This is a genomic window from Aeromonas sp. FDAARGOS 1416, assembly GCF_019048085.1.
GTDB classification, from domain to species: Bacteria; Pseudomonadota; Gammaproteobacteria; order Enterobacterales; family Aeromonadaceae; genus Aeromonas; species Aeromonas veronii.
Genome location: NZ_CP077301.1, coordinates 4460001 through 4516562, shown reverse-complemented (window position 1 = coordinate 4516562; position 56562 = coordinate 4460001). Strand labels below are relative to the sequence as shown.

The 56562-nt window shown below is 53.5% G+C and carries 58 protein-coding genes, 2 rRNA genes, 1 pseudogene and 1 riboswitch (3 of these 62 only partly in view); of the genes and pseudogenes, 16 read left to right on the top strand and 45 right to left on the bottom strand.

Going from position 1 to position 56562, the window contains the following annotated elements:
• Window positions 1-32: the end of a winged helix-turn-helix domain-containing protein gene (locus I6L46_RS20690; RefSeq protein ID WP_216977006.1), read on the top strand. Its footprint begins 646 nt before the window's first position; only the last 32 of its 678 coding nucleotides appear in the window; its start codon lies off the left edge, out of view; the stop codon is at window positions 30-32.
• Window positions 1-474: the 3' portion of a hypothetical protein gene (locus I6L46_RS20685; RefSeq protein ID WP_216977004.1), read on the top strand. 9 nt of this gene lie to the left of the window's left edge; the window shows 474 of its 483 coding nt (coding positions 10-483); its start codon lies beyond the left edge, outside the window; its stop codon occupies window positions 472-474. Before I6L46_RS20690 ends, I6L46_RS20685 begins: the two co-directional genes overlap by 41 nt.
• Window positions 475-682: 208 nt before the next feature.
• On the opposite strand, the gene I6L46_RS20680 is transcribed toward I6L46_RS20685, so the two are convergent.
• The 27 genes and pseudogenes from I6L46_RS20680 to I6L46_RS20550 form a co-directional block, all read right to left on the bottom strand.
• A complete protein-coding gene (locus I6L46_RS20680; RefSeq protein ID WP_216977002.1) occupies window positions 683-2170 on the bottom strand; it encodes an EAL domain-containing protein in 1488 nt (495 codons plus the stop codon).
• A gap of 215 nt (window positions 2171-2385) precedes the next feature.
• Complete coding sequence (locus I6L46_RS20675) at window positions 2386-2841, bottom strand: PH domain-containing protein (RefSeq protein WP_216977000.1); 456 nt, start codon at window positions 2839-2841, stop codon at window positions 2386-2388.
• A gap of 178 nt (window positions 2842-3019) precedes the next feature.
• The gene (locus I6L46_RS20670; protein WP_216976998.1) at window positions 3020-3463 is read right to left on the bottom strand and encodes a hypothetical protein; all 444 of its coding nucleotides are present in this window, start codon (window positions 3461-3463) and stop codon (window positions 3020-3022) included.
• Window positions 3464-3539: 76 nt separating this feature from the next.
• On the bottom strand, window positions 3540-4043 hold the full coding sequence (locus I6L46_RS20665) for an N-acetyltransferase (RefSeq protein ID WP_216976996.1): 504 nt from the start codon (window positions 4041-4043) through the stop codon (window positions 3540-3542).
• A gap of 358 nt (window positions 4044-4401) precedes the next feature.
• Window positions 4402-4656 carry a hypothetical protein gene (locus I6L46_RS20660; RefSeq protein ID WP_216976994.1) on the bottom strand — a complete coding sequence of 85 codons (255 nt, stop codon included), beginning with the start codon at window positions 4654-4656 and terminating at the stop codon, window positions 4402-4404.
• 75 nt (window positions 4657-4731) lie between these two features.
• Window positions 4732-5166, bottom strand: a complete 435-nt coding sequence (locus I6L46_RS20655) for a hypothetical protein (protein ID WP_216976992.1) — start codon at window positions 5164-5166, stop codon at window positions 4732-4734.
• 211 nt (window positions 5167-5377) lie between these two features.
• On the bottom strand, window positions 5378-6145 hold the full coding sequence (locus tag I6L46_RS20650) for a hypothetical protein (protein ID WP_216976990.1): 768 nt from the start codon (window positions 6143-6145) through the stop codon (window positions 5378-5380).
• Between the two features lie 10 nt (window positions 6146-6155).
• A complete protein-coding gene (locus I6L46_RS20645; RefSeq protein WP_216976988.1) occupies window positions 6156-6470 on the bottom strand; it encodes a hypothetical protein in 315 nt (104 codons plus the stop codon).
• A gap of 284 nt (window positions 6471-6754) precedes the next feature.
• Window positions 6755-7888: a hypothetical protein gene (locus tag I6L46_RS20640; RefSeq protein ID WP_216976986.1), complete on the bottom strand. Its 1134-nt coding sequence runs from the start codon at window positions 7886-7888 to the stop codon at window positions 6755-6757.
• An 81-nt stretch (window positions 7889-7969) separates the two neighbouring features.
• The gene (locus I6L46_RS20635) at window positions 7970-9256 is read right to left on the bottom strand and encodes a hypothetical protein (protein WP_216976984.1); all 1287 of its coding nucleotides are present in this window, start codon (window positions 9254-9256) and stop codon (window positions 7970-7972) included.
• Window positions 9257-9286: 30 nt separating this feature from the next.
• On the bottom strand, window positions 9287-12283 hold the full coding sequence (locus I6L46_RS20630; RefSeq protein ID WP_216976982.1) for an inverse autotransporter beta domain-containing protein: 2997 nt from the start codon (window positions 12281-12283) through the stop codon (window positions 9287-9289).
• A 1110-nt stretch (window positions 12284-13393) separates the two neighbouring features.
• Window positions 13394-14476: a hypothetical protein gene (locus tag I6L46_RS20625; protein ID WP_216976980.1), complete on the bottom strand. Its 1083-nt coding sequence runs from the start codon at window positions 14474-14476 to the stop codon at window positions 13394-13396.
• A 469-nt stretch (window positions 14477-14945) separates the two neighbouring features.
• Window positions 14946-15862 (bottom strand): annotated as a pseudogene (locus I6L46_RS20620) (IS5 family transposase).
• Between the two features lie 166 nt (window positions 15863-16028).
• Window positions 16029-16571 carry a hypothetical protein gene (locus I6L46_RS20615; protein ID WP_216976978.1) on the bottom strand — a complete coding sequence of 181 codons (543 nt, stop codon included), beginning with the start codon at window positions 16569-16571 and terminating at the stop codon, window positions 16029-16031.
• 28 nt (window positions 16572-16599) lie between these two features.
• Window positions 16600-16926 (bottom strand): type IV toxin-antitoxin system YeeU family antitoxin, encoded by a 327-nt coding sequence (locus I6L46_RS20610; RefSeq protein WP_216976976.1) that lies wholly within the window; start codon window positions 16924-16926, stop codon window positions 16600-16602.
• On the bottom strand, window positions 16923-17285 hold the full coding sequence (locus I6L46_RS20605; protein WP_216976974.1) for a hypothetical protein: 363 nt from the start codon (window positions 17283-17285) through the stop codon (window positions 16923-16925). The genes I6L46_RS20610 and I6L46_RS20605 overlap by 4 nt, the downstream gene beginning before the upstream one ends.
• On the bottom strand, window positions 17282-17497 hold the full coding sequence (locus I6L46_RS20600) for a hypothetical protein (RefSeq protein WP_216976972.1): 216 nt from the start codon (window positions 17495-17497) through the stop codon (window positions 17282-17284). Before I6L46_RS20600 ends, I6L46_RS20605 begins: the two co-directional genes overlap by 4 nt.
• The gene (locus I6L46_RS20595) at window positions 17497-18003 is read right to left on the bottom strand and encodes a hypothetical protein (protein WP_216976970.1); all 507 of its coding nucleotides are present in this window, start codon (window positions 18001-18003) and stop codon (window positions 17497-17499) included. Before I6L46_RS20595 ends, I6L46_RS20600 begins: the two co-directional genes overlap by 1 nt.
• A gap of 72 nt (window positions 18004-18075) precedes the next feature.
• On the bottom strand, window positions 18076-18444 hold the full coding sequence (locus I6L46_RS20590) for a hypothetical protein (RefSeq protein WP_254203119.1): 369 nt from the start codon (window positions 18442-18444) through the stop codon (window positions 18076-18078).
• Window positions 18445-18468: 24 nt separating this feature from the next.
• Complete coding sequence (locus I6L46_RS20585; RefSeq protein WP_216976968.1) at window positions 18469-18660, bottom strand: hypothetical protein; 192 nt, start codon at window positions 18658-18660, stop codon at window positions 18469-18471.
• Entirely contained in the window at window positions 18657-19154 is a 498-nt protein-coding gene (gene radC, locus I6L46_RS20580; protein ID WP_216976966.1) for a DNA repair protein RadC, read from the bottom strand. The genes I6L46_RS20585 and radC overlap by 4 nt, the downstream gene beginning before the upstream one ends.
• A 92-nt stretch (window positions 19155-19246) precedes the next feature.
• A complete protein-coding gene (locus I6L46_RS20575) occupies window positions 19247-19549 on the bottom strand; it encodes a hypothetical protein (RefSeq protein ID WP_201968557.1) in 303 nt (100 codons plus the stop codon).
• Window positions 19524-19952 (bottom strand): hypothetical protein, encoded by a 429-nt coding sequence (locus I6L46_RS20570; RefSeq protein ID WP_216976964.1) that lies wholly within the window; start codon window positions 19950-19952, stop codon window positions 19524-19526. The genes I6L46_RS20575 and I6L46_RS20570 overlap by 26 nt, the downstream gene beginning before the upstream one ends.
• 10 nt (window positions 19953-19962) lie before the next feature.
• Window positions 19963-20388 (bottom strand): DUF2787 family protein, encoded by a 426-nt coding sequence (locus I6L46_RS20565; RefSeq protein ID WP_216978082.1) that lies wholly within the window; start codon window positions 20386-20388, stop codon window positions 19963-19965.
• Window positions 20389-20423: 35 nt separating this feature from the next.
• The gene (locus tag I6L46_RS20560) at window positions 20424-20987 is read right to left on the bottom strand and encodes a lecithin retinol acyltransferase family protein (protein WP_216976962.1); all 564 of its coding nucleotides are present in this window, start codon (window positions 20985-20987) and stop codon (window positions 20424-20426) included.
• Between the two features lie 84 nt (window positions 20988-21071).
• The gene (locus tag I6L46_RS20555) at window positions 21072-21758 is read right to left on the bottom strand and encodes a hypothetical protein (RefSeq protein ID WP_254203118.1); all 687 of its coding nucleotides are present in this window, start codon (window positions 21756-21758) and stop codon (window positions 21072-21074) included.
• 17 nt (window positions 21759-21775) lie between these two features.
• Window positions 21776-22141: a hypothetical protein gene (locus tag I6L46_RS20550; protein ID WP_216976960.1), complete on the bottom strand. Its 366-nt coding sequence runs from the start codon at window positions 22139-22141 to the stop codon at window positions 21776-21778.
• A gap of 271 nt (window positions 22142-22412) precedes the next feature.
• On the opposite strand from I6L46_RS20550, the gene I6L46_RS20545 reads away from it, so the two are divergent.
• Window positions 22413-22757: a helix-turn-helix domain-containing protein gene (locus I6L46_RS20545; RefSeq protein ID WP_201959109.1), complete on the top strand. Its 345-nt coding sequence runs from the start codon at window positions 22413-22415 to the stop codon at window positions 22755-22757.
• A gap of 138 nt (window positions 22758-22895) precedes the next feature.
• Here the strand turns inward: I6L46_RS20545 and I6L46_RS20540 are convergent, their stop codons facing one another.
• Both I6L46_RS20540 and I6L46_RS20535 read right to left on the bottom strand, forming a co-directional pair.
• Window positions 22896-23873, bottom strand: coding sequence for an inovirus-type Gp2 protein (locus tag I6L46_RS20540; protein WP_254203117.1), 978 nt, complete (start codon window positions 23871-23873; stop codon window positions 22896-22898).
• 392 nt (window positions 23874-24265) lie between these two features.
• The gene (locus I6L46_RS20535) at window positions 24266-24469 is read right to left on the bottom strand and encodes an AlpA family transcriptional regulator (protein WP_201959108.1); all 204 of its coding nucleotides are present in this window, start codon (window positions 24467-24469) and stop codon (window positions 24266-24268) included.
• A 423-nt stretch (window positions 24470-24892) separates the two neighbouring features.
• Here I6L46_RS20535 and I6L46_RS20530 point away from each other — a divergent pair, with 423 nt between their 5' ends.
• Window positions 24893-26383 (top strand): histone-like nucleoid structuring protein, encoded by a 1491-nt coding sequence (locus tag I6L46_RS20530; protein WP_254203116.1) that lies wholly within the window; start codon window positions 24893-24895, stop codon window positions 26381-26383.
• A 147-nt stretch (window positions 26384-26530) separates the two neighbouring features.
• Here I6L46_RS20530 and I6L46_RS20525 read toward each other — a convergent pair whose 3' ends face one another.
• The gene (locus I6L46_RS20525; protein WP_201968525.1) at window positions 26531-27748 is read right to left on the bottom strand and encodes a site-specific integrase; all 1218 of its coding nucleotides are present in this window, start codon (window positions 27746-27748) and stop codon (window positions 26531-26533) included.
• A 270-nt stretch (window positions 27749-28018) separates the two neighbouring features.
• Between I6L46_RS20525 and I6L46_RS20520 the strand changes: the two genes are divergently transcribed.
• The 4 genes from I6L46_RS20520 to I6L46_RS20505 all read left to right on the top strand — a co-directional run bounded on the left by I6L46_RS20520 (window position 28019) and on the right by I6L46_RS20505 (window position 31604).
• Complete coding sequence (locus I6L46_RS20520) at window positions 28019-28900, top strand: DMT family transporter (protein WP_216976958.1); 882 nt, start codon at window positions 28019-28021, stop codon at window positions 28898-28900.
• A gap of 258 nt (window positions 28901-29158) precedes the next feature.
• On the top strand, window positions 29159-29977 hold the full coding sequence (locus tag I6L46_RS20515; protein WP_005341166.1) for a DUF3100 domain-containing protein: 819 nt from the start codon (window positions 29159-29161) through the stop codon (window positions 29975-29977).
• Window positions 29974-30423 (top strand): hypothetical protein, encoded by a 450-nt coding sequence (locus tag I6L46_RS20510; protein ID WP_005349183.1) that lies wholly within the window; start codon window positions 29974-29976, stop codon window positions 30421-30423. The genes I6L46_RS20515 and I6L46_RS20510 overlap by 4 nt, the downstream gene beginning before the upstream one ends.
• Window positions 30423-31604: a M20 family metallopeptidase gene (locus tag I6L46_RS20505; protein WP_216976956.1), complete on the top strand. Its 1182-nt coding sequence runs from the start codon at window positions 30423-30425 to the stop codon at window positions 31602-31604. Before I6L46_RS20510 ends, I6L46_RS20505 begins: the two co-directional genes overlap by 1 nt.
• A gap of 89 nt (window positions 31605-31693) precedes the next feature.
• Here I6L46_RS20505 and I6L46_RS20500 read toward each other — a convergent pair whose 3' ends face one another.
• From I6L46_RS20500 to I6L46_RS20465, 8 genes are all read right to left on the bottom strand, one after another.
• The gene (locus tag I6L46_RS20500; RefSeq protein ID WP_216976954.1) at window positions 31694-32653 is read right to left on the bottom strand and encodes a LysR substrate-binding domain-containing protein; all 960 of its coding nucleotides are present in this window, start codon (window positions 32651-32653) and stop codon (window positions 31694-31696) included.
• 135 nt (window positions 32654-32788) lie between these two features.
• Window positions 32789-33415, bottom strand: a complete 627-nt coding sequence (locus tag I6L46_RS20495) for a LysE family translocator (protein WP_216976952.1) — start codon at window positions 33413-33415, stop codon at window positions 32789-32791.
• Between the two features lie 104 nt (window positions 33416-33519).
• Window positions 33520-34014 (bottom strand): acetolactate synthase small subunit, encoded by a 495-nt coding sequence (ilvN, locus tag I6L46_RS20490; protein WP_005311605.1) that lies wholly within the window; start codon window positions 34012-34014, stop codon window positions 33520-33522.
• Window positions 34015-34105: 91 nt separating this feature from the next.
• A complete protein-coding gene (locus I6L46_RS20485; RefSeq protein ID WP_005339146.1) occupies window positions 34106-35824 on the bottom strand; it encodes an acetolactate synthase 3 large subunit in 1719 nt (572 codons plus the stop codon).
• A gap of 390 nt (window positions 35825-36214) precedes the next feature.
• On the bottom strand, window positions 36215-36367 hold the full coding sequence (locus tag I6L46_RS20480) for a hypothetical protein (protein ID WP_005341188.1): 153 nt from the start codon (window positions 36365-36367) through the stop codon (window positions 36215-36217).
• A 37-nt stretch (window positions 36368-36404) separates the two neighbouring features.
• Window positions 36405-37514 carry an MJ1255/VC2487 family glycosyltransferase gene (locus tag I6L46_RS20475; protein WP_216976950.1) on the bottom strand — a complete coding sequence of 370 codons (1110 nt, stop codon included), beginning with the start codon at window positions 37512-37514 and terminating at the stop codon, window positions 36405-36407.
• Window positions 37511-38014, bottom strand: coding sequence for a phosphatase PAP2 family protein (locus I6L46_RS20470; RefSeq protein WP_216976948.1), 504 nt, complete (start codon window positions 38012-38014; stop codon window positions 37511-37513). The genes I6L46_RS20475 and I6L46_RS20470 overlap by 4 nt, the downstream gene beginning before the upstream one ends.
• 126 nt (window positions 38015-38140) lie before the next feature.
• A complete protein-coding gene (locus tag I6L46_RS20465; RefSeq protein ID WP_005349170.1) occupies window positions 38141-38761 on the bottom strand; it encodes a TetR/AcrR family transcriptional regulator in 621 nt (206 codons plus the stop codon).
• Window positions 38762-39169: 408 nt separating this feature from the next.
• Here I6L46_RS20465 and leuA point away from each other — a divergent pair, with 408 nt between their 5' ends.
• The 5 genes from leuA to I6L46_RS20440 all read left to right on the top strand — a co-directional run bounded on the left by leuA (window position 39170) and on the right by I6L46_RS20440 (window position 45100).
• Complete coding sequence (gene leuA / locus I6L46_RS20460) at window positions 39170-40732, top strand: 2-isopropylmalate synthase (protein ID WP_216976945.1); 1563 nt, start codon at window positions 39170-39172, stop codon at window positions 40730-40732.
• Window positions 40733-40924: 192 nt separating this feature from the next.
• Window positions 40925-42010, top strand: coding sequence for a 3-isopropylmalate dehydrogenase (leuB, locus tag I6L46_RS20455; RefSeq protein ID WP_216976944.1), 1086 nt, complete (start codon window positions 40925-40927; stop codon window positions 42008-42010).
• A gap of 33 nt (window positions 42011-42043) precedes the next feature.
• Window positions 42044-43441 (top strand): 3-isopropylmalate dehydratase large subunit, encoded by a 1398-nt coding sequence (leuC, locus tag I6L46_RS20450; protein ID WP_216976942.1) that lies wholly within the window; start codon window positions 42044-42046, stop codon window positions 43439-43441.
• A gap of 12 nt (window positions 43442-43453) precedes the next feature.
• Window positions 43454-44053 (top strand): 3-isopropylmalate dehydratase small subunit, encoded by a 600-nt coding sequence (gene leuD / locus I6L46_RS20445; RefSeq protein WP_100654506.1) that lies wholly within the window; start codon window positions 43454-43456, stop codon window positions 44051-44053.
• Window positions 44054-44170: 117 nt separating this feature from the next.
• On the top strand, window positions 44171-45100 hold the full coding sequence (locus I6L46_RS20440) for a transglutaminase domain-containing protein (RefSeq protein WP_216976940.1): 930 nt from the start codon (window positions 44171-44173) through the stop codon (window positions 45098-45100).
• A 30-nt stretch (window positions 45101-45130) separates the two neighbouring features.
• Here I6L46_RS20440 and I6L46_RS20435 read toward each other — a convergent pair whose 3' ends face one another.
• Entirely contained in the window at window positions 45131-45421 is a 291-nt protein-coding gene (locus tag I6L46_RS20435; RefSeq protein WP_100646738.1) for a PilZ domain-containing protein, read from the bottom strand.
• Window positions 45422-45510: 89 nt separating this feature from the next.
• Window positions 45511-45601, top strand: a riboswitch (TPP riboswitch).
• Between the two features lie 60 nt (window positions 45602-45661).
• Here I6L46_RS20435 and thiB point away from each other — a divergent pair.
• The 3 genes from thiB to thiQ are packed head-to-tail and all read left to right on the top strand — an operon-like array spanning window position 45662 to window position 48940.
• Window positions 45662-46642 carry a thiamine ABC transporter substrate binding subunit gene (gene thiB, locus I6L46_RS20430; RefSeq protein ID WP_216976937.1) on the top strand — a complete coding sequence of 327 codons (981 nt, stop codon included), beginning with the start codon at window positions 45662-45664 and terminating at the stop codon, window positions 46640-46642.
• Window positions 46639-48258 carry a thiamine/thiamine pyrophosphate ABC transporter permease gene (thiP, locus tag I6L46_RS20425; protein WP_216978078.1) on the top strand — a complete coding sequence of 540 codons (1620 nt, stop codon included), beginning with the start codon at window positions 46639-46641 and terminating at the stop codon, window positions 48256-48258. The genes thiB and thiP overlap by 4 nt, the downstream gene beginning before the upstream one ends.
• On the top strand, window positions 48245-48940 hold the full coding sequence (gene thiQ / locus I6L46_RS20420; RefSeq protein WP_216976935.1) for a thiamine ABC transporter ATP-binding protein: 696 nt from the start codon (window positions 48245-48247) through the stop codon (window positions 48938-48940). The genes thiP and thiQ overlap by 14 nt, the downstream gene beginning before the upstream one ends.
• Before the next feature lie 80 nt (window positions 48941-49020).
• Here the strand turns inward: thiQ and I6L46_RS20415 are convergent, their stop codons facing one another.
• The 6 genes from I6L46_RS20415 to I6L46_RS20390 form a co-directional block, all read right to left on the bottom strand.
• The gene (locus tag I6L46_RS20415; RefSeq protein ID WP_005339173.1) at window positions 49021-50391 is read right to left on the bottom strand and encodes a PhoH family protein; all 1371 of its coding nucleotides are present in this window, start codon (window positions 50389-50391) and stop codon (window positions 49021-49023) included.
• 220 nt (window positions 50392-50611) lie between these two features.
• On the bottom strand, window positions 50612-51295 hold the full coding sequence (locus tag I6L46_RS20410; RefSeq protein ID WP_100646741.1) for an NrdJb: 684 nt from the start codon (window positions 51293-51295) through the stop codon (window positions 50612-50614).
• Window positions 51296-51305: 10 nt separating this feature from the next.
• Window positions 51306-53453, bottom strand: coding sequence for an adenosylcobalamin-dependent ribonucleoside-diphosphate reductase (locus tag I6L46_RS20405; RefSeq protein ID WP_216976933.1), 2148 nt, complete (start codon window positions 53451-53453; stop codon window positions 51306-51308).
• 211 nt (window positions 53454-53664) lie between these two features.
• Window positions 53665-54117, bottom strand: a complete 453-nt coding sequence (locus I6L46_RS20400) for a pullulanase (RefSeq protein ID WP_005349109.1) — start codon at window positions 54115-54117, stop codon at window positions 53665-53667.
• A 284-nt stretch (window positions 54118-54401) separates the two neighbouring features.
• Window positions 54402-54516 (bottom strand): 5S ribosomal RNA (rrf, locus tag I6L46_RS20395).
• 78 nt (window positions 54517-54594) lie between these two features.
• Window positions 54595-56562, bottom strand: a 23S ribosomal RNA gene (locus tag I6L46_RS20390) (it continues 921 nt past the right edge of the window).

Sequence of the window (56562 nt, the reverse complement as noted above, 5' to 3'; positions counted from 1 at the left end):
TTCATATCATCAAAGAAGTTAAAATCAAGTAAACTCTTTCTAATCTTGACTCTAGCTGCAACCTCTATCTTTACTTTTTTTCCATTTATTAACGGGCTAGGGTGCAATTTTGAGACCAAAACTATGACTCCGGCATTTGATGCTCACGGAAAATGTTACATGGGAATCCTGACCATAATTCAAAAAGAGCACCTTACATCCTCGCTAAACAAAAAAGTCATGCTTTGGGGATACTCTGGTAACACTGTGTCCATAATTCAACTGGACAGTAAAATACTAGCTGACACGAGGCACCCCAAATTAGATGTTGATGCATATCTAGATGACATATACCGAGATATAGTTTTTAGATTCTACGCTGTATTTAAAGGGGAAGAAAACAGCTATGTATTCTTATCTAATTCACCTACTCCCTTAATTTTCAAAACCGAAATGAAGGGTAAGCTTGGATTTTATGAAGATATGACACACTGACTTTTAAGACTCAGTAAAAATAGAAAAAATAAAAGATCGCTCCATAATAAAAGGGGAGCTACGTTCTACTACGTATACCTCCCCTCTAATAATATTCGATTCCCAAGTCTTACTAAAATCTTAAAGTGATAGTTTTATAATCTTATTGCAAGGCTATAGATTCAAAATGAAATACGCATAAAATTTCATCACCCTATAAAATGCAGAATCACTTAATAATACCTTTATTCACCATTAACTTAGTGAAGCTATCCAATGTCACAGGAGGGCTATAAAGATAACCTTGTAATAATTGCACACCTTTATCACACAGATACTTCTCTTGGTATATATTTTCAACACCCTCTGCAATCAGCGTAAGGCCTAACTTTTTAGCCAAAGAGATAACACTATCAACTATATGACGCGATGCATCTTCATCACCGACTTCATCACTAATCTTTGCAACAAAAGACTGATCTATTTTAATCGAATTAAATCTAAACGATTGTAGTGTTGTTAAACTAGAGTATCCGGTACCGAAATCATCCAGCGCAATTTCAACACCAATCCTTCGAAGGGCATGCAGTCTTTCCTTGACGACATCAGAATCAACCAAAACCATTCTTTCGGTTAATTCAAGGATAAGCTGCCATTCATAGATAGCAGTACGCTCATAAAATGCTATAGCATCTTTTAAGATGGTATCGTCATCAAAATGGTTTGCTGATATATTAAAAGCGACGTGAAAATTTGGATTAAACAACGCCTTATTTAGAAGCATATAATCCACAACCGCATGAATTATATTACTCGTCATCTCTATGATTAACCCAGAGGTCTCTGCGTGCGGAATAAACACCTCAGGGCTAATCAATCCCTCCGTTGGATGTTGCCAGCGCATCAGCACCTCTGCCCCAACAATATTTTTATTTCTTGCATCAACAATAGGTTGTAAATATGGAATAAATTGATTTGTAGATATTGCATACTCAATTTCATGGGAGAATGAAAGTGGTTTGCATGTCAATCGATATATAACAGTAGAGCAGACCAACGACATACTAACCAATCCCAGAAATGTAATGGTATACCACTCCCAGAATAGACCAAATGCAGATTGCTCTAATATAACAGCATGAACCGTAAATGGATAGAGTGAGGACGCTTTAGCTGATGTTACCAAAGCATCAGGGATGACGTGATTTGAATAAAACTTTCCATTTTCATCCAAGGTATTTAGGCCAACATTAAAATAAAGAATTGTATTGTTTTTGGCAACACTCAGTAATGTTTTAACATACAAACCATCAATAGAACCCAATGCGAATTCTGCACCCTGTTCTCTACGCAATATTATTACTGGGTGGTTTTTATCAACTATATTACCCGGCATAAGTAGCAAGACACCTTGATAATATTTGGATTTGTCGTCCTCAACACTCACCGCCCCCAGAAATGATGAACATAAAATCCTATTACCAACACCGATATTTAGCGTTCGAAGAAATGGAACTAAAGCGACATCTTTACGCAATAGAAACAAGGATGTGGTACAATCATCATTTTTATTAACCAGGATATTTCTGGTTGCATCATCAACATGGCTAAGAGCTTGCTCGAGCAATATGACAGCTTTCTCTGAAGAGGACTCAACTTTATTTTGCAAGCGCTCTTCAAAATCTAAAAAAACGATAAAAAAAGAAAATGACAGCATACATAAAAACGTCAACAAAGATAACCAAACAGGCCTAACACGCCTTATCCTCTTTACACTGCTGCCCATTTTAAAATGCCTACACCTGATTGTTTATCACCCTATAATAGCCTAAAAAACAAACACTGCAAACAAGATTGATAATTAAAAATATAAATAGACCTATGTTGCTATAACGGTGATTAAGATATAAATGTCTCAGAATTCCTACAATATCACCTGCTCTCGTTCAAGATTACCCTCAGTATTACATCACGTAATTTTAGTGGCTCTGTTGCACCGGTAAACACATCTATCTTCCCGCCTGCACCAAAAAAAACAACGCTTCCATAATCAAATATTCGAGCAATAATTCCCTGGTTAACTTGGATCTTTTCGACCTTTAATAAAAAAAGGTCTATTGTTTTACAATAGAAAAAACCATGCTTTGCTATTACGCGCATATTGGTTACCACAAAAAAAGTTGTACTGTGACGTATTGCAACAATCAGCAAAAAGAATAATCCAACTCCATAGCATGGTAATAAAATCAATGCGCAAAAAATAGATGCAAATGACGAGGCGAGCGACATAGAGCCACGATATACAATATATTCACCGGGATGTAATTCGCCTTCCCTCATCATTTTAACGGTCGCCCCTCTCCCACCACAGCCAGCTTGTTCTACCATTTCAGCCCCACCTTAAAAAATTAAAATCATTACCGGTATAAATGCAACCAAACAAATAGTTATGGTTGCAAAAATCAACGAAAGGGTGGGCAACATCATTAGTCCAGTCAAAACCTTAAAAATTGAAATATAATGACTTCTCAACTTATAACATCACTGCACTGGTTAATAAACACTCTCACCGTGCTGCTCTTGAACTCTGACATTTATCAACAAATACGGCTTGCTTTTTAGCAATAATCTCAGCCGTCTCATCAACGACATCCATTTTATTCCCCATATTATCCATTGCATATATGGTATTGAGTTTATAGCCATGCAAGCCGCCATCAACAGGGATCTTAAACTCCAGGCTCACTCCGGGTGGTATCTTCGAAAAATCCCAGATAATTGATTTTTGTGGATAACATAGGTTGTCGATTGGGGTTAAAACAATGAACCCCTTATAGATCTCAACTTGACCTTTATTTTTAAGTGTCCCACCAATAAACGGCTTGCCATCGACAACAACCCCCATATGAAACTCAAGATGAAGTCCGTCATTAGCCTCCACACTTGACGAAACAAATAAAACGGACGATGTATAAAATACGACCAACAATGTTTTCATCAATTTAATCATTCAATCTTCCTCATTTAAAAAACCAGTCAAAATTATCTATTTTAAAGCCAAACAAAAGTGCCCTTGACGTATACAATCATGTATTAACTTGAGCCGTTAATTCCAATGTATATGCGTCTCTACCATAGTCATCTGCTGTTATGTCAATCGGGTGAAAGCCATTTTGAGTCCAAAATGAAAAACCCTGTGAATTGTTGACTTGTACAAACAGACGGACAGCTTGTTCATTCTGGTCTGCTAAATAATTGATAACCTTTTGCACAGCATATCTACCAATGCCTTTGCCAGTAACGTGTTGCTCAATCACCAGCAACCCGATCCAGGGGTGCTTATCGTAAGGATTGGACGCTAACCAGTGACCTATTCCCACGCACACGTCACCCAGTCTAATCATAAAATACTGCCCCCCCATAGCGATCACATCTTGCGTCTCATTTTTTATGTCTATTAATGATAATGACGCTTGCCCGCTCAACACGTAGTTAAAATCAGGATGAGAGTTGATTATCCGTTGTTGTGTTAACAAAAATTCTGTAGTGAGTGCATATGCTGGGTTAATCCGCTTTATAGAAACTGTCATTTCCATCCTCGTATGATGACGTCGCAAAAAGGGCCAACCGGTGGCTATGATATATATCAAGAAGCATCTGAAACACCTCTCTTTTAGCTTATCGATATTGGACAACGCCATCGTCTTGATGGCAGCATCGAATGCGAGTATATGTTGACCCATCATTGCCTCAGTGATGAACGAGTTCGTATACAATCACAAGCCTTAGTGTAACCTCTTATGCTCCTGCTTGCGCAGTTCAAGAGTACGTTGTCTGGTTTTGTCCAGGTATTTACCAATTACTCATTTTTATAGTGTCGTTCTATATACCGTCAGAGTGAACCTTGTTACAAGCATTTGGGCAATGGAACCACTAGAGAATACATGCTTAGGGAGCACACATAAGGTGTAGTTTTTGGCTTGATAAAACAGCCACATCAATACCACCACTATTTATAGATACTGCTTGGTAATGACCTGGATTTTTATTACCAGCCACATCAGACGTCCAGTAAGCTTCGGTCAGCCCACCGCAAATCGGACGATATTCGTCTGATGGCCATCCCAATATTTTTGGCACACCATTTTTAACTATTTTGTTATAATGTGACACAAAATTTTGGGCTTGTCGTACGGTTGGCAATTTTTTTCCTATAGAGCGACGATATTTATCGGCATCTGGCCAGTTTAATATTCTTTTATTAACATCGGGACTCCATCACTCCGGGTAAATCTCAAAACCATTTATTGGTGTCGCGTTCTTGACGACTATAGGTATGGAAACAGGCTCACCAGTCAATGGTTCTCCTGATTTCGATGTAGGAGTTACAGAAACAACACCTTTGTAAATCCCTCTACAATCTTTATCTACATTCTTAATAAAAATAGTAGAGTCGCCAGATGCAGTTGAGTCACCATAAATCCATCTGACCATTTTTGGCCTATCCTCAGGCTCACCATCTATATCATTATAGCTGTAACTCAAGGATGCAGTATCACCAAAGAAAAGCTCTTGCTGATTAAGGATGATATTGGTCACTGTCGGCTTATGGCCTACTACAGCAGGTATTTGCATCGACTCTTTAGCAACCGCATGTTTATAAAATGAAGAACAAAGCAGAGAAAGAAAATATAAAACAAAAAGGTGACGCATGATGTAACCATTTATTTTCCTCATAACATCTCCACCTCAGTCTCTTTTACATGCCATTACGGCAAGAATAAGAACTCCGCCTGATTTAATATAAACATTAATCCTATTCGTTTACTGCATAAATATGAAAGCAGCTGATTAGTCAGCACTCACCGTGCTGACCAAAGGAAACAACATAAGCATACAATTCATGTAGTGTAAGGGATACATACTAGGGACCAGGAACACATGTTACATATGCACTTAGACCTGGCTTATCGGCATCAACAACGTTTGCTACATCACTATCAAGAAAGACATGGTGCGCTAATTTTACATCTGTTGCAGATCTAGCCCAATATGTCGACGGTGTAAGACCACCACCACATGTACGATAAAGCGGCCAACCGAACATTTTAGATATTTCATAATCTTTCTGCTTGGATTTATGATAGGTTTTTCTTATATCATCCAATTGTGAATAGGTTGGCAAAGTCATACCTTTGGCGCGACAAAAATTTTCAGCAACTCGGTATGGCATATGCTGAAGTGGCGGAAAGGTAAATCCTCCCGGCATAGCAGGTAATGCAACCTGAATTGTTGCACTACGTTTAGCGTCACCGATTAATGGATCACCCTCGACCGACTTTGCCGTTACTTCAGCTGCTATTTGAAATGGGGAGCAGGGCGTCCCCTCCTGTGTTTTGATATTCAATTCCAAGGTATAGCTTGATCCAGTTTTTCCTGGCAATACAGCCCCGTTATTAAACCATTTAATTGTGGATGCATCGACATCCTCATCAATATCCTGATAGTCATACAATAGATTCAGTGTATCGCCTACTACAGGTGCTGTTTTGTCAAAGCGCACATTATCTACTGTGGGTTTATGACCAACCACCCAGGGTGTTGGTATGCTTGTGGTAGCAAATGCTGTGTCAGCTACAATAAGGTGGCTCACAAACAACAGAGAATACAATTTTAACTGGTTTTTCTTCATCTTCTTTACCTTACTCTTTTTGCTTTTTGCAGAAATTCCTGGTTAGCATGTTGCTATTTTCATGGCTGAGCATATCTACATAAAGCAAGCGGGGCTTTGCTACATAATCATCATGGTCAAAGTAATCGAGCTTTTCAGGATCCACTGTGAGCTGTTCGCCCAGCATCAGTTTACCGCTCACCGCACCTGTGCCATCGGTGTTTCTATAAATAGGTTTGAACCCCACCACCTTGGTGGTTGGGCTTGAGGTGGTGGCGGCATACGCTGCGCTGGCGCCCCCCAACAGGACGGCAATCATCAGAGCAAGGTTGTGTGGTTTAAACATCGATAAATCTCTCAATGGGTTAGGTGTCTATAAGTGACACTATAGATGCGGGTTGTAAGCATGGCCGTTGCCTGACGTATCAGGGACTGCTTTTGCTACAGGCTGCGCATCTACCGTGATTTCCTTGCACCGCGCTCCACCGTTATAGACTGTTAAATTTCGAGCCATTGGTCATTTCTACAGAAACCAGGTCAATATCCTTACCCATGGTTAGCCGTGATGGCTGGCACACCATAGGTAAGGAGGGGATCCTCCCCCTCCCTTCTGACTTCGTTGCCACCGTGTTACTTAACTGGCTCCACCTCAACGGTGATGATTTTGCCTTGATGCTCAGCCTGAGGCGTAAAGTCGCTGCCACCCTGTGTCCCCAAATTCGCAGGGTCGACAGGCTGATCGTCAGCCAGCCATCTAAACATATAATCATCGAGATATGGGCTGGCACCTGGTGCCCTCTCGATTTCGGCCGAGAGACGGTCAACCGCTGCAACCGGGCGTATGCCGTCAATACCATTAAGCTCATCGGTTGCGGTCGAGTCGAATGTGATCACGACCTTAACAGGATCAGCCTTGATATAGGGGACCTTGCCGTTACCATCGGGATCGACAAACTTGCCACCACCGCCACCACCGGTGCCACCGGTGCCACCGCCAATATCGGTAACCTTGCCAGTGGTGTCGACGGTGATGGTATTACCCGTTACTCCAGTACCATTTTTGGCCTGCAGGGAGAGCTCAAGCACCTCACCGGCATCTGTTGGCTGAATACGATAGGCAGGGACAGTGCCTGAGGTATCGATTGTCTTATTAGTCACATTTGCCACGCTGTTACCCAGTGTGCCCCATGCGAATGTTGAGGCATCCTTCGGGTGACCTCCTTTTGCATCAAAGCGATAAGTTGCTGTCAGCTCTTCACCTTGTTTGAGAGTGCCGGCAAGCTGCAGGCCATCAACAAATGGCTTGGCATTGCCATCAATGATCTTACCGTTGCCATCCCCACCTGTGGCGCCCGCTTTGACAAGATCAGTGAGCACCAGTGTCTTACCCACAAACGGGTCACCGGTTTCTGATACCGGGGTGACCTCAAGCACCACAGATTGGCCCACTAGGGCCTTATTGTCGGGAATGGTTATTGTCCGGGTGTCGCCAAGCTCGACATTCCCTGCCATCCAGCGGTACTTCACATTAGGGAGATCCTGTTTGTCACTGTCTGCATCAAAGTAACCAAGCTTTTCCGGATCCACGGTCAGGTCTTTGCCCAACTGGAGTTCACCTGTGACCGCATCTTTGCCATCGGTATTTTGATAAACAGGTTTGAAACCCACCACCTTTTCGGTTGGGGCAGACTTGGTCGCGGCATACGCAGTTGTTGCCCCCAACATGACAGCAACCATCAGGGCAACGTTATTCGGTTTAAACATCAATCTATCTCTCTTGGTTAGGTCTCTATGTATATATATTTCTGGTGAATTATGGCTTCACCATGGCACTTATAGGGGCTCTCAGGGCACCGCCTTTTTCGCCGGCAATACATCAACCCAGATTGGTTTACCCTGATATTGAGGGCCTGGAGTGAAGGTGTCTTTACCAACTTCCGCGGTACCAATCTTGTTGCCAGCCGCCGTCCACTGGAAGGTGTAATCACTGGCATTGGGGCTGGCATTGGCGGCCGGGGTAAACGTGGCCTTTAGCACGTCTTTAGCTGCCACAGGGCGCACGCCATCGATACCATTGACTGCGGTTGTTGCGCTAGAGGTGAAATTAATTTTCACCTCCTTGGGTTCAACAGATGCCCACGCCACCTTGCCATCTTTATTAGGATTAATAAGTCCATCAATCTGGTTTATATCTGTTGTCTTTATCGTTCTAACTCTTGACCACTCAGGGCCGGCTAATATCCATTTTTTATTTTTGTAGGTAATGTCGCCGTTTATCAAGTTCATCCGCGGATATATGCTAAGTTCAAGCACTTCGCCCACATCATCCTTAGTAATAGTGTATTGGGGTACTTGCCCAGAAACTTGAATTACATTGGGGTTAGTCGGAGACACACCAGATGCAGCAAGCTGAGATGCAGAATAAATCGTTGTCTTATCAACATACTTATTGATTGAATTCAAATAGGATTTTTTAGTCGTTCCCCAAACAAAAATTGAGTGATCCTCAATAAGGGTGAGGATGTAGCTGAAGTCTTCCTCTGGCACTCGTTCTTCGTCAAGTCCAACGCTATAATACGGTGTGAACTTGTAGCTAGCCGTCAGCTCCTTACCAACTTCTAACGCACCTGCTAACTTTACTTTCGATACATCAGCAATGACAGTAATAGGACGTAGACCAATATTCCCCTTACCATCACCACCCTTGGCACCTGCTTCGTTCAGGTTATCAAGCACCAGCGGAACGCCTATTATAGGCTCACCGCTGATCGATACCGGTGTGATAGTTAGAACCAGCGGCTTGCCTACCAACTCCATGCTATTAGGTAGTGTCACGGTGGTAGTGGTTGATAGCACTTTATCTTCTACAGTCCAGCTGTACTTGAAATTGACCTCATCAGGTTTATCACCATCCCTGTCGGAAAACCCAAGAATATTGGCTATATCTTTTGTGTTAACTGACACACTAGAATCGAGATAAAGAGCTCCTTTAATAGAACCCTTACCCGTTTTGTTGGTAAATACAGGCTTAAAACCAACTACTGGCGGCGTACCTACAGATACAATGGCATAGATAGATGGTGCGCAAATTAATGTTGCGAATGCGAGCGCAAGGGGTGTTTTATTGAACATGTTTGTCTCTCGAGTTCATAGCGATGAGCCTTATTTCGGCGTCACTTCCACCACTATCTGTTTTCCCTGTTGTTCTGGCCCAGGGGTATAACTGGCAGCCATAGCACCTACAATCAGCTGATCATGGCCATTTGCATCACGTGTAAACCAACGATAAGTGTAGCGATGTTCACAAGGTATGAAGTCAGTATCAGATTCACTTTTACAGTAAGCTTCCAATTCATCAACCTGAGCAACAGGTCGCACACCATTGATGCCGTTATCATCAAGCGTCGCACTTGAGGTATAACGTACTTCTGCAAGGTGACGAGCTTTTTGCGTTACTGCTCCTCCCAGCGAACCGCTGTCAACGGTTAAGGTGTTACCGATAATGCCATCGCCATTACGGGCTTGGAGCGACAACTCCTTGACTTCACCCACATCGGCCAATGTCAGGGTGAGCGCCGGAATTTCACCAGAGGTCAGCACTGTTGCACCATGTTCAACCTGAGCGGCAGTCTGCCCAAGATTGCCCCATTGATAGCGGCTCTGGTCATCCTGCTGACCACCATTGGCAGTAAAACGGTACGTTGCCAACAGCTGTTCACCCACCTCCAACTTGCCGCCCAAACGCAGATCACTGATCGATGGCTGCCCTGTGGGCTGAGTTACTGGCCCACCCAGTGAACCACTGTCAACGGTTAAGGTGTTACCGATGACGCCATCGCCATTACGGGCCTGGAGCGACAACTCCTTGACTTCACCCACATCGGCCAATGTCAGGGTCAGCGCCGGAATTTCACCGGAGATCTTTACTGTTGCACCATGTTCAACCTGAGCGGCAGTCTGCCCAAGATTGCCCCATTGATAGCGGCTCTGGTCATCCTGCTGACCACCATTGGCAGTAAAACGGTACGTTGCAAACAGCTGTTCACCCACTTCCAACTTGCCGCCCAAACGCAGATCACTGATCGATGGCTGCCCTGTGGGCTGAGTCGCGGTGTTGACAAGGGTAATGTTCACTCTGCCCGAACTGAGATTCTCGGCATCTTTGGCATGAAAACTGAGCACTTGTGGTACTGCCGCCTGGACCTGACCTTGTGGAGTCACGCGCAGTTTGTTGACCCACAGGCTTTGAGTATCACTGCTACGGGTTAACGAGAGCGTCTGCTGCACTGCTCCCAAGTGTTCAACCTGATAGCCTGCCGGCTGATCAAATACCACCTGTTCAGCCGGGACAACACTGCTCACAGACGGGTCACTTTGTAGCGAGCGGATCAACACAAATTCGATATCGGTTCCCTGTGCGTCGATCTGAGCTTCACTATCGGGCGCATCAATGGAGTCAGCAAAACCTGCACCAGAAAGAATGATCAGCCGATGTGAAAATTGCTCAGGGTTCACTCTCACCGTCACCGTGATCGGGGCAGATTGATAACTACGCCCAGCCTCATCAGTGATGGTCAGATTGAGGGTAAAGGTCTGTGCGGTTGTCGTCTCAGGTGGTAATACCGGCAGCGTGAGTAGCGGGTTACGCATTGAAGTATCTGATATTGCACCTTGTAACAATGGTTCTGGCGAGCTCCAACGCCACTGGGCAACACGCCCATGTGACATCGTCACCACCGGCTCCAATGTAAACTGATCGCCGCTTAAACCGCTGATAGCCGCGTGCTCGACGCTGACAAGGTTTTCCTTTTCCCGGTATTCGAGCACGATGTTGTTATTACGCTCGACCATATCGTGGCGCATACCTTGCAGTTGCCGGGATTTCTCGACATGGTTCGGATCAAGCATTTGCTCAAGGGATGAACCTAATTTCCACTCAAGGCCGAGATTGAGATTGGTATCGTGCAGCCCACCTTTGGCATGACGTTGCTCTACCCCAACGCGTAGCAGTGGGATAGGTGTCCAACTTAATCCCACCGTTGCGGCATAAGGGTTAGCCTCACGCTTTGATGTTCCTAATAGCGCTACTTCTTTACCCCAATATTGTTCTGCCTTGAGGTTAATAGCGAACTGTGGGAGCTGCGGCAAATAATACATCGCATTGAGATCCATGCCGCGAGCTGCCCTTTCTTGATAATTCGCAACATCAGCCGAATCTTTCCAACTGCTAACAGGAAAATACAGGTTGGTTGATAGTTTCAAATAATCCGCCCAAGCTTCCCCACCAAGACCAACACGGCTATGGCCGCGATTGATTTCGTGATCAAAGAAAGCGTTGTAACCGAACATCCACTCTTCACCAAAGTGTCTATCGCCGGCACCCACATTGATTGTGGTTCGATTATTCGCATCGTCGTGACGGATACCGGCTTGCAGGAATATGACTCGCTCTGGCTCATCAAGCACCGGTGTCAGTAAATCGAAGGCGTACTTATTCAGCTTGGCTTTTTCATCAAAGCCTAATGTGACACTTGCCTTGCCAAGGCCACCAACCAACTTGTTGGCATGAGCATTAGCCTCAGCCTCGAATGCTGATTTTATTTGTTGCTTAAGATAGTCACTCTCTTGCTCAATAAAAGATGGTCGCAGTGTTTCCGTTCTTCTCGTGGACGAATAACTGTTATCTGCTTTTATTCCAGTATCTACTTTGCCAACAGATGGTGCAGTTGAGCCATAGGTTGAACCAATCCTTGCTGCCTGATTAGCAATCAGCTGCTCCACATTAGATGCATTTTCCTGGCCTTTAGACGCATTGCTCTTATTACCCAACTCAGGTAATTGAGAATCAGTAAATGCAGGAACATAAATAGTTTGCCCGACTTTAAGGATATCACCGTGCAGAGGAAATGGTGAGGCATTATTTAATTGACGAAACTCTTCAACACTCAAGCCATAGCGCGCACTGATGCCATGTAGTGTATCTCCTGAAACCACGACATAAGGAGTCAGGTGACGAGAGCTGCTTTTTAGCGCCGCATTTGCAGCTGCTATTGGACTTACCACACAGGTGGCAGTATGCAGTGAAAGCAGTAGCCAGGCGCTTACTTTTTTACTAGCTGGACAGCTGGCTGCCTGCTCTGGAGTGTTACAAACGTTCATCAAACCGTGTTCCTGTTACGATACAACCGCATCACCAAGCTCGCAGTGTGAGAGGCGAGCTTTAGGGAGCGCAAATATCGTCGAAACACGAAAAAACGACCAATAAAATGGAGATAAATAAAATAAAATTGCGTTTAAGGCACGTTTAGCTATCTCTTTATGGGTGTAAGCTGATGTTAATAAAATCCAATTGGCCCCAAAAAAACATCGTATCCTTCTTTTTTATATGGTTAAAGTCTCCTGCCAACATTAATCGGGAACCATCAAAAGAAGGCTGTGAGCACTCAGTCCGTGTGAACAATACACTCTAGGACGAGTGCACATTGCTTCCGCTTCTTTCCTGATTCGACGATAACGCTCAACTACACTGCCTTTTCCATCTGCTGGCAAGCAACCATATTTTGCAAGCCAACGGCGCGGCCGATCAGGACGCCAATGAGCAATTGCATGATACAAGTAGACTTCATTTTCTTGTCTGGCAATAAGTGTTTCTTTGTTGTTTGGCATATCTCACTCTTACAATCGCTCTGTAATTATGCTATCGAATTCCTATGATGAAAATAACGCTTCACGCATCACCATCTGGAAACTTCAAACCGTCGTCACCAATACGTGATAACGACTGAGAGCAATAATAACACCAGAGAGATACCGTCCTAGACATAAATGAAATAAAAAACAATCACCCCATACCAGATTAATAGATGAGACTCACCGTCTAAACTTGGCTACCATTTATGAGAATGGGGAGGTAATAAATCGCCACTATAATCAGCAATTTTATGATAGAACGTCCAAATTATGAGCATCAACATGGCAAAATGTCTGTTCAATATAACTCTGGTTACGGCAATACCATCAGTGATAGTCGTGGTATAACGAGTTATCCAGAACACCAATATAAAAAGTGAACTACAGTGGAACATAGACATCTTGTATTGAGAACTGCTGGTCATGGCGTGTAGCTATTGACCCATGATACAAAAGAGAGAAAAGAGGTGATCTGATAACCACCTATTGAATCAGTTCCATTCAAATTAAATCAGTGCGGATAATGACACCTAGTATCAACCTAATATGTACTTATATCATTACTCCGACACGTGATATCTACCATTTCACGAAACAAAGCGCGAGCGCTTTGGCTGTTGAACGACAATTCTCACTTGCGACACCTAAGCCAATCAGATAGCTTATGGTAGGCTTTATAGATTTCCCCGTATCATCCTTCGCAGGGCATTGAATCGAACCTACATCACCTGACCAATACTCTGCAGTCTCATCCCATCCCAATTCCGTGGCTATGCTATTGCCTGAATATACACGATCAAGTTTTTTTAAAGCATCTAGAGGTGGGAGTCGCCAAGCAGAATTATAACCAAATATGGGCTCTGGTTTACCAGGGATCTGGTACTGCGTACCTACATAGTTCATACAATCATTAAGTGCATGACCATTGATAACTGGTGCTTGCTTAACCGGCACCAGAAAATACCCCACATTTTCAACTTCAAGCCATGGGTTCACAGTCAGGTCAATCGTACTGGATAAACCTGCGATCTGCCCAGTAATTTTTGCCTGACCACGACTCTCGGCCAACGCTTTACCTGTGCTCGATACCTTTATGACCTGAGAAGCACTAGAGGTCCACTGAATATGGTCAGTGACCCTGGCAGTGAAACCGTTATCGTATAAACCCTCCAGCACAAGCTGCGAATTGGAATAGATAGGTAGCTTGGAAATGGCCTTACCGTTTGGTCGCAACGATTTTGCCGTTACCTGGATCAACTTGGCAGGGGTTATTCGGCCAGTACCATCACCCATTTTGGCTCCAACCGCATTGAGATTATTGATGACCAGCGGCACACCCACATCAGGATCACCGCTTTGACTGACCGGAGTGGCATGAAGTGTCACTAGCTTGCCCCCCACGGTGAGCTCATTGGGGATAGTCATGCTACTGGTTGTTGAAACAACCCCCCTCCCCTCTATCTCCCACCGATATTTAAATGCGGCCTGATCTGGCAAGTCATTGTCTTTGTCACTGTAACCTAATTTTGTTGGGTCAACCGTAAGGACACCACCCAGCTTAAGGTCTCCACTGACGACCGGATCACCCTTTTGGATTGTAAACACGGGCATGTGGCCCACAACTGGCGGGGTCTGGCTGGACTCTTTAGAATCAACAACCATACAAAAACCCAACAAGATGAAAAAAAAATGTCAAACGATTTTTCATTGTATTCCTGCAACATCATCTAGTTAAAACCAAATGAAAGAATGGAGTGTCAGTTGCTTTTTACTCGCCAAGACAAAGCCAAACGAGAGCGAACATATTCTATTTCAATGGTTCTGTTAATCAATCAATAGATCCCCCCGTTTTCTTATGCTCAGAAAATTGATCTCAAGCGAACAATTCATTAAAGAGCAGGGCTGACGGGGGGCTGATGTTTTTTAAGCTTGGCTGTGTATTGTAAATATATAACAGAGCGAAACTGTGGGACGTAAACGGATGCAGTCAGCCGCCGAGCAGGGTTATACGGTAGCCAATCGGGATGCGGGTAAGCGGCGTGCTGATGTCGATATCCATGCGTTGGCCCTTGAGAGGCGTTGTTTCCCAAATCAACCATCAAGCAGCAACTGCCCCAGCCCCTGGTGACCGCTACACTCGGGGCTTTCTGACAGGTAGACCAAGGGTATTCAGCTTGTTTATGGCGCTAACATACGCCATGACTTCTCCCACTTGGCCGTTGTAGTTACGCAGACTGATTTTCCCCGCCAGCAATTGCTTGAGCCGATACATCGCCGTCTCTGCCAGCGAGCGACGGTGATACCCCATATCTTCTTCCAGTGCGCCAGCCCTTTCTTGCGCATCACCAGCACGGCCTCATTTCTTGGATGCCCCTTTTTCCATAACCCCGCGCTCTTACGAGGCGGGATACAGGCTGTCGCCCCTTTGCGCGAGATAAGCTGATGGCTGGCTTTGCTGTCATAGGCACCATCCGCATAAACATGTCCCAGCTTACGCCGCAGAGGGTTGAGCAAGGTGGGCAACACCTCGGCATCATGGACATTTTCCAGTGAGACTTCCGCCGCCACGATATCGTGGGTCACCGGGTCTACCGCCAGATGCAACTTGCGCCACACTCGCCGCTTCTCCGAACCGTGTTTTCTGACCTTCCACTCGCCTTCCCCAAACACCTTGAGCCCGGTTGAGTCGATAACCAAGTCGGTAATACGTTCCTTTGGGGGCTGTCGATAAGCCACAGTCACCGAGCGTGCTCGCTTGCTGACGCAGCTATAGTCCGGTGCGCACAACGGTACATTCATCAACTCGAACAGGGAGTCTAGTAGTCCCTGAGTGGCCCGCAGAGTGAGGTTGAAAATCCCCTTGAGCATCAGGAAGGTACAGATGGTCTGGTCGGTGTACAGCTGGCTGCGACCTCGGCGCCCATGATGGTCGTGGTGAAACCAGCTGTTCATGGCTTCGGCATCAACCCAGAAGGTGAGTGAACCACGGTTAATCAAAGACTTGTTGTATGTAGGCCAGTTGGTGATGGGGTGAAGCGACGTGCCCATGATGCAAACTTGAAGAGGATGGTGGTGATCAGATCTCCGAGTCCTCAGTAAGTTCCCTTCAAACTGCATCGATTTAGGCAACAACGCCCCCTTGAGATCAAAGGTAGTGAGCTCGCCTGTTCGCGGATGTTTGCCGGGCACCTTGATGGTGATGTGTTTGGCAATCTCATACCTCCGGCTTGCTTTCAAAGTGATGGGTCAAAACGCGTGCTTCCGGGTCGATGCTGATAAACGCCGGGGCTTGCGGGTGGTACTGATAGAGCCGCGCCAATTCAGCACGAAACGCCTCGACGTTTGGCGCAATCACATGACTTGTATCCCCCTCTGCGTAGGTAAAGGTCTCCAGCTTGTCGGTGTTAATCCAGATGCCGAAATACCATGCATCTTCCTCGGTGTCGTATTGCTGCCAGCCCTGGGCCAGCAGCGTGCGGTCGTAGTAGTAACGGTCGGCCTGATGGCTGCCACGGTCGATGCGGCAACCCGTCACGGTGAGCTCAAGCGGGATACGCCCTACCTTCTGAGCCTTCTTGACCCGGCGCAATGTATGCCGTGCCTTGGCCTTCTCTTTGCGCGGGTCGTAGGGGTTCAGCTTGCTGCCCACGTAGTTGAGGATCCCCTCGGCATTGGCGGCTGCATTGTGCGTCAGCGTGTGCAGCAGGGCGGTGACTTCACGGCGGGCCAGTGTGCCCACGTGATAGAACTTGTTCATGATATTTATCCTTGAAACAAACACCCCGCTAACTAGCGGGGTGGTAGATGTCGAGGTAGAGGTAGCCGTAGCTGCGCCTCGGACTGGCTTCACACACCCAGCCCTTGTGTTCAAGGCGAAACACCTCGTCCATGTCGGTGCATATCTGGTATGCCTTGGCCATCTTGGTTAACTCACGCAGGAAGTGCGGCAGCACCTTGTCGCACTCGGCCCGCCACTCGTCACTTGGCTCGCCGTACATACCGGCACGATCGCCCAGGAAATCAACATAACCACGTTGCAGAATGGCTCGAGCCCCCAGCTTGGGCAGGTTCGGGGTGCCCAGTCCCCATGTCATGTGCTCGAAGATGCTCATGTGTGGCTGCTCCAGTTTGGGTTGTCGTTGGTGCCGTGGTTGAAGTAGGCACCCACAATGGTGCGTCGCCACTCCCCAACGGGATAGCCGAGGTCGTTGCACTCACGCTCCCACCACGCAAAGCTAATCTCGCGGGGCTGGTTGTCCACCATGTCCAGTGGACTCACAAACAGCGTGGTCTTGTGCATCGTTGGCACGGGCTTGATCTTGTCGGGGCCAGTGCGCTTGCCGGTCTCGTCATAGTCGTGTGCCCACTTCGGGAAGGTGAGCTGATAGGTAATGAGCCTATGCAAATCGCCATGTGCGTTCATTGCCTGAGCGACTGCGACCTGAGTGAAGCTATCGTTGAATTCGATCATGGGTGTTTCTCTCTTTCTGCAGGTGAACGGTAAGCCGCTGCCAATAGCGCAAATTGTTCGACCAGATAGCTGATACTGATGCCCAGTTCATCACTGACCCCATCACCCAGACGATGATGCAGGTGTGCCATGTCATCGGCGATGTGTTGAGCCAGGTGGGCAGTTGAACTTGGTGGTGAGCTTGTCACCGTCAGGGTGATGTATAGAGCCATTACATCTCTCCCCAAGGGGCTTGCTCCCACAGTGACAGCCGGGTCAGCACGTCTTGTGCCAGCGCCTGCTGCAACTGCTGGATTACCTTCACCAGCCGGGGAGCCTGCTCGGGGCTCCCGCTCCATTCGCTCGATTGGTACAGGGCGCAGCAGGTGAATTTGTACAGCGCCACCAGTTCGGCATCGGTGAGTGGTGCTTGGTGGTAACGGTGGGCAGGTTTAAGCGAACTCAGCTTGGTCGAGCAGTGCTGACGAGGTTCCTTGCGGTCCTGCTGACGCCCCAGCTGATAGCGATGCCAGACTGCACGCCGGTTGGCGAGCATCATCAACCGTACCAACCGATCAACTCGCCACGTCCAGGTACTGGTGACATCCATTGGTGAGTTCCACCAGAGGGAGCGCAGCAGCTCCAAGGTGTAGTGCGGTGGCATGGGGGCATTGCAAAAACGGTGTAACTGCACGGCAAAGGCAAGGTAATCCTTGCGATCGATCATGAAAGCAGACATGGGGTGACTCCTTGAAATGCAAAAGGCCACCTGTAGTGAGGTGGCCTTGTGGGTGATGTCGGAATATCCGGATCATGGTATTGGTTCAGATGATCCGGGTTTGGGGGGGCTGGCGGGCTCGGCTTCTGGGTGAGCCAGCGCGAACAGGATGGCGTAGAGCGCACAATCAATGCCGTTGACGGCGTCGTGGTGCGGGTAATAGGGCGGTGCATCTCGGGAGCGCTCGAAGCAGTCGCCAAAACAGCTGAGACACTCGCGGATCTCGACGGTGGAGCCCTGCAGCAAGGTCTCTTCAAACTGCCTGGCATAGGCCTCGTCATCATGGGCCTTGGCGACGGCCTTCTCCAGCAACGCCTGCGCCCCTTGGTTGCTGGCGGCTGCCAGGCCATGGCGCAGCTTCTCGAGGGTTTCCACCAGGGAATAAGGATTAGGTAATCGCATGGCGTTTGTTCCTTCTTGGCGCGACTAATGGCGTAGCTGATGCAGCAGTGTGTCAATGGCCTCGATACAGTCAGCCTGGGTGAGTTGATAGCCGTTAGGCAGGTGAGCCACGATGGCTGGCTCGGCCTGCATCTGAACGTTGTCTTCAAGCCAGCAGCGCAGCTCGAGGAGGATATCGAGGGCGGTGAGGTGTGACTTATCTGGGGTTAGAGTCATAGTTGACCTCTTTCGGCCATCGAGACTACGCCTTCGGCACCAACCACCAGATGGTCGAGCAATCGCACATCGACCAGGGCCAAGGCCTCTTTGAGGGCTTGGGTAAAGACCCGGTCAGATTGGCTGGGCTCCGGGTCACCGCTGGGGTGATTGTGCACTGCAATGATGGCCCCGCAATTGAGTAACAAGGCCCGTTTGACCACTTCCCGAGGGTAGATGCTGGCGCTGTCGAGGGTGCCGCGAAACAGCTCTTCAAAGGCCAGCACGCGATGCTGGGAGTTGAGGAACAGTGCCCCGAACACTTCGTGTTCTCGGTCCTGCAGCAGGGTTTGCAGCCGCTCTGCGGCCTCGGAGGTGCTGGTAATGGCGGTACCTTTGGCTAGGCGCTTGCGGGCAATCTGGTTGGCGATACGAAGCAAGTCTTGCTCTGTCACCGGTTCGGTGACGACATAGGTGCCGGGGCATTCCCCTGCTTTGAGCTTGTGATAACGCATGGTGGTCTCCTGAAAAAGAAAGACCCCGGCAGCGCGAAGCGTGCCGAGGTCACATGGATGTAGAGGGGTTGTTGGTTAACTCTGGAGATAGCTCAGTTTGTTGTGGTGATGGTTCCTGCTGTGGCTGTGGGTTCCCGCTTCGCCGGTATCAATGGTTCGGGGACCAACACGTCTAGCGGGATGGCCAGTGCCAGACTTAATCGCTCTGCCAGTTCGTAAGCAGGGCCTATAGTGTCGTAGTCAGCTACCCAGGTAGCCAGGGCAAGGCCATTGGTCTCTACCGCCCGCAGGTAGACGCTGTAGCCGTTCACGGGTAGGCCACTGTCACGTACCACCTGCGTCTCGCCATCTCGATTAATCGCTTCAAGCTCAACGGCTATCGGTTGTTTGGGCATCATGTGCCTCCTCTTGGGGTAAGGGGTCACTCTCCACGCAATAGCCGTGGTGAGTGCAGGTACGCTGCAGGTCAGCCAGGAAACTTGCCAACACACTGGGCTGCTCAGAGAGTGGGACAGGCCCTGCTTGGCTGCGCCAGAAACAGCGACGCGTGGGGTCCACGCAGATTTCATCCACGGGGTGGCTCATGGTGCGCCAGTCCTCGGCATTGGTGAGGGAGAGCAGTTGCCACTGCACGCCAGACCAGCGCAGATGCAGCGTGACGGTGCGGGCGTTTGGGCTACCAGGAGTCAGGTGCAGTAACCAGCGCTCGCCCTGGCGAGTTGGCTGTAGTTTGGCCTTGGTCGCAACCAGTCCCAGCCACTGGTGTGAATAGTGAGATAGCGGCAGTTCGTTAGTCATCACACACCTCCTACTCCCCGCTGACCGTGACAGTGAAATATCCCAACTGGGCGCAGCTAATGAAATTGCGCTGCCACAGGGCAAACAGCTCCCGTGCTTCCACGCCGGGCAGTGGTCCCCAGCCCTGCAGATAGTGCTCGTCGCAGGAGAGATTGAAGTCGAGCTCCTTGCAGAGCTCGGCATCCTGGCCCAGCCCCTGATAACTGAAGTCGGTGATGTAATCGAAGACCCAGCCGTGTAATCCCCGAATAAGCCGCAGCTCTACCGGATGGACGCCACCCGTTTCAGCGCTGTAGCCGGGGCTGCGAAAGTTGAAGGTCAGGGTCGAGAGGTCGGTGAGGTCGAGCCGTTGGTCCCGCACGGCGCTGCGCAGTAAGTCAGGCAGCTCGGGGGAAATCGGCAGGGCCATCCCTGCCAGGTGAAATGGCATGGTCATCATTGTGTGTCCTTTCATATCGAATGTGATAACCGTCAATCCCTCAGCCAGCGCCAGGCGCGGTAGAGGCCATAAGTGGCGGCCAAGGGCGCCGCCAGCGAGGTGGCCGAGCTCCCAAGCAGCGCACCGACTGCGGCGGTCACAGCGGTAGTTGCTGATGGATTCAGTGCCGTGCTGGTGGCCATGCCAGGCAGGGCCGCATGGGTAGGCTGCCAAGCCACAGTGCGAAGCGCCTGATGTGCGATACACCCCGTGGCAATCAGCTGGTTAATCTGCTTGCTGTAGTGAAAGCCCTCGATACACCAGAGCACGAAGTGCTCGCAGTTGTTAAAGAGCGTGCTGTAGTGCGCCTCCCCAAGACGGGAGTAAGCGCGGTCGATACTCTCCTCCCGATTGAAAGCTCGTGCGCTATGGTGCTGTATGCGATAGCCCCTCCCTTGGCTAAACTCGGCAAGCGTGGTGATAGCTATCTGACCGGACTGTGTTCCGGCACTGACCCCTTGGTAATGGATGACCAGATGGTCCCTCAGATAGAGACCGTGGTGCTGGTAACCGGTGCGGGGGGAAACAAGGTGGTCCCCTGATTGCGGTAATGGCATGAACAGTTCCTTAAATAACATGCGGCATAAAACAGAGGGCACCCGAAGGTGCCCTGATGGTGGTGAATGTGTGGCGGCTGGTGGTCAGGACTGCTTGCGCAGCGTCAAGCTGTTGGCATCCCATACCCAGCGCTGGCGAGGATTGCCGGGCAGGTCGAGGGTGAAACCGTTGGGAGCGGGGGTCAGCTTGCCTTCATCGCTGCAGGTACCAAAGGGTTGTGAAAGCATGGTCAGCGCCCCCGTCTGGGCGACAGCCAACTGGTAGAGCACCGGGCATGCCACTCCGCCACTGTGCAGCTCAAACAAGACCGCCTGCCCGTTGGCCAGCGGCAAACGGTGCGTGAGTTTGATGGCGTCATATTCATCGGTGCGCAGCAGCACCTCACCCTCATGCCGGATCTCGATGCTGTCATCGTCATTTTTCACGATGGTAAATGACGTGGTACTTGATGCGGTGGACGCGGGGGCAAAGGAGGGCTCGAAGTAACGACTGCCATCTGAATAGGTGAGCATAAAACCGTTCAGGGCAACCGGCTGGCTGACCCTGGGTATGAGCCTTGGCTCATCTTCATCCAGCGGCATCAACATAATGCGTTCCCCTTTCGAGGTCTCTATCCAAAACTGCATGCTGGCGAAATTGAGGGTGCCCTCAACGTTGGCCGGTATCCGCTGAGTGACCGTTGGCACCGTGAATTCAGGCGCCGCCCAGGCTGGTAAGGCAAACAGCGATAACCATGTGCACCACAGTGCCAGTTTGATTCTTTCTGTCATGTCACTCTCCAGACGACTTATTCAATGGTGTAAGAGGCACTGCCCAGATTGGTAAAGAGGGTGACCTCCCTCAATCGGCACGGCTCGGTCATGACCAGCCGCCAGCTTTCGGTGTAATTGAGCTTGAATGGGAAATGGGTCCCACCTAGCTGACCACCGATGTCATTGCGCAGCATCACCCGGCATTTACTCTTGCCGCCATTGATCAGCACTTTCTGAATGGTGACGTGATCGTTGAGCGAGGTGACGACTATCTGAGGCCGCCCAATAGCGGTGTACTCGACGTCTAGATTGAATTCTGGGCCATCGGCAGACTCTGCATTGCAGGCACTCAGTGATAGGCCAGAGGCCAGCAGCAAGGGATAAAGCAGTGTGCGATTCATGATCTCTCCTTAATAAAAATGGCAAAAGGATGCCTGACCGACGAGGTGAACCTCTCGGGCTAACGGGTGCAAACGTAATGGGTTAATGGTGGTGAGGGCTGATAGTCAAATGCCACCAAGGGGGTGGGTTGAGGTTAGGTCGTGTCGAACTCCTTTCGATGTTGGGGTGACTACTTCACTAAATTAGATCTAATGAGGTGATCCTCACCCCAAAGGGTCCTTAATGTCAATGAGGGTCCATAGTCAACTATTAGGGTTGACTGGAGGACGTATGACAAACATCAACTCTGAAGAGCTGGCCAAGAGCGTGGGCAAAGCGATTGGACGCCAACGCCAGCAGGCGGGGCTGACTCAGGAGCAAGTGGCAGAGCACTTAAAGATAGGTATGGAAGCCGTCTCCCGAATGGAGCGAGGTCTCGTGGTGCCGACCGTAGTGCGGTTGGCAGAGCTCGCCCAGCTGTTTGAGTGTGAGCTAGCAGACTTCCTGCGTGAGACCAGCAACCGCCCCACCGAACAAGGCATTGTGCTCAGCCAACAGTTGGCTAAGCTCGATACAGCGGACAGAGCGCTGGTGCTGGAGGTGGTAGATAAGCTGGTGGCACGACTGGCGCCTTAACAGCTCGCAGTGCGCATCTGTGACTGACTGACACCCGATGCCAGGGTCAATAACTTGGGAGGCCGCGATGGCGCTCCCAAGCAGCTTCACAGCGATATGTGTTTACTCTCCCTTGATAATATCTATCTGAGATCTTTTTCAATCAGAGCGACAGAACAACAACCGAGGTCTGCCAAGACGAGGTTGGGGCGATGGTCTCTCCATACGCCCGAAGGTCCGACGACCGGCTGGCAATACCGCCAATATCTGCGTATCCAGCTTGGTCAGATAACCCAGCGCATTAATCAGGTTTATGCGCTTGGTTGTATCGCTGTAGTGGACCATCCCAATGCCATCAGTACCCCATTCCCGATAATCCTCCCGCCTGACCTGACAGTTGAAATAGCTCCCGTTATTGTCGGACATATCTTCCCATACCTCACCCAGCGCAATACCCAGCGAGATATCTCGTTGGTGTACAGCCCCATTAAAAATGAACGTAATGTGGGTATGGAAACGTCTATCAACACCGAACTCCAGTTTCCAGATATAGCCTACCAACGCAGGATATTTGTTCTGTACTCGACGAAGGTAACCATTCCGGTCATTCGTCACGAGGTCTAGCGTGAGCTGGTCGTAGTAGTCTTTGTGATAGCCGATATCCAATCGGATGACTAATAGTTTGGCATGCTGGTCGAATAGGCTATTAACATACGTCGATATGCTGCGCTGATTGCGGCTCTGAACACGTTTGAGGTTATTGAGATACTTACGGTGCACCTTACTCTTGAACTCTCTTAGAAACGCATACAGCGCGTTATTGATATCTCCAGCTAATTCGTTACCGACATCACTATCGAGATATCGCTCATGGATGAGGTGCAATCCATAAACCTCTCGCATATGCGTTAGGAATAGCGCTACCGTTGGATGCGCCGACGATACCTCCTCATGACAATAAAAATAATCACACACGGTATCCAATACATTAAAGAGTTTGGTTGATAGTCTACGGTCAATGCAAGTGATGCGTGACTTACCAAGGGCTGAATCAACAGCCCTGACAATAGGGAACGTTGTATTTTGGAGTTGGTCTGCTATGGATAGGATATCTAATAGTCTGATTGAGTTAAACATGAAGGCCTCGCTTAGGCAGGAGTAACCCTACGCTGTGTGATAGACACACGCGCATATAGGGGAGATTGGTGGAGTGGTATTGGCTAACTATGCTGGTGGTAGCATGACCACCACATGAGGGTGGTGTAATGGTACGCGATAGTGGTAATGGTTATTGGTTGTATATGGGTGGCTGTACATAGCGTAGGAATAGTATTGAATAGAAGTGATGTTTAATGAATGGTAGTGATATTAAATAATAAATATACCTAAACGTAATACGCATGCCTTACCTACGAAAACACCAAAAACATATATAAGAAGGAATGGCTATTTCCCTAACCCATGAGCCTATCAAGGTAGGATTTATAACGCTGGAAGTTATGGAGCTCACCAGGGATGGGAAAATGCATTCAAGACTGGCTTTTACGAATAAGCCAGCTATCAACATCGTGCTCAAACCAGCCAATAGAGGACTGACCTATCTTGAAGGGTTTGGGGAATGTCTCGTCATAACGAGGAGACTTGGGATTAAGCCAGTCATAGATAGTAGACCTGGCCATGCCAATCTTGTTGATGAGGTCTTTGATGCGCAGGACTTTGATGGTGTTGTTCATGGTGTACTCCTGATGATGTGGTAGTTGTTCATCAGAAGAGCGCGCCAGTTAAAAAAAACAGGGTATCGCATCATTCTCTTTAGACGTTAGAAGAGTCTGAACTGTAATTCCTATCCAAACTGCTAGCTATAACTCTGCATAAAGTGACCAATCTAGGCAGCTGATGCATGGATTGTAGGTAATACAAAATTTCAGGCCCCTAGGTTAGAGCTATACCGATAGATGCTATTCACCTATCCGCAGCAAAGAGAACTGAAGAGCCTCCACCTGGACTAGGACAACTCAAAATATACTAAATGCAACCATGCGATAAGTTAAGTGATACTTACATCACACCCTTATCGCAACCTTGTTGATGTGGCAATAGAAACCTATATAATTAAAAATTATGCTGGAATTAACACACCATAAAGAAGGTTGAACATGGCAAGAAATAAAAAATACAGACCACGTAATCACATTGGTGAAAAAGCAAAAAGTGAGCGTCGCGCCCCCCCAATACAGCATAAAGATGAAGACATCAAAATAAATAAAGATATGTTCACTGGTGATAATGAAGTGGAACAACCAACTAAAATCAAACGTGTTTTGCGAGGAAGTAAAACCGACAATAACAAAGATAAAAATATTAAAATGAAAACAACAGAAAGGCCATATTCAATATACGACTGTGATAAAGAATTACTCCTCGCTGCACAGCGAACTAGAAAGACTCCACATCTGGCATTTAGACATGAAGGGCTTAGTAAGAATGGATTGCAGATTGAGAACAACACACCTATAGGCCATTTTATTGAAGATAATAAGTCTAGCGAAGTAAATTACTATCAAAAATTTATAGCAACTGAAGATTACAGTAACTTTGAACATATTTATAACATATTGTCATTTATTTCATCTGTTAGGGAATATAGCTACCACGAACGATTTAAAATTGGGAGGCAATTTAAAAAAAACAATCGATTAGAATTAACCGCTCAGGATGAGGTTAATCTAAATAAAGCACTTGTGTATAGTACTCAGCAGAAAGTAGAAATAAAAAACAAAATAAGAGTTTTGTTGAGATCAAACGTAAACAACATTCTCAATAACCAGGATTATCTTGAGCACTTTGATGTGCATCCAGCTGTATCTATATTCATAAAGATAGTAAATGAGAATGGCATTGACATCACATATAGAGATGATTTTGAAGAGTATTTCTCAATCGATCTGATGACCGCCTTCATCAATAAATTCAATGCAGTCTATAACTCTCCATATTATAAGGAAGAGGTTTCTAAAAGACTTTTCACTGTAAGGAGGAATATAAACTCCATCACTGACTTCATAAATAGAAAGGTCGGTGGCGATTCTACGCATGTGATAAGGTGTTGTTTAGGATTTAACTGTATTTTCGATGATGGATATGATTCAAAATATGAAAAAGAAATTTATGAAATCTATAAAAACCCTAACTCTCTATACTATTACAAGCTCACAAAGCTATTTGATGGCAGAGATGCAATATTTAGGCGAGGAGCAAAAAACCCAGTTATGAAATATATAGATGGGTATATTTGGAAAGTCGATTATTGCTCAATAAGGAAGTATTATCTTCATCTATTTTTATTTTTAAAACCAGACTGGGAGAAGAGCTTTGACATCGTAGAAGAGATCGGTAACATGTGGAGAAGCAACGTGATCAACGGTGATGTTTTTAAATATAGCGGTAAAACAGACAACTTCCCAATTAAAAATAAAGTCGGTCGTGACATGCTGGCTAAATCTTTAAACGACTTATTCATTCAGGACATATTAGCTTATGCGATAGTGCGCAAGCCTAATGAAAAAAACTTTCGTTCATTTGGAAAAAGCGGGAATAGTAAAAGCACTGACAACCCATTACAAAAAAAATTAAACCAACACCGGTAAAAACATCGCGAAATATAAGGCACTCTATTCATCATAAATTAACCTTCTAATTTAAACACTCCATGATGGTATGGTATGAATAAAGATGGAGGTTACGTTCAGTGTAACCTCCATAGGCAAATTCTAAAATTAGAAACTTAATAAACCCTATCCAACTTGTAGATGCACAATATTATCTGCCGGTTTTTCTGATGGTTTCAAAATACCACCCCATAACTCCAGAGCCATTTTTTGTTCCGGTAACCGAACCGTATGAACATAGTGAGCCATTACACCAGGTAGGGCATGACCTAGAATTTGTTCCACGACATGGGGGGCAATCCCAGCCTCGTTAAGGCGGGTCGCTAAGCTCCTTCGCAGATCGTGCCATGTCCAGGGGGTGCTATGCCCGATCCGTTTCCAAATCCCCCTTCCCCACTGACTTACCGCTTCTGGTCGCTTGAGCTCTCCTAGCAAGTATGAGGATGACTGTGCGGCGGCTGCTTTCAGCAAGTGATCTATCGTCGGCCGAATAAAATCAGGTATTGGTCTCACGATTTTATTACCTGTTTTTGAGTTAGAGGCAGGTACTGTCCATGTACCTTCGACTAGATTCCATTCTTCGGGTGCTGATAGCCGAGCTTCTTGAGTTCTTGCGCCGAACGACAACAGAATCTTGGCCAAATTTCCGTAGTAGCAATATGGACCTAGCTTCTCAGCCCACTCCCACAGTGTTCGCAGTTCTTCTAGCGTCAGAACCCTATCTCGCTTACTCGCTTTTTGCCCAACATCAGCAACAGTCAAGTCATCCAACGCATTACTCACTGCAAACTGTCTGACACGGCAAAACTTCAGAGCATGCTTACAGTTTTGAAAACAATACCCACTAGCCACAGGTGCTACCTTCGAGTACTCGTCAAAGACGCTCAACCAATGACGAGTATCACAATCTGACAAAGGAAGACCTCCGATACGGGGATAGACCCACTTCGCAAATTGCTGGCGATGCTTCTCACTGTTAGACCTTTTCTTATCAGCGTGATGGCAGAGCCAATACTCGAGTGCATCTTTAACCGTGACAGGCTTCAACCTTTCATCTTTCCCGATCCGCGTCATCAAGGCGGGATCGTTGCCCTCTTCCAACCAAGCTCGACATTGCGCCGCCTTTTTCCTTGCTTCGGAAAGCGACAGTCCCCCCTCCTGACCGGTATAGGATCCCAGAGTCAGGTTTTTTGCCTTGCCTACAATTCGATAGCGGTACACGAAGCTGACTTTTCCGCTATTCCTCCATAGAACAGATAGCCCATCCCTGTCCGCAACCTTTCTGGGCGTATCATCATCGTGACCACGCAGCATTGCTTTGAGTTTTGAATCTGAGATTGCCATTTTGAACCCACATTTGAACCCACACTTGTCTTATATCCCCTAAGATAACTTTAGACAACCATGGAAATTTAGATAATATAAATCAATAAGATGCATGCAAATTATAGACATTACCAAACAGCATTAGACAAGCAGTGTGATAATACGGCATGAACTGATTGCTGGCCGCGAGCCGCGACGGCGGTTCAAGGCTGATGCGAAAGGCGCCAGGTAGCAATACCTGGCGCCTTTCCTTTATGCTCTCCCCTCCATTTCACCATGACGACCCCGATGAACCGCACTCCCCTGCTGCTGATGGTACTGGTCACCCTGCTGGCCGCTGCTGGCTGGCTCTTCTCGAAAGAGGCGATCCGCGAACTGCCCCCTGCCGCCTTTATCGGCAGCCGCTTTCTGCTGGCGGCGCTGCTGTTGCTCCCCTTGGCTTGGTTGCGCGAGCCACCGCCGACCCGCGCCCAACTGGTGCGCGCCGCCGGCTGCGGCACATTGCTCGGCGCCAGCCTGCTGCTGTGGGTCACCGCCATCAGCCAGAGCGATGCGCTGGGCAGCGGCGCCTTTATCATGAGCGTCGCGACCCTGATGGCCCCGCTGGCCGCCTGGGGAGCCTTTCGAGCCAAGCCTGGCCGCCACTACTGGCTCACCCTGCCCATCGCCATCGCGGGTTTGCTGCTGCTCTCCAGCAGTACCCACTGGGGCGTGTCGCTTTCGCTGTTCTGGTTTCTGGCGGCGGCCACCACTCTCGGCATCCAGCTCGCCGTCCATCGCCACTTTGCCCAATCCATTGCCCCCACCTGGCTCACGTGCATCCAGCTGGCGATGACCGGCCTGCTCGGCACCCTGCTCTCCCTGCTGACCGAACAGTGGCCCGAGGCTGGAGTCAGCCACGGCATCTGGGGCTGGTTTGCGGCGAGCGTCTTGATCGCCACCACATTGCGCTACTGGCTGCTCACTCACGCATTGAGCAAGATGACCACTGCCCACGCCGCCCTGATGATGCTGCTGGAACCGGTCTGGACCCAGATCCTGAGCACCCTCTTCTATAGCGAACCCCTCGGCGGCGCCAAACTGGCCGGAGCCGGACTGGTGCTCGGCGCCCTGGTGCTCTACCAACTGCCCCTGCTGTTGCGCAGTGCACGGCTCAAAACGCCCGTCTGATCCGCGTCACCGCCCTGCGGGGCGGTGTCACCATTTCCCTCCTGTTTGCTTATCTTGTCCTGCCAATGCTGACGTTCTGTTAACGGCCTTTAACCCTTGGTATCCAGAGGGTTAAAGGGCATACCCCATGAAAAAATGCCATATGGCCAGCTTGATGAAGGTCACATTCCTGCCCCTCTTCGCTCCTTATGATGCCCCCATCATCGGTCTGGACAATTCTGACGATGGCCACACATGGGAATAACAAGAGAAAAAACTATGCAGCAAACCAGCCCCCTCAAGACGGTCACAGTCAGCATATTGGCAACCGCCATGCTGATCTTTGTGGCCCAGTACCTGATAGGCAAACAGGAGATCAGGATCGGCATCGCCATCATCCCGATCCTGCCGATGCTCTTTGCCGTCATCATCGGCATGATTGTCTCCGCCAAACCGGTCAAGGATCGCATCCCCGGCTGGAAGCAGCTCTTCACCGAAAAAGAAGAGGGCTTCTGCGGCAAGATGGTGGGCTTCAGCCTGCTGATCCTGGGTACCCAGTACGCGGGGATGATCATCCCCAACCTGAAGATGATCCTGAGCGTCGGCGTGCCGCTGTTCCTGCAGGAGATTGGCAACCTGCTGCCGATCCTGATCGCCATTCCGCTGGCGGTGAAGTTCGGCTTTGGCCGCCGCGCCATCGGGGCCTGCTCCTCCATCAGCCGTGAGCCGTCCGTTGCGGTAATTCAGGGCAAGTTCGGCACCGGCTCCCAAGAGTACATCGGCGTGCTGGCCATCTACCTGTGCGGCTCCGTGATCGGCACCCTCTGGTTCAGCGTGCTGGGCAGCATCGCCCCGCTCACCGGCCTGCACCCGCTGGCACTGGCGGCCGGCTCCGGTGTGGGTTCAGGCTCCATGCTGAGTGCCGCTTCCGGCGCCCTGATCAACGGTCTCGACGAAGCACTGGCTCAGCAGGTGCTGAGTATCGCGGCAGCCTCGAACCTGCTCTCGTCTGCCCTCGGCGCCCTCTCCCTCACCTATCTGGGTCTGCCGCTCGCTGAAAAAATCTATGCCCTGACTGCCAAAGGAGAGAAAGCATGAAAAGCATCGTAATGGATATGCGGTTCGTCTTTCTGGCGATCCTGCTGGCCATGTTTACCCAAACCCTGACCACCGGCACCCCGCTCTGGCTGATGGGTGACAGCTTCGTCGCCATGTCACTGGTGGTGTTCGCTTCGCTGATTGCCAAGCGTTACCTGCCCTCCTCCCTGCCGGCGTTTGCCTATGCCACCATCATCGGCATTCTCATCTGCCTGCCGGAAACCCCGGTGCGCGGCCTCTTCATTGACGCCGTCGCCAAGATCTCCTTCCTCTCCTGCTGCGTACCGCTGCTGGCCTTCGCCGGTCTCTCGGTGGGCGGTCAGCTGGAAGAGCTGAAGAAGATGTCCTGGAAAGTGATCCTGATCTTCATGATCGTCTCCACCTGCTGCTTCTTCGGCGCCTCGCTGGTGGCCCAACTCGGCTTCTCCATTCAAGGGATCATCTGATGAACAACATCCATATTGAACCGGCCCTGCTGGCCCTGCGCGACTTCAGCCACGAAGTACGCCACCACCTGCACTCCATTCCGGAAGCCTCCGGTGTCGAGTTCAAGACCTCGGCCTACTGCCGCGAGCTGATGGCAGGCTTTGGCTACCGTCTCACCGACTATCCGGGCTTCACCGGTTTCCACGGCGATCTGGTGGTTGACCCGGTACTGCCGACCATCGCCTTCCGTGCCGATATGGATGGCCTCGAGATGCACGACATGAGCGACGTTGCGTTCAAGTCGACCCACGAGGGAATGGCTCACAACTGTGGTCACGACTCCCATATGGCGATCGCCCTGACCGCAGCCAAGTTTCTGGCCGCCAACCGCGATCGCCTGCAGTACAACGTCCGCTTTATCTTCCAGATGGCGGAAGAGGATATGCGGGTGCCGGGCGCCGAGAAGATGGTCGAACTGGGCTGCATGAAGGGGGTAGACGAGGTCTATGCCCTCCATAACGACGGCGCCATGGAAACCGGCACCATCAAGTTCAACCACGGTGTCATGTCCTCCTGGGGCTCCGCCTGGACGCTGGATGTGCACGGTATCTCCGCCCACGGATCCACCCCCCACAAGGGGCTGGATGCCATCCGCGAAGCGGTGCGGATCATCGAGGACATGGACTACATCGTCGCCAAGCGCACCAGTCCGTTCAGCCCAGCGGTATTTGGCTGCGGCATGATCAACGGCGGCACCATCCCCAACGCCATCGCCGACCATGTGCAGGCACGTGGCACCATCCGTGCCATGGATGCCGAGACCGACCAGATCCTGAAGAACAGCTTCAAGGAGATCGTGGCCCAGAGCGAACTACGCGGCTTCAAAACCAAGATGGTCTATGCCGGGTATCCGGCGGTCGAGAACCACGCCGAGGCCTGTGCCCGTCTGCTGCAAGCGGCCGCCGATGTATTGCCCTCCGAGGGGATCAACGCTCAGGGTCAGTCGATGACCGGCAGCGAGGATTTCAGCTACATGGTCAACGCCTGCCGTGGCCGCAAGGGGGCCATGTTCTTCCTCGGCAGCGGCTGTCAGGCCAAGGGGATCTGCAACTATCTGCATGCGAATCCCTACTACCTCGATGACGACTGCCTGCTGGTCGGAGCCCAGATCTTTATCAATCTGGCGACCCGCAGCGCTTAATCCCGCATGCCGATAAAACCAGAAGAGAGGCCAAGGCCTCTCTTTTTTATCTCTGTATTTTTGCTCTGTACGCGGCAGACCCCCAGCGGCTAGAGCCACGGCAACTCCGCCATATTGGCAGTCGGCAGCTGATTGATCAGATGAAGTTGCACCGTCTCCCGGCTGATATGGGGGGCGTAGAGGTGGATAAAGTCGTACATGTAGTCACGCAGATGGGCATGCTTGCGCAGGCAGATGTGGGTCGCGCTCGAGGCGATCAGGTGGTCGATGTTGAGACTCACCAGATCCTCCCTGTCCCCCTCGTCAAAGGCCATGCTTGCAATCACCCCGACCCCCATGCCGAGCCGGACGTAGTGCTTGATCACGTCGGTATCGGTGGCGGTCAGCACGGTTTTCGGCGAGAGGCCGTGGCGGCTGAAGGCCTTGTCCATCTTGGAGCGACCGGTAAAGCCGAACACATAGGTGATGAGGGGATAGCGGGCCAGATCCGCCATCGACAGCGGCTGACAGTCGATCAGCGGATGACCGTGGGGCACCACCACGCTGCGCCCCCAGCGATAACAGGGAACGGCGGCCAGCTCGTCGAACAGATACATGGACTCGGTGGCGATCGCCATATCCACATCGCCGCTTTGCACCATCTGGGCCAGTTGGGCTGGCGCCCCCTGATGGAGCTGGATCGCCACATCGGGATAACGGCGGCTGAACTCGGTGATCACCGCTGGCAGCTTGTAGCGCGCCTGGGTGTGGGTGGTGGCGATACGCAGCACCCCGCTGGTAGCCAGTTGCTCCCCCAGCGACAGCTGGTTGATCTGCTCCACCTGCGCCACCACCCCCTTGGCCAACTCCATCACCTGCTCGCCTGCGCTGGTCAAGCCGACCAGATTCTTTCCCTTGCGGGTAAAGAGGGCGAGCCCCAGCTCATCTTCCAGCATCTTCATCTGCTTGCTGAGGGTGGGCTGGGAGGTGTAGAGCTTCTCCGCCGTCGCCGAGATATTGAAGTTGTTCTTCACAATCTCGGTAAAGTTCTTGAGCCGGGCGATGTTCATCTGGGCAAGGGATCTCGCTGCTGCGGCCAGTGGGGCTGACCTGAAAAAGAGAGAGCGGGACTGGCCCCGCAGCTGACCGCCGACCATACCACAGCGCCGCGCGCGATAACCTGCCCCAGGTCAGAAAGCGGCGAGCTAGTCGCTGGCGAGCTTGATCCCGAGCCCGACAAACAGGGTGCCGATGCCCCGGTTGAGCCAGCGACCAAGACGCTGTGACAACCGAACCCTGTGGCTGGCATAGACGGTGGTAAAGACCAGCAGGTGACACCAGATGATACCGCCCAGATTGAAGATGCAACCGAGCAAGATAAAGGCGAGCGCCTTGTCGGGGGCATCCGGTGCGATGAACTGGGGCACGAAGGCGAGGAAAAAGAGCGCGACTTTGGGATTGAGCACATTGGTCAGCACTCCCTGCCGGTAAATCTGGCCATAGGAAAGGACGGGCAGGGTGGCCCCTCTCTCCATTGCACCCATCGTTTGCTGGCGCAGCAGGGAGAACCCCAGATAGATGAGGTAGATGGCGCCAGCCAGCTTGATGAGGGCAAACAGCTCGGCCGACGCGCTGAGCAGGGCCGACAGACCGAGGGCCGCCGCCAGCACATGCACCATGACACCGGTGCCGATGCCCAACGTCGCAATCGAACCGGCACGCCACCCTTGCGAGCCACTGCGCAACATGACCAGCAGGGAGTCGGGCCCCGGCATGATATTGAGCAGCAACCCCGAGACCATAAACAGTGCAAGATCATGAATACCGAACATCACACTTCCCCTCGTAAAGAAAAACCAAACAAAAAGGGCTCCGCAGAGCCCTCTTTTCTTTCACTCTGCGGCAGCTGACACATCATCAGCTGTCCCGCCAGCCATCAGGGCCGCAGCGCCTTGTCCGCCCGCGAGATGCCGCAGACGCCGGAGCGCACCACTTCGATGATCTCGTTGGTCTGGGCGGCAGTCTTGATAAAGGCATCCAGCTTCTCGCTGGTGCCCACCAACTGTACCGTGTACTGCTCGGGGGTTACGTCGACGATCTGGCCACGGAAGATATCCGCCAGCCGTTTCAGCTCGTCACGAGCCCCACCGGCGGCACGCGCCTTGACCAGCGCGATCTCCCGCTCGATATGCTCCCCTTCGCTCAAGTCGCACACCTTAAGCACATCCACCAGCTTGTGCAGCTGCTTCTGGATCTGCTCCAGCACCCGCTCGTCACCCATGGTGACGATGGTCATGCGTGACAGGGTGGGATCCTCGGTCGGCGCCACCGTCAGGGTCTCGATGTTGTAGCCGCGCTGGGAGAAGAGACCCACCACGCGGCTCAGGGCGCCGGATTCGTTCTCCAGCAGTACTGAAATGATGTGTCTCATGATATTTCCCCCGCCTTGCTCAGCCACATCTCGTCCTTGATGGAACCAAACTTGAGCTCCTTGAGTACGGCCGAAATAATATGTTCCATCGTCAGGTTCTCTCCGTCTTGCTCAGCCACATCTCGTCCATGGCGCCAAACTTGATCTGCATTGGATAGACGTGCTCATCCGGGTCTACCGAGATATCCATGAACACCAGCCGATCCTTCATGGCGAAGGCCTTCTCCATGGCGCTCTCCAGCTCGGCCGGATCACTCACCGCGATGCCGACGTGGCCGTAGGCTTCCGCCAGTTTGACGAAGTCTGGCAGGGACTCCATGTAGGAGTGGCTGTGACGACCGCCGTAGAACATCTTCTGCCACTGCTTGACCATGCCCAGCGCACGGTTGTTGATGGAGATGATCTTGATGGGCACCCCGTACTGCATGCAGGTCGAGAGCTCCTGAATGTTCATCTGCACCGAGCCGTCGCCGGTGACGCAGCAGACCACCGCATCCGGGTTGGCAAACTGGGCCCCCATGGCGGCCGGAATACCAAAGCCCATGGTGCCGAGGCCCCCTGAGTTGATCCACTGGCGCGGTTTGGCAAACGGGTAGTAGAGGGCAGCAAACATCTGGTGCTGGCCCACGTCGGAGGCGACGAATGCCTGACCCTGAGTCACCTTGTAGAGGGTCTCGATCACCTGTTGTGGCTTGATCTGGGTAGCCGACTTTTCGTAGGCCAGACAGTGACGGGAGCGCCACTGGTTGATCTGGCTCCACCAGTCCGCCAGCGCCTCCTTGTCGTTATCGAAGCCACACTCGCGGATCACTTCCAACATCTGCTCCAGCACGGTTTCCACCGAGCCGACGATGGGCACATGGGCCTGCACCGTCTTGGAGATGGAGGTGGGGTCGATATCGATATGAACCACGGTCGCATTGGGGCAGAACTTGGCCACGTTGTTGGTGACGCGGTCATCGAAGCGGGCTCCCACGGCGAAGATGAGATCCGCGTTGTGCATGGTTTTGTTGGCTTCGAAGGTGCCGTGCATCCCCAGCATGCCGATAAATTGCGGATGGACACCGGAGAAGGCCCCCAGCCCCATCAGGGTGGTGGTCACCGGCAGGTTCAGCAGCTCCGCCAGTTTGGTCACCAGATGGTCCGCATTGGCGTTGATGGCGCCACCGCCCACGTACATCACCGGGCGCTGGGCTTCTACCAGCAGCTTGGCAGCCCGCTTGATCTGCCCTTTATGGCCAGACTTGGTCGGGTTGTAGGAGCGCAGGGAGACCGTCTCGGGATACTGGTAGGGGAATTTTTCTTTCGGGTTCTGCACATCTTTGGGCAGATCCACCACCACCGGCCCCGGGCGGCCGCTGGCTGCAATGTAGTAGGCCTTCTTGATGGCCTCAGGGATATCGCTCGCCTTCTTGCACAGGAAGCTGTGCTTCACCACCGGGCGGGAGATACCGATCATGTCGGTCTCCTGGAACGCATCCTCACCGATCATGCTGGTCGGCACCTGGCCGGAGAGGATCACCAGCGGAATGGAATCCATATAGGCGGTGGCAATACCGGTAATGCAGTTGGTCGCTCCCGGGCCTGACGTTACCAGCACAGTCCCCACCTTGCCGGTGGAACGGGCGTAACCGTCAGCCATGTGAACCGCGGCCTGCTCGTGCCGCACCAAGACATGCTCCATCTTGCCGTTTTCGAAGAGAGCGTCATAGATGTCGAGCACTGAGCCACCAGGGTAGCCGAAGACGTGCTCAACTCCCTGATCTTCCAGCGCTCTAACCACCATCTGGGCGCCTGATAACATCTCCATGATAAAGCCCTCCAGGCTTTGCTCCGTTTAGCGAATCCCGCCGACGATGCCGTGCTTCCCGGCACGGCCCGATCCGTTTCTTGTTGTTATCTGAATGCAGATCGGTCCAATTCAGCCCCGTCGACAGTAGAAAAAAAGGATTTTTCCGTCATTCACCCGAAAATAGGGTGAAAAACCAACTTAACCCGCTTCATAACGCTTGTCCACGGCTTTATCTGACCAGAACAGTCATACATTTCAACCGGCTATTAACATTCAATGACTTGCCGCAGCGGCCATGAGACAAAAGGGAAGGAAGTCGGGGAATGGCCAGCGGATCATTCCGCTGAGGGGAAAAACAACCACAAAAAAGCCCACCGCTCAGCGGTGGGCTTGATGCCGAATGATGAATCAGTTGTCCTGATCCGGCTCAGCCAGCCAGATCTGCTGATCCGGATCGGTCTCTTCACTGACCGAAATGCTGACACCCATATCGAGCAACTCGTGCAGGGTGAGATTGTCAGCCAGGTTCATGACTTCGCCGTTTTCATTGGTAAAGCGCATTTGCTCCGTCCTCTCCTTGGTGGGATCGCCTTTCAGTCTAGTCAACAACGCTCACTTGCGATAACCAGCAACTGGATAAACAGTCGCCCCCATCCAGCTCGCTCAGGCGATCACTTACCTCCTCCGGAAACAGAGTGCGCGCCCAGAGCCGCCGCGACAGAGAGGCCACGCTCTCGTCAGCGCCCGCCGCCAGCCAGCGGGCCAGCTCCCCCGCTACATCGGGGTAGCAGACTGCCCCCAGCGAGGCGCTGTCGAGCCAGGTACGCACCAGATTGGCATCGAGCACATCCATCAGAGTTGCCAGCCCCATCATCTCGAGCGTCTTGCCATTGGTCAGCTGTTCGAACTGGCCGCCGAGGGGCTTGACCAGCTGCTTCTTGCCGAGGGTGAGTGCCTCGGAAGCCAGCTCGAAACCCGCGTTGGAGATGACACCGCGACAACCGGCCAGTACGGCGATAAACCCGTGCCGCGATGGCGGTTCGAAGCGCAGGTTGCGCCATTGGCTAGGGGTGCGAATGGCGGGGTGAAAGCAGACGAAGCGTTGCTGACCAAAGCGCGACAACAGGGCGGCGATCGCCTCGGTCTGCTCGAATGGCAGATAGACCAGGATCTCGCCGTTATCCGGTGCGGCGGCGATGGGGTCGATCACCGGCGGCAACAAGGGGTGACCAAAGTGAAACCAGTGCAGCCCGAGCGGCTGATCCACAGGAGCAAAGTGGCGCATCAGCTGGCGGCTGACCCCATCCTCCCCCCAGCGCGGGATGGGCCAGTTGAAGCTGGCCTGATGGCTGACGGTGAGGCTCGGCTTGCCATAGCGGCGGGCAGCGTGGGCGGTCAGCGGCTCAAAATCGCTCACCACCAGATCGTATTCGCTGCAATCGAGAGCCCGCAGATCCCGCCAGAAGGTGAGTGGCGAGGCGGCTTGCAGGGTGCGCCACGGAGAAACTCGCCCCTCGTGACTGACAAAAGTGAGGCCGGGAAAGGCGCGGTAGGCGCCAAACTCCTCCATGTCGAAATAGCGGTCGGCGGGGCGGCCGCTAAAGAGATAATCCACCTCGACCCCTGCTGTGCGCAGCGCCCGCGCCAAGGTGCGACTGCGACTGATATGACCGTTGCCGGTGCCTTGCACCCCAAACAGTATCCTCATGAGTGGCTCCAGCCGAGCGCCAGCACGGCGCAACCGCCCCCCAGCAGGGCACCGGCCACCAGATCACTCAGGTAGTGCACCCCGAGCAGCAACCGGGATGCCCCCACCAGCGCCGCCCAGCCAAACAGCAGGGGGGCCCAGAGCGGAAAGGCGGTGGCCAGTATGGTGGCCATCAGAAAAGCGGCGGCGGTGTGGCCGGAAGGGAGGCTGTAGCGATCGGAAGGAGTGATAAAGACCGGCAAGCCGACCGGCCGTTGCCGTTTCAGGCTGTTTTTCAGCAGCAGATAGAGGGGCAGTTCGATGGCGAAGGCAAGCAGCGCCAGTCGCACCAGCTCCCGCTCTGCCTCCCCCTGCCACCAGAGCAGGGCGGCCAGCACAGCGTAAAGCGGGCCATCGCCGGTGCGGGAAATGAGACGACTCACCCTCGCCTGCTGCCGGTTGTAGCCGTGAAGCAGGCAGATCCGGCACACCTGCAGGTCCCATTGCTGGATCTTGTTCATATCCCCTCCTTCCCTGAATTCTGCTTGCAGAGTAAGAAAGCGGGATGACGTTACGTTGAACAAGGGATAACAGATTTATGAAAAAAGGGCCGAATGGCCCTTTTTAATCTCGATGTTGCGGCAAAATCAGTGGCTGCCGCGCAGACCGGTCTCCATCAGACGGCAATTGTGGTCCGCCAGACGGGCCATGAAGTGCTCATCCACTTTCAGGCCAAACACCTGCTCGTAGAGATCTTTCATCACGAATGGCTGCCACATCATGCTGAGGAAGGAGATCTTCAGCATGTCGGGATCCAGGTTGTCACCCAGCTCGCCGTTAGACTTCATGGTTTCCAGCAGGGCATCGAACTGCGGCAGCTGACGTTCCAGCAGGCGGTTCAGCACAAAATCCCGGCCCGGGCTCTTCTCGGTCGACAATGCGCTGGAGATGGCAGAGGTCAGCTCGCTGTTGGGCGCCATCACCTGATAGTAGGTGTTGAGCAGCTCGTTGAGGCTGTGATTGCTGTGTTCATCTTGCCAAGCATGGTCGAGGGGTTCGGCCACATCGCCCAACACCGCTTTGTAAAGACCCTCTTTACTGCCGAAGTAGTAGTGGATCATTGCCAGATTGGAGCCAGCAAGCTCCGCGATTTCGCGTGTAGTCACCTTGCTATAGGGAGTATTGAGAAAACGCTCACGGGCGGCAGCAAGCAACTTGTCACGAATGTCAGAACGTCCGACCGGACGACCAGGTCTACGTTTTTCCATTTAACACCTCAGATAATTCAGCCAATGCTGATAAGTCGATCTGGTTGTGCAGAGAATAGAGCACAGCAGGAATGACCAGATAATCGGTCATGGGCCGAATATGGGACAAGGAAATTTGCAATCCTTTACAATCCGATTAAATACGTCAGCAGATTGCCCCTGACCTTCCGTGTTGACACAGCATAAAAATCTCGATATTGGTAAAAGCGTTATCGACTGGAAGGAATAACAACGTCATGCGTATCGCCACCCCGCTACTACTAATCTCCCTAATCGCGTTAACTCGCGCGGGATCCTTGTAGCCGGGCTAAGGCATAGCCGGAATTTACAAAAACCCGTGCACCCTGCACGGGTTTTTTTATGCCGCCGCAGGATGCACGTTACCGAACTTAGGAAGAGGGAAGTCACATGTCAGATCGGGTCATCATATTCGACACCACCTTGCGTGATGGTGAGCAGGCCCTGGCGGCCAGTTTGACAGTCAAGGAGAAGCTGCAGATCGCCCAGGCACTGGAGCGGCTCGGTGTCGACGTCATGGAGGTGGGCTTCCCGGTCTCCTCTCCCGGCGATTTTCAATCGGTGCAGACCATCGCCCGCCACATCAGAAACAGCCGGGTCTGCGCCCTCGCCCGCGCCCTGCCCAAGGATATCGACGCCGCCGGCGAAGCCTTGCGGGTCGCCGAGGCGTTTCGCATCCACACCTTTATATCCACCTCCTCCATCCATGTGGAGAGCAAGCTGAAAAAGAGCTTCGAAGACGTGCTGGAGATGGGGGTCGGCGCCATCAAGCACGCCTTGCGCTACACCGATGATGTGGAGTTCTCCTGCGAGGATGCGGGCCGCACGCCGATCGATAACCTCTGCCGCATGGTGGAGGCCGCCATCAAGGCTGGCGCCCGCACCATCAATATCCCGGACACCGTGGGCTATACGGTACCGACCGAGTTCTCCGGCATCATCCACACCCTGTTCAACCGGGTGCCCAACATCGACAAGGCCATCATCTCGGTCCACTGCCACGACGATCTGGGGCTCTCGGTGGCCAACTCCATCGGCGCGGTGCAGATGGGAGCCCGACAGATCGAGTGCACCATCAACGGCATCGGCGAGCGGGCGGGCAACTGCTCGCTGGAAGAGGTGGCGATGATCCTCAAAACCCGCGCCGACCTGCTCGGGGTGCAAACCAATATCCGCCACAACGAAATTCATCGCACCAGCACCCTCGTCAGCCAGCTGTGCAATATGCCGGTGCAGCCCAACAAGGCGATCGTCGGGGCCAACGCCTTTTCCCACAGCTCCGGCATCCATCAGGATGGAGTACTCAAGGCGAAAAATACCTACGAAATCATCACTCCCGAGAGCATCGGCCTGACCCAGAACAACCTCAACATGACCTCCCGCTCCGGCCGCCACGTCATCAAGCACCGGATGGAGTCCATGGGCTACGCCGAGAGCAGCTACGACCTCGACCACCTCTACGGCAAGTTCCTGACCCTGGCCGACAAGAAGGGGCAGGTATTCGACTACGACCTCGAAGCGCTGGCCTTCTTCAGCCAGATCCACGAAGAGCCCGAGCACTTCAAGCTGGAGTACCTCGGGGTCCAGAGCGGCAGCTCGGTGCTGGCCACCGCCTCGGTCAAATTGAAGGTGGGTCAGGATCTGATTTGCGAAGCGGCCACCGGCAACGGCCCGGTGGATGCAGTCTACCAGTGCATCAACCGCATCACCGGCTATGAGATACGCATCGACAAATATGCCCTCAAGAGCAAGGGCGAAGGGGAAGATGCCCTCGGTCAGGTCGATATCGTCGCCGAGTACAAAGGGCGCAAATTCCACGGCATGGGACTGGCCACCGACATCATCGAATCCTCGGCCCACGCCCTGCTCCATGTGATCAACAGCATCTGGCGCGCCGATCAGGTGGCCGAACAGATGGAACGCAATAACAGCATCAAATCAGAAACCGTCTGAGCCGAACTCGATACCAAACAGACGGAATGGAATGACAGCATCAAATCGGAAACCGTCTGAGCAGGACTCGCAGCCACACAGACGGCATGGAATGACAACATCGGGACGGGGAGCGTCTGAACCGGGAACCGCGCGCAGCGTCGGGGAAACCGGACAGAGGGATCTCAAAGACAATATCAGGATGGAGAGTGTATGAGCAGTTATCGGATCGCAGTATTGCCGGGTGACGGCATTGGCCCTGAAGTGATGGCCGAGGCCATCAAGGTGCTGGAGAAGGTGCAGGCCAGGTTCGGCCTCGCCTTCGAGTATGATCGCCATGACGTGGGCGGTATCGCCATCGACAACCACGGTACCCCGCTGCCGCAAAGTACCATCGCGGGTTGTGAAACGGCCGATGCCGTGCTGTTCGGCTCGGTAGGCGGCCCGAAATGGGAACATCTGCCCCCCAACGATCAGCCGGAACGTGGCGCCCTGCTGCCCCTGCGCGCCCACTTCAAGCTGTTCTGCAACCTGCGCCCGGCCCGTATCTACACCGGTCTGGAGCAGTTCTCCCCGCTGCGCGCCGATATCTCCGATCGCGGTTTTGACATCGCCTGTGTGCGTGAGCTGACCGGCGGCATCTACTTCGGCCAGCCCAAGGGGCGCGAGGGAGAAGGGGCGAACGAGAAGGCGTTCGACACCGAGGTGTACCATCGCTTCGAGATTGAGCGCATCGCCAAGATTGCGTTCGAATCGGCTCGCGTGCGCCGTGGCAAGGTCACCTCCATCGACAAGGCCAACGTGCTCGCCTCTTCCATTCTGTGGCGCGAGGTGGTGACGCAAGTCGCCAAGTCCTATCCGGACGTAACCCTCAACCATATGTATATCGACAACGCCACCATGCAGCTCATCAAGGATCCGTCCCAGTTCGATGTGCTGCTCTGCTCCAACCTGTTCGGTGACATCCTCTCCGACGAGTGCGCCATGATCACCGGTTCCATGGGGCTGCTCCCCTCCGCCAGCCTCAACGAATCGGGTTTCGGCCTGTTCGAACCGGCCGGTGGTTCGGCCCCGGATATCGCCAGCAAGGGTATTGCGAATCCCATTGCCCAGATCCTCTCCGCCGCCCTGATGCTGCGCTACAGCTTAGGGATGGAGGCTGCCGCCCAGGCCATTGAGCAGGCCGTGGCCCAGACCCTGGCCGAGGGTTACTTCACCGCCGACCTGCATCAGGCCAGCGCCCGCCATCCGGTGCAGAGCACGTCCGAGATGGGTAGCCAGATCGCCGCCCGGATCTGAGCCGCATAACAGATAACAAGGAAGAGAGAAGCAATGGCCAAGACCCTCTATCAAAAAGTATTCGACGCCCACGTGGTACGGGAAGTGGAAGGGGAAACGCCCCTCATCTACATCGACCGCCATCTGGTACATGAAGTGACCAGCCCGCAGGCATTCGACGGCCTGCGCGCCATGAACCGCCAGCTGCGCCGCCCGGATCTGACCTGGGCCACTATGGATCACAACGTCTCCACCACCACCAAGGACATCGCGGCCTCCGGCGAGATGGCCCGCATCCAGATGGAGACTCTGGCCGACAACTGCAAAGAGTTCGGGGTTCGCCTCTACGATCTCAACCACCAATATCAGGGGATCGTCCATGTGATGGGCCCCGAGCTCGGCATCACCTTGCCCGGCACAACCATCGTCTGCGGCGACTCCCACACCGCCACTCATGGCGCCTTCGGCTCGCTGGCGTTCGGCATCGGCACTTCCGAAGTGGAACATGTGATGGCGACCCAGACCCTGAAACAGGGCCGAGCCAAGACCATGCGCATTTCGGTCAACGGCAAGCTGGCCGAGGGCATCAGTGCCAAGGACGTTGTGCTGGCCATTATCGGCAAGGTCGGCCATGCCGGTGGTACCGGCTATGTGGTGGAGTTCGCTGGCGAGGCCATTGCGGGCCTCTCCATGGAAGGGCGGATGACGGTGTGCAACATGGCCATCGAGCTGGGTGCCAAGGCGGGGATGATTGCCCCCGACCAGACCACCATCGACTACATCCGTGGCAAGGAGTTCGCCCCCAAAGGCGAGGCGCTTGAGCGGGCCATCGCCTACTGGCAGAGCCTCAAGAGCGATGAAGGCGCCCACTTCGATGCCGAAGTGGTGCTGGACGCTGCCGATATCGCCCCGCAGGTCACCTGGGGTACCAACCCGGGCCAGGTGATTGCCGTCAATGAGCCGATTCCGGCACCGGAATCCTTCAGCGATCTGATGGAGCAGCAGTCCGCCCGCAAGGCTCTCGCCTACATGGACTTGCAACCGGGCCAGAAGCTCTCCGATGTCGCCATCGACAAGGTATTCATCGGCTCATGCACCAACAGCCGCATCGAGGATCTGCGTGCCGCCGCCGCCATCGCCCGCGGTCGAAAGGTCGCCGCTGGCGTGCAGGCGCTGGTGGTGCCTGGCTCAGAGCAGGTGAAGGCGCAGGCCGAAGCCGAGGGTCTGGACAAGATCTTCATCGAGGCCGGTTTTGAGTGGCGCCTGCCCGGCTGCTCCATGTGTCTGGCGATGAACAACGACCGGCTGCAACCGGGGGAGCGCTGCGCCTCCACCAGCAACCGCAACTTCGAAGGGCGTCAGGGCCGCGCCGGCCGCACCCATCTGGTGAGCCCGGCCATGGCCGCCGCTGCCGCCGTCACCGGCCGCTTCGCCGACATTCGCGCACTGTAAGAGGACATTTCGATGACAGGATTCAAACAGCACAAAGGGATCGTCGTCCCCCTCGACAGCGCCAACGTCGACACCGACGCCATCATTCCCAAGCAGTTTTTGCAGAAGGTCAACCGCATCGGTTTCGGCAAGCATCTGTTCCATGACTGGCGCTTTCTGGACGATGCCGGCCAGCAGCCCAACCCCGAGTTTGTACTGAACCAGCCGCAATTCGCCGGTGCCAGCATTCTGCTGGCCCGCGAGAACTTCGGCTGCGGGTCGAGCCGCGAGCACGCCCCCTGGGCGCTGGCCGACTACGGCTTCAAGACCATCATAGCCCCGAGCTTTGCCGACATTTTCTACGGCAACGCCATCAACAATGGCATGGTGCCGGTGCGCCTAAAGGAGGAGGAGGTTGACGCCCTGTTCCAGCTGGTCGCCGCCAAGCCGGGCATCGAGATCGAGGTGGATCTGGAAGCCAATCAGGTGCGCGCAGGTAGCCTCTGCTTCGGTTTCGAGATCGATGAATTCCGCCGTTACTGTCTGCTCAACGGCTTGGATGCCATCGGTCTGACCCTGCAGCACGAGGCCGCCATCAGCGCCTTTGAGGCGAAGCAGCCGAGCTGGATTTAACGCGCCAGTTGCAAAAAAACGAGTAGAATCAACAGGGAGCTTCGGCTCCCTGTTTTACTGTCCGCGAAGCTTCCCACTTTGGGCCACCGGAACTGGCCCGTGCCACAGGAAAGGATGATGAAGAGACCGATGGCAATCCCTCTGCTCTGTGCCCTGCTGCTTGCCCTGCCTGCGGGGGCCAGCCAAACCAGCTTCAACAACAGCCTCGGCCAGATCAGCGTCGGCTGGCAGGATAGCGAAGGCAAACCCCAACAGCTCACCTACCGGCTCGAACAGGGCAAGTTGCCGCCCCTTATCGCCTATCGTCCGGCGAGAATGCAGGAGGAGGTGTTGCAGGTGTTGCTGCGGGAGGTGCGCCAGAACTACCCCGAGGTGCAGTTCACCCTCGCTCGCCCCTCGCTGGAGCTGCATCTGAAAAGCCGCAATCAGGACAAGGCGCGCGAGGCGATGGCCTTTCTGCAGTCCAAGCGGAGCAAAGAGGAGCAGGCGTGGCTGACCAAACACTACTTCCAGTACTTCAACACCCCGGACGGACAGCTGGCGGTGAAGCAGGACCATGTGCGCATCGCGCTGGAGAGTCGCAGCGGGCTGGCTCCGCTGGCGGATCAACTCAAGCAGCAGGGCAGCACCGAAACGGAAGCGCGCCAGAAAACCGTGGCCCATATGCTCACCTTTATCCAGAGCATCCCCTATCAGCAGCTCGATAGCCTGAATGGAAGACAGGGCAAGGGCTTTCTCCCGCCCCGTCAGGTGCTGGAGCAGAACCGGGGGGACTGCGACAGCAAGGTAACCCTGATGGCCGCCATGCTGGCTCAGCTCTTTCCGGAGCTGAAACAGGCCATGGTGTTCGTCCCCGGCCATGCCCTGCTGGCCGTTGACCTGCCCGCCAAGCCGGGGGATGTGACCCTCAACTGGCAGGGGCAGAACTACCTGCTGCTCGAACCTACCGGTCCCGCCACCTTGCCTGCGGGCCAAATAGCATCGACCAGCAAAACGCTGGTCGATAGCAAGCAGTTGAGTGTGCAGCCGGTTCAGGAGAAAGGTTAATCCCCTCCTTCTGCCGATGGGGATAGCGGATTAACCCTGAGGCAGAAACTCTACCGCCAGCAGCAACCCGCGCTCCTCCTCCAGCACCCGGATAATACGGGCATGGGCTTCAAAGGGAGGCAACAGGTTGTTGTTGGTGGCAAGACTGATCCGGATGGGCTGATTGATGTCGAGCTGGTGTTCAGAGACCGCAATCCCCATGCCGTTGGCACTGAGATCCCGGCAGATCCCCTCCAGCACCAGCTGCTGCTGATAGACGGTGACCGGAGCATTGATGACCATGCGCGCAAAGGCACGCCTTTCCTTGGTATTGGTAAGCACGCGAACATCCTCTGTTGGGTGGGCGTCATCTCATGGGTATTGCACAATTGTGCTGGTCTACCCAAAAGAACGTTAATACAATGCGGTTCGTTTCTCAAACGGGGTGCGGTTTACCGCTGAGATTATACCCGTGTACCTGATCCAGATAATGCTGGCGGAGGAATTTGAGGCATGGCGCTCATTTTTTGCGCCCTCACCCGCTGGCACCTCGTTATGAACAAGTAATAGGGAGTGCCACCCATGAAGACCCTGCTGCTGGTCACCACCGGCCTGCTGTCGGCCAATGCGTTCGCCGCCGACACCCTCACCGTCTACACCTACAGCTCCTTCACTGCCGAGTGGGGTCCGGGGCCCAAGATCAAACAGGCCTTCGAGAAAGAGTGCGATTGCACCCTCAATCTGGTTCCCCTCGAAGATGGGGTCGCCATCCTCAACAGGCTGCGGCTGGAGGGCAACCACAGCAAGGCCGATCTGGTGCTGGGGCTTGACGATGCCCTCATCAGCGAAGCCAAACAGAGCGGCCTGTTTGCCCCCCATCCCGCCAAGCTGGATGGCATCAAGGTGCCGGGTGGCTGGCAGGATGACACCTTCGTCCCCTACGACTACGGCTACTTCGCCTTCGTCTATGACAAAGACAAACTCAAGCAGCCGCCCAAGAGCCTGGAAGAGCTGGTGGAGCGCCCCGACCTCAAGGTGATCTATCAGGATCCCCGCACCTCCACCCCGGGGCAGGGGTTGATGCTGTGGATGAAGTCTGTCTACGGCGACAAGGCGCCTGCCGCCTGGGCCAAGCTTGCCAGAAAGACGGTCACCGTCACCAAGGGGTGGTCAGAGGCCTATGGCATGTTCCTCGATGGTGAAGCGGACATGGTGCTCTCCTACACCACCTCTCCGGCCTATCACCTGATTGCCGAGAGCAAGCCCCAGTATCAGGCTGCCGCCTTCGAAGAGGGTCACTACCGTCAGGTAGAAGTGGCCGCCAAGCTGAAGAGCGCCAAACAGGAGAAGCTGGCTGACCAGTTCCTGCAATTTATGGTGAGCCCCGCCTTCCAGAACGAGATCCCGACCGGCAACTGGATGTATCCCGTTATCGACACTCCGCTGCCCAAGGGCTTCGAGCAGATGATCACCGTAGCCAAGCCGCTCGCCTTCAGCAGCGATGAGGTGGCCGCCAATCGCAAAGGGTGGATCCGCGAGTGGCTGCAAGCCGTCACCCAGTGAGCCGTTATCTGAAACCACAGGCTCGTCCCCTCTGGTGGCTGCCGGGCAGTGCAGCCACCCTGTTGATCCTGCTGTTATCCCTCGGGCCGCTCGCGGCCCTGCTGTGGCAGGCCGGTTCGCTGGCACCCCGCACCCTGCTCGCAGATCCTTATCTGCGTCATGTGCTGGGCTTCAGTCTGGGGCAGGCACTGCTCTCCACCCTGCTCAGTCTCGGGCTCGCCATTCCGGTGGCCCGCGCGCTGGCACGGCGCCGTTTTATTGGCCGAACCCTGCTGATCAAGCTGTTCGGTCTCTCGCTGGTACTGCCGGTCATCATCGCCATCTTCGGCATAGTAGCGGTACACGGTAAGCAAGGGTGGCTACCGCAACTGTTGCGCTCACTGGGGCTGGATCCCGGCAATTATCTCTACGGCCTGTTCGGTATCCTGCTGGCCCACGTCTTCTTCAATATGCCGCTGGCGGCACGCCTGATGCTGCAGAGCATAGAGAGCATCCCCGAATCGAGCTGGCGCCTTGCCAGCCAGCTCGGCATGCGCTCATCCCACATCTTCCGGCTGCTGGAGTGGCCGCTTATTCGCGGCATATTGCCGGGGCTGGCCAGCCTCATCTTCATGCTCTGCTTCACCAGCTTCACTACCGTACTGGCGCTGGGGGGCGGGCCGAAATCGACCACCCTGGAGGTGGCCGTCTATCAGGCGCTGCGCTTTGACTTCGATCTCGCCACCGCGGGCGGATTGGCGCTGGTGCAGCTCATCCTGACCGCCGCCCTGCTCGCCCTGCAGCACAAGCTGCAGAGCACCCCGGCCAGCAGGGTGACTCCCCGTCGCCCCTGTCTGCGGCCGGATCGCCATCAGCCGGGAGCGGCCGTGGTGGATCTCCTCTCGCTCTGTATCGGGCTCACCATCTTTCTGCCACCACTGCTGGCTATCGTGGTGGCCGGCCTTCACCCCGGCCTGCTGATGGCGCTCACTTCCAGCAAGCTGTGGCAGGCGAGCGGCCAGTCGCTGCTGATTGCGCTGGCGGCAGGCACACTGGCGACCCTGCTCGGCAGCGGCCTGCTGCTCACCAGCCGTCACCTCAAGGTGCGCACCCGCCAGCGACGGGCTGCCGCCCTGTGGGAGGCCAGCGGTTCGATGATCCTGATGATCCCGGCGGTGGTGCTCTCCACCGGTCTCTTCATCCTGTTTATGCCTTTTGCCGACGTGTTCGCCCTCGGCCCCTGGCTGGTGGTGCTGGTCAACGCCCTGATGGCGCTACCCTACGTGCTGCGCACCCTCTCCGCCCCCATGCAGCTGGTGGTGCGCCAATACGACCGGCTGGCGGATAGCCTGGGGGTACGCGGCCTGCATCGCCTGCGACTGGTGGAGTGGCCGCTGCTGCGCCGCCCGCTGGCACTGGCGATGGCGCTGTCGATGATCCTCTCGCTGGGGGATCTTGGCGCCATCGCCATGTTTGGCAGTCAGGAGCTTACCACCCTGCCCTGGCTGCTCTATCAACAGCTCGGCAGCTATCGGCTGACCGAAGCAGCCGCCACCGCCCTGCTGCTGCTGACACTCTGTTTCTCCCTGTTCTGGCTGGTGGAACGGGGGCTTGGAGGAAAACATGCTGAACATTGATACGCTTGCGACCAGCTACCCGGACTGGCGCGTCAGCTTCAGCGCGACCTTGCCCAAGGGGGAGATCACCGCGCTGATCGGCCCAAGCGGCGCGGGCAAGTCGACCCTGCTCGGGATGATCGCCGGCTTCGTGCCGGTGGAATCAGGCCGCCTCAGTTTCGATGGTGAAGACCTGCTGCCACTGGGCCCCGCCGAGCGACCGGTCACCACCCTGTTTCAGGATCACAACCTGTTCCTCCACCTGTCGGTGTTCGACAATATCGCCATCGGCTTGCACCCGGGCCTGCGCCTGAGTGCCGCCCAGCGTGCACAGGTAAACGAGGCGGCCGGGCGGGTTGGTCTTGGCGAGATGCTAAGCCGCCTGCCTGAACAGCTCTCCGGCGGCCAACAGCAGCGGGTCGGGCTGGCCCGCGCGCTGGTGCGAGGCAAGCCGCTGCTGCTGCTGGATGAACCCTTCTCGGCCCTCGATCCCGCCCTGCGCCGGGAGATGCTGGCCGAAGTGGCACGCCTCGCCTGCGAGCAGGGCATTACCGTACTGATGGTCTCCCACAATCCGGAAGATGCCCAGCTGATTGCCGATCAGGTGCTGTTTGTCGACGAGGGGCGCATCGCCCTGCAAGGCAAGCCGGATATTCTGCAAAATAGCGACCACCCGGGGCTGCTGCGCTACCTTGGCCAATAGCCCTTGGGAGTAAAGACTGCGCCATGATCAAAAAAGGAGGCCGATTGGCCTCCCTTTGTATCTGGAAATATTCAGTTTAATCAGAGGTTTTCCTCGGCGAACGAAGCCAGTCGGCTGCGCACCACGCCATTGAGGAAGATGTTGGCACTGCCGTCGAAATCCTTGAAACGCTCGACGATGTAGGTGAGCCCCGAAGTCACCGGGCTCAGGTAGTTGGAGTCGATCTGGGCCAGGTTACCGGAGCAGACGATCTTGGTGCCCTCGCCGCAGCGGGTGATGATGGTCTTGATCTGGGATGCGGTCAGGTTCTGGCACTCATCCAGCAGCACGAAGGTGTTCTGGATGCTGCGCCCGCGCATAAAGTTGACCGATTTGAACTGGATGTTGGCCTTCTCCATGATGTAGCTGAGCGAGCCGCTCATGTTCTCGTCCTGCTTGTGCAGCACCTCCAGGGTGTCAGTCACCGCCGCCAGCCAGGGCATCATCTTCTCCTCCTCTGTGCCGGGCAGGAAGCCGATGCTTTCGGCAATTTCCGGGGTATTCCGGGTGACGATCACCTTCTCGTAAATGCCCTTCTCAATCACCAACTCCAGCGCAGCAGCCATGGCCAGCAAGGTTTTGCCGCAACCCGCCGGGCCGGTCAGGATCACCAGATCGATGTGCGGATCGAGCAGTGCATCCAGCGCCATCCCCTGATAGACATTCTTGGGATGGACACCCCACGCCTTGCGAGACATCAGTCGCTCGCGGCCCAGATCCTTGATGCGGATCTTGCTGCCATCGTGGCTGAGCACCCGGGCGGCGAAGAAATTCTCTTCATCCACCAGATACTGGTTTACATGAACCCCTTCCAGCAGATTGGCATCGATCACATGGATGGTGTCGCGGCCATGGGTCTCGCTCTCGCACTCGCCAACCCGCTCCCAGAAGCTGCCGGGCACCACCTGAAAGCCTTTGGCCAGCAGGCGGATATCATCGATCAGCTGGTCACTACGGTAATCTTCAACGTGAGCAAGCCCGGCCCCCTTGGCCTTGAGGCGCATGTTGATGTCTTTGGTGACCAGCACCACCTGACGCTTCAACTCATGCTTTTGCAGATAGAGGGCCGCGTTGATGATGCGGTTGTCGGCCTCCTTGTCGGTAAACACCTCGGCATCCTGCGGCAGATGGTGATCGCTGAAGATGCAGATATTGCCGCTCGCTTCGCCAGCCAGCGGAACACCTTGGGTGATCTGATCCGGGGTTGCATCGCGGAACACATCTTCCAGCGCACGAATGGCCACCCGCGCGTCGCGGCTGACATCCTTGTTGCGATCCTTGATGTTATCGAGCTCTTCCAGCACCGTCATGGGGATGAGCACGTCGTGCTCTTTGAAGGAGTAGATAGCGAGGGGTTCGTGAAGCAGAACGTTGGTATCCAGGATAAACAGCTTTCGGTCCGTATTGTCCATAAGCATCCTCCTTGGCACTGAAGGGCCACGTGTGTGAATCTCAGATGTCATTGAAACCACACGGCCGTGACAGTTTTATTACCCTCAACGCTACGCCCGATTTTACTATCGCGCAACAAATCACTTGGCCGCCTGATTTGATTGCGTATAAAAACAGCAACAAAAAGACCGGCACTGTGGCCGGTCTTTTCTCTATCGTTCAACTACTTGGGCATGTTTGTCAGCCGCACTTGGAGTCGCCACAGTTGAGGCAGGTCATGCAACCATCCTTCAGCACCAGCGCCTTGGTGTGGCACTTGTAGCAGAGCGCCGCATTGGCCGGGAAACCACTGCCCGCCTGTTGCTCTTCGGCCTCCTGAGCGGCTTTCAACTCGGCCTGCTTCTCGGCCAGAAATGCCTGCTGATGCTCGTCCAACCCCGGCGCCTTGAGCATGCCTATCTCGGTGAGATGGCTCTCGATCACGTTGCCAATTTCGGCGATCAGCGACGGCACATACTTGCCCTTGTTCCAGTAGCCGCCCTTGGGATCGAATACGGAACGCAGCTCCTCCACCAGGAAGGTGACATCCCCCCCCTTGCGGAATACCGCCGAGATAATGCGGGTCAGCGCCACGATCCACTGATAGTGCTCCAGGCTCTTGGAGTTGATGAAAATCTCGAACGGACGGCGAGTTTCGTGAACCGTGCCCTCGTTGAGAATGATGTCGTTGATGGTGATGAACAGCGAGTGCTCGGAGACATGCTCCGGCGTCTTCAACTTGTAGGTGGTGCCCATCAGCCGCTCCGGGCGCAGCACGGTTTCGTGCATATGCACTACGTCATCCTGCACAGAGAGATCTTCTTGCGGTTCATCCTTGGTACGCACCTTGTAGGCGACGATTTTCTTGTCGATCTTCTTGACCATAATATCGTTCTCAGAATTTACCGTAATAGCCTTCTTTCAAGGCGTCGTAGAGGTTGGCGGCCGTATGCAGCTCGCCATCGTATTCGATCTCTTCGTTCCCCTTGACGGAGATGACGGAGCCATCCTCCAGGGTGAAATCGTACAGGGTGTTCTCCAGATCCTTCTCCTTCACCAGCACGCCCTGGAAGGCCTCCGGGTTGAAACGGAAGGTAGTGCAGCCCTTGAGACCAGAGTCCGAGGCATACATGTAGATGTCCTTGAACTGCTCGAACGGGAAATCGGTCGGCACGTTGGCAGTCTTGGAGATGGAGGAGTCGATCCAGCGCTGGGCCGCCGCCTGAATGTCCACGTGCTGGGCCGGGGTGATGTCATCAGCAGTAATGAAGTAGTCCGGCAGACGGCTCGCCTCATCATCGGCATAGGGCATGGCGGCCGGATTCACCAGCTCGCGATAGGCCAGCAGCTCGAAGGAGTAGACATCCACGCTCTCCTTGCTCTTCTTGCCCGGCTTGATGACGTTGCGGCTGTAGTGGTGGGCAAAGCTCGGCTCGATGCCGTTGCTGGCGTTGTTGGCCAGAGACAGCGAGATGGTGCCGGTCGGCGCGATACTACTGTGATGGGTGAAACGCCCACCCACTTCGGCCAGCTCGGCGACCAGCGCAGGATCCACTTCGGCAACCTGCTGCATGTAGCGGCTGTAGCGCGCATGCAGCACCTTGCCCTTCACCTTGTCGCCCACCTTGATGCCATCAGCCGCCATTTCCGGGCGCAGACGCAGCATCTTGCCGGTCACTTCGAACTCCTGCTCCATGATGGGGGCTGGGCCCTTCTCCTTGGCAAGACGCAGGGACTCCTGCCAGCCGGTCATCGCCAGCTCCTGGGATACCTGCTCGGTAAAGGCTACGGATGCCGCAGAGCCGTACTTGATCTGCAGCATGGTGAGGGTCGAACCAAGACCCAGGAAACCCATGCCATGTCGGCGCTTGGCTGTGATCTCCTCGCGCTGTTTGGCCAGTGGCAGTTGGTTGATCTCCACCACGTTGTCGAGCATGCGAGTAAAGATGGCCACCACCTTGCGAAACGCCTGCCAATCGAATGCCGCGTTTTCAGTAAAAGGGTCGCGCACAAACTTGGTCAGATTGACCGAGCCCAGCAGACAGGCACCGTAGGGCGGCAACGGCTGCTCACCACAGGGGTTGGTCGCGCGGATCTCTTCACAGAACCAGTTGTTGTTCATCTGGTTGACCTTGTCGATCAGGATGAAGCCGGGCTCTGCATAGTCATAGGTGGAGGTCATGATGACATTCCACAGCTTGCGGGCTGGCAGGGTCTTGTAGACCTTGCAAGCGACCTGCCCCAACTCGTTGAATACAACCCCTTCCTTGTTGGGCCAGTCGGCCCATAGCACCTGAGCGGGATCGTCCAGCGCAATGCCATCCTGCTCCACCTCTTTAGCGGTGTAGGGGAAGATCAGCGACCAGGGGGCATCCTCTTTCACCGCCTTGACGAAATCTTCGGTGATGAGCAGGGAGAGGTTGAACTGACGCAGGCGGCCATCTTCACGCTTGGCCTGAATAAACTCGATCACATCGGGATGGCGGATATCCATGGTGCCCATCTGGGCGCCGCGACGGCCACCGGCTGACGAGACGGTGAAACACATCTTGTCGTAGATATCCATGAACGAGAGCGGGCCTGAGGTGTAAGCACCGGCACCGGAGACAAAAGCACCGCGTGGGCGCAAGGTCGAGAAGTCATATCCGATGCCGCAACCGGCTTTCAGGGTCAGACCGGCCTCGTGCACCTTGCCGAGGATATCGTCCATCGAATCTTCGATGGTGCCGGAAACAGTACAGTTGATGGTTGAAGTGGCAGGCTTGTGCTCAAACGCCCCAGCATTAGAGGTGATGCGGCCAGCCGGAATGGCCCCATTGCGCAGTGCCCACAGGAACGGCTCATACCAGGCCTCCGGTTCCAGCTCCTGCTCTGCCAACGCACGGGCTACCCGCTGGTAAGTCTCATCGATAGAGCTGTCGATGGGAGTGCCATACTTGCTCTTGAGGCGATACTTGCTATCCCAGATCTCGAGGGACGTTTCCTGCATGGGGATAAGGCGGGAGCCAAGCTCACTCTCCAGCACCGGGTTCGATTTAGCCATTTTCAATCAACCTTATGTGAATGCATCAACATCATGACAACAGCAGAAAACACAACTAATGGTGCCATCTAAAATTAATGGCACAACATATAGTACACCTGATGCCATGAGGGCGCCGATTCTAACCTAAAAAAATGCCCCGGCCAGCAGATTTCTGGGCCAGGGCACTTAACTGATTAATTTGCTGAGAGATTTAACACTCAGAGATAGATCAGGGCTTCTTGACGTAAACGGTCGGTGTTTCACCCGCCATATTCAGATAGAACTCGTAGACGCCATCGGCATCCGGTGAGAACTTCATGTCCTCATACTTGGAACAGGGGTTGACCGGCACAGCCTCACCACCCAGTACGGCAACACCATCACTCGGGCTCTTGTAGCCAAAGTTGGTACCGCAGCTCCAGCCTGAATCAGCAAACTTGAACTTGTAGGGGGCCCACTCTTTCTTGAGGGTGCCTTTGGCCATGTAGAGCTTGTCGGCTACCTTGACTACCTTGCTTTCATCAGTCGCCATCCAGTCGTTCATCTCCCCGCGCAGGTAGATGGACTTGCCACCGAAGTCGCTGTTGTCTGCCCCCGCCTGCTCTGCACCACCATTGGATGCGCAACCGCCTAATACCAGGGTTCCCGCCGCCAGCATCATCGTTACTGTTCTCTTGAACATGAGTCTATTCCTTAAATTATTGTGATTCCTTGGTCCATCAATATGGACTGAAGAATTAAACCAGAGGAGACATCACAAGAAAGGTAGAGGCATCACATTCTGTACTTTTTGTATCCAACACATTGAATTGGTGAGCAAATATCGAACAGAAAAAGAGGTCTTTTTGGGGCTTTAGAAGGGTAATCAATGAATGACAAGAAGGGGGAAGTCTAATAATCCGGTGACGTGCTGAATTGCAGGCAATAAAAAACCCCGCTCGATGAGCGGGGTTACTTGTATTCGGTGCCTGGCAGTGTCCTACTCTCGCATGGCGAATGCCACACTACCATCGGCGCTACCGCGTTTCACTTCTGAGTTCGGCATGGGATCAGGTGGTTCCACGGCGCTATGGCCGCCAGGCAAATTCTTCAATCTGAGAAAGCTGATGTAAGTAGTTTCGTATTCGTTACAAGGCTCGAAACACTTCTTGGGTGTTGTATGGTTAAGCCTCACGGGTAATTAGTATGGGTTAGCTCAACACATCACTGCGCTTACACACCCCACCTATCAACGTTGTGGTCTCCAACGGCCCTTTAGGACCCTCAAGGGGTCAGGGATGACTCATCTCAGGGCTCGCTTCCCGCTTAGATGCTTTCAGCGGTTATCGATTCCGAACTTAGCTACCGGGCAGTGCCACTGGCGTGACAACCCGAACACCAGAGGTTCGTTCACTCCGGTCCTCTCGTACTAGGAGCAACTCCCTTCAATCATCCAACGCCCACGGCAGATAGGGACCGAACTGTCTCACGACGTTCTGAACCCAGCTCGCGTACCACTTTAAATGGCGAACAGCCATACCCTTGGGACCGACTTCAGCCCCAGGATGTGATGAGCCGACATCGAGGTGCCAAACACCGCCGTCGATATGAACTCTTGGGCGGTATCAGCCTGTTATCCCCGGAGTACCTTTTATCCGTTGAGCGATGGCCCTTCCATTCAGAACCACCGGATCACTATGACCTACTTTCGTACCTGCTCGACCTGTCCGTCTCGCAGTTAAGCTGGCTTATGCCATTGCACTAACCTCCTGATGTCCGACCAGGATTAGCCAACCTTCGTGCTCCTCCGTTACTCTTTGGGAGGAGACCGCCCCAGTCAAACTACCCACCAGGCACTGTCCGCGAGCCCGATTCAGGGCCCTGCGTTAGAACATCAAACATACAAGGGTGGTATTTCAAGGACGGCTCCAGCGCAACTGGCGTCACGCCTTCAAAGCCTCCCACCTATCCTACACATGTAGGTTCAATGTTCAGTGCCAAGCTGTAGTAAAGGTTCACGGGGTCTTTCCGTCTAGCCGCGGGTACACCGCATCTTCACGGCGAATTCGATTTCACTGAGTCTCGGGTGGAGACAGCATGGCCATGGTTACACCATTCGTGCAGGTCGGAACTTACCCGACAAGGAATTTCGCTACCTTAGGACCGTTATAGTTACGGCCGCCGTTTACCGGGGCTTCGATCAAGAGCTTCGCTTGCGCTAACCCCATCAATTAACCTTCCGGCACCGGGCAGGTGTCACACCCTATACGTCCACTTTCGTGTTTGCAGAGTGCTGTGTTTTTGATAAACAGTCCCAGCCATCTGGTCACTGCGACTCCCGACAGCTCCATCCGCAAGGGACTTCACCATCAAGAGCGAACCTTCTCCCGAAGTTACGGTTCTATTTTGCCTAGTTCCTTCACCCGAGTTCTCTCAAGCGCCTTGGTATTCTCTACCCGACCACCTGTGTCGGTTTGGGGTACGATGACTTGTAATCTGAAGCTTAGAGGCTTTTCCTGGAAGCAGGGCATCAATGGCTTCCACACCGTAGTGTGTTCGTCTCGTGTCTCAGTGTTGTGTCTCCGGATTTGCCTAGAAACACCACCTACGCACTTTCACCAGGACAACCGTCGCCTGGCCCACCTAGCCTTCTCCGTCCCCCCATCGCAATTACAAGTCGTGCAGGAATATTAACCTGCTTCCCATCGATTACGCCTTTCGGCCTCACCTTAGGGGTCGACTCACCCTGCCCCGATTAACGTTGGACAGGAACCCTTGGTCTTCCGGCGAGGAGGCTTTTCACCCCCTTTATCGTTACTTACGTCAGCATTCGCACTTCTGATATCTCCAGCATACCTCTCGATACACCTTCGCAGACTTACAGAACGCTCCCCTACCACTTGCACTAAGTGCAAATCCGCGGCTTCGGTGCCTGGTTTGAGCCCCGTTACATCTTCCGCGCAGGCCGACTCGACTAGTGAGCTATTACGCTTTCTTTAAATGATGGCTGCTTCTAAGCCAACATCCTAGCTGTCTGAGCCTTCCCACATCGTTTCCCACTTAACCAGAACTTTGGGACCTTAGCCGGCGGTCTGGGTTGTTTCCCTCTTCACGACGGACGTTAGCACCCGCCGTGTGTCTCCCGGAT

Excerpts from the sequence above, each read along its gene's own strand:
- I6L46_RS20680 (WP_216977002.1), bottom strand. The coding sequence starts at position 2,170 with ATGCTGTCATTTTCTTTTTTTATCGTTTTTTTAGATTTTGAAGAGCGC.
- I6L46_RS20675 (WP_216977000.1), bottom strand. The coding sequence starts at position 2,841 with ATGGTAGAACAAGCTGGCTGTGGTGGGAGAGGGGCGACCGTTAAAATG.
- I6L46_RS20670 (WP_216976998.1), bottom strand. The coding sequence starts at position 3,463 with ATGATTAAATTGATGAAAACATTGTTGGTCGTATTTTATACATCGTCC.
- I6L46_RS20665 (WP_216976996.1), bottom strand. The coding sequence starts at position 4,043 with ATGACAGTTTCTATAAAGCGGATTAACCCAGCATATGCACTCACTACA.
- I6L46_RS20655 (WP_216976992.1), bottom strand. The coding sequence starts at position 5,166 with ATGCGTCACCTTTTTGTTTTATATTTTCTTTCTCTGCTTTGTTCTTCA.
- I6L46_RS20650 (WP_216976990.1), bottom strand. The coding sequence starts at position 6,145 with ATGAAGAAAAACCAGTTAAAATTGTATTCTCTGTTGTTTGTGAGCCAC.
- I6L46_RS20645 (WP_216976988.1), bottom strand. The coding sequence starts at position 6,470 with ATGTTTAAACCACACAACCTTGCTCTGATGATTGCCGTCCTGTTGGGG.
- I6L46_RS20640 (WP_216976986.1), bottom strand. The coding sequence starts at position 7,888 with ATGTTTAAACCGAATAACGTTGCCCTGATGGTTGCTGTCATGTTGGGG.
- I6L46_RS20635 (WP_216976984.1), bottom strand. The coding sequence starts at position 9,256 with ATGTTCAATAAAACACCCCTTGCGCTCGCATTCGCAACATTAATTTGC.
- I6L46_RS20630 (WP_216976982.1), bottom strand. The coding sequence starts at position 12,283 with ATGAACGTTTGTAACACTCCAGAGCAGGCAGCCAGCTGTCCAGCTAGT.
- I6L46_RS20625 (WP_216976980.1), bottom strand. The coding sequence starts at position 14,476 with ATGGTTGTTGATTCTAAAGAGTCCAGCCAGACCCCGCCAGTTGTGGGC.
- I6L46_RS20615 (WP_216976978.1), bottom strand. The coding sequence starts at position 16,571 with ATGAACAAGTTCTATCACGTGGGCACACTGGCCCGCCGTGAAGTCACC.
- I6L46_RS20610 (WP_216976976.1), bottom strand. The coding sequence starts at position 16,926 with ATGAGCATCTTCGAGCACATGACATGGGGACTGGGCACCCCGAACCTG.
- I6L46_RS20605 (WP_216976974.1), bottom strand. The coding sequence starts at position 17,285 with ATGATCGAATTCAACGATAGCTTCACTCAGGTCGCAGTCGCTCAGGCA.
- I6L46_RS20600 (WP_216976972.1), bottom strand. The coding sequence starts at position 17,497 with ATGGCTCTATACATCACCCTGACGGTGACAAGCTCACCACCAAGTTCA.
- I6L46_RS20595 (WP_216976970.1), bottom strand. The coding sequence starts at position 18,003 with ATGTCTGCTTTCATGATCGATCGCAAGGATTACCTTGCCTTTGCCGTG.
- I6L46_RS20590 (WP_254203119.1), bottom strand. The coding sequence starts at position 18,444 with ATGCGATTACCTAATCCTTATTCCCTGGTGGAAACCCTCGAGAAGCTG.
- I6L46_RS20585 (WP_216976968.1), bottom strand. The coding sequence starts at position 18,660 with ATGACTCTAACCCCAGATAAGTCACACCTCACCGCCCTCGATATCCTC.
- radC (WP_216976966.1), bottom strand. The coding sequence starts at position 19,154 with ATGCGTTATCACAAGCTCAAAGCAGGGGAATGCCCCGGCACCTATGTC.
- I6L46_RS20575 (WP_201968557.1), bottom strand. The coding sequence starts at position 19,549 with ATGCCCAAACAACCGATAGCCGTTGAGCTTGAAGCGATTAATCGAGAT.
- I6L46_RS20570 (WP_216976964.1), bottom strand. The coding sequence starts at position 19,952 with ATGACTAACGAACTGCCGCTATCTCACTATTCACACCAGTGGCTGGGA.
- I6L46_RS20565 (WP_216978082.1), bottom strand. The coding sequence starts at position 20,388 with ATGACCATGCCATTTCACCTGGCAGGGATGGCCCTGCCGATTTCCCCC.
- I6L46_RS20560 (WP_216976962.1), bottom strand. The coding sequence starts at position 20,987 with ATGCCATTACCGCAATCAGGGGACCACCTTGTTTCCCCCCGCACCGGT.
- I6L46_RS20555 (WP_254203118.1), bottom strand. The coding sequence starts at position 21,758 with ATGACAGAAAGAATCAAACTGGCACTGTGGTGCACATGGTTATCGCTG.
- I6L46_RS20550 (WP_216976960.1), bottom strand. The coding sequence starts at position 22,141 with ATGAATCGCACACTGCTTTATCCCTTGCTGCTGGCCTCTGGCCTATCA.
- I6L46_RS20545 (WP_201959109.1), top strand. The coding sequence starts at position 22,413 with ATGACAAACATCAACTCTGAAGAGCTGGCCAAGAGCGTGGGCAAAGCG.
- I6L46_RS20540 (WP_254203117.1), bottom strand. The coding sequence starts at position 23,873 with ATGTTTAACTCAATCAGACTATTAGATATCCTATCCATAGCAGACCAA.
- I6L46_RS20535 (WP_201959108.1), bottom strand. The coding sequence starts at position 24,469 with ATGAACAACACCATCAAAGTCCTGCGCATCAAAGACCTCATCAACAAG.
- I6L46_RS20530 (WP_254203116.1), top strand. The coding sequence starts at position 24,893 with ATGGCAAGAAATAAAAAATACAGACCACGTAATCACATTGGTGAAAAA.
- I6L46_RS20525 (WP_201968525.1), bottom strand. The coding sequence starts at position 27,748 with ATGGCAATCTCAGATTCAAAACTCAAAGCAATGCTGCGTGGTCACGAT.
- I6L46_RS20520 (WP_216976958.1), top strand. The coding sequence starts at position 28,019 with ATGAACCGCACTCCCCTGCTGCTGATGGTACTGGTCACCCTGCTGGCC.
- I6L46_RS20515 (WP_005341166.1), top strand. The coding sequence starts at position 29,159 with ATGCAGCAAACCAGCCCCCTCAAGACGGTCACAGTCAGCATATTGGCA.
- I6L46_RS20510 (WP_005349183.1), top strand. The coding sequence starts at position 29,974 with ATGAAAAGCATCGTAATGGATATGCGGTTCGTCTTTCTGGCGATCCTG.
- I6L46_RS20505 (WP_216976956.1), top strand. The coding sequence starts at position 30,423 with ATGAACAACATCCATATTGAACCGGCCCTGCTGGCCCTGCGCGACTTC.
- I6L46_RS20500 (WP_216976954.1), bottom strand. The coding sequence starts at position 32,653 with ATGAACATCGCCCGGCTCAAGAACTTTACCGAGATTGTGAAGAACAAC.
- I6L46_RS20495 (WP_216976952.1), bottom strand. The coding sequence starts at position 33,415 with ATGTTCGGTATTCATGATCTTGCACTGTTTATGGTCTCGGGGTTGCTG.
- ilvN (WP_005311605.1), bottom strand. The coding sequence starts at position 34,014 with ATGAGACACATCATTTCAGTACTGCTGGAGAACGAATCCGGCGCCCTG.
- I6L46_RS20485 (WP_005339146.1), bottom strand. The coding sequence starts at position 35,824 with ATGGAGATGTTATCAGGCGCCCAGATGGTGGTTAGAGCGCTGGAAGAT.
- I6L46_RS20480 (WP_005341188.1), bottom strand. The coding sequence starts at position 36,367 with ATGCGCTTTACCAATGAAAACGGCGAAGTCATGAACCTGGCTGACAAT.
- I6L46_RS20475 (WP_216976950.1), bottom strand. The coding sequence starts at position 37,514 with ATGAGGATACTGTTTGGGGTGCAAGGCACCGGCAACGGTCATATCAGT.
- I6L46_RS20470 (WP_216976948.1), bottom strand. The coding sequence starts at position 38,014 with ATGAACAAGATCCAGCAATGGGACCTGCAGGTGTGCCGGATCTGCCTG.
- I6L46_RS20465 (WP_005349170.1), bottom strand. The coding sequence starts at position 38,761 with ATGGAAAAACGTAGACCTGGTCGTCCGGTCGGACGTTCTGACATTCGT.
- leuA (WP_216976945.1), top strand. The coding sequence starts at position 39,170 with ATGTCAGATCGGGTCATCATATTCGACACCACCTTGCGTGATGGTGAG.
- leuB (WP_216976944.1), top strand. The coding sequence starts at position 40,925 with ATGAGCAGTTATCGGATCGCAGTATTGCCGGGTGACGGCATTGGCCCT.
- leuC (WP_216976942.1), top strand. The coding sequence starts at position 42,044 with ATGGCCAAGACCCTCTATCAAAAAGTATTCGACGCCCACGTGGTACGG.
- leuD (WP_100654506.1), top strand. The coding sequence starts at position 43,454 with ATGACAGGATTCAAACAGCACAAAGGGATCGTCGTCCCCCTCGACAGC.
- I6L46_RS20440 (WP_216976940.1), top strand. The coding sequence starts at position 44,171 with ATGAAGAGACCGATGGCAATCCCTCTGCTCTGTGCCCTGCTGCTTGCC.
- thiB (WP_216976937.1), top strand. The coding sequence starts at position 45,662 with ATGAAGACCCTGCTGCTGGTCACCACCGGCCTGCTGTCGGCCAATGCG.
- thiQ (WP_216976935.1), top strand. The coding sequence starts at position 48,245 with ATGCTGAACATTGATACGCTTGCGACCAGCTACCCGGACTGGCGCGTC.
- I6L46_RS20415 (WP_005339173.1), bottom strand. The coding sequence starts at position 50,391 with ATGGACAATACGGACCGAAAGCTGTTTATCCTGGATACCAACGTTCTG.
- I6L46_RS20410 (WP_100646741.1), bottom strand. The coding sequence starts at position 51,295 with ATGGTCAAGAAGATCGACAAGAAAATCGTCGCCTACAAGGTGCGTACC.
- I6L46_RS20405 (WP_216976933.1), bottom strand. The coding sequence starts at position 53,453 with ATGGCTAAATCGAACCCGGTGCTGGAGAGTGAGCTTGGCTCCCGCCTT.
- I6L46_RS20400 (WP_005349109.1), bottom strand. The coding sequence starts at position 54,117 with ATGTTCAAGAGAACAGTAACGATGATGCTGGCGGCGGGAACCCTGGTA.